Origin of the sequence: Heliomicrobium gestii (genome assembly GCF_009877435.1) — a bacterium.
Classification (GTDB): domain Bacteria; phylum Bacillota; class Desulfitobacteriia; order Heliobacteriales; family Heliobacteriaceae; genus Heliomicrobium; species Heliomicrobium gestii.
The window spans coordinates 171,796-229,466 of the sequence record NZ_WXEX01000005.1; the positions used below are offsets into that span (position 1 = coordinate 171,796).

General features: G+C 59.1%; 40 protein-coding genes, 2 tRNA genes, 1 other RNA gene and 2 pseudogenes (2 of these 45 only partly in view). 12 read left to right on the top strand and 33 right to left on the bottom strand.

The window, feature by feature from the left end:
- Nucleotides 1-196, top strand: partial view of a thioredoxin family protein gene (locus GTO89_RS07515; RefSeq protein WP_161261460.1) — the 3' portion only. The gene continues 35 nt to the left of window position 1, outside the view; 196 of the gene's 231 nt are visible here — the last part of the coding sequence; its start codon lies beyond the left edge, outside the window; its stop codon occupies nt 194-196.
- Between the two features lie 84 nt (nt 197-280).
- Here GTO89_RS07515 and GTO89_RS07520 read toward each other — a convergent pair whose 3' ends face one another.
- The 5 genes and pseudogenes from GTO89_RS07520 to GTO89_RS07535 form a co-directional block, all read right to left on the bottom strand.
- Nucleotides 281-1,093, bottom strand: coding sequence for a nitroreductase family protein (locus GTO89_RS07520; protein WP_161261461.1), 813 nt, complete (start codon nt 1,091-1,093; stop codon nt 281-283).
- Nucleotides 1,094-1,241: 148 nt separating this feature from the next.
- Nucleotides 1,242-3,068, bottom strand: a complete 1,827-nt coding sequence (locus GTO89_RS07525) for a SulP family inorganic anion transporter (RefSeq protein WP_235920305.1) — start codon at nt 3,066-3,068, stop codon at nt 1,242-1,244.
- 270 nt (nt 3,069-3,338) lie between these two features.
- A complete protein-coding gene (locus tag GTO89_RS17330) occupies nt 3,339-3,575 on the bottom strand; it encodes a hypothetical protein (RefSeq protein ID WP_235920306.1) in 237 nt (78 codons plus the stop codon).
- A 208-nt stretch (nt 3,576-3,783) separates the two neighbouring features.
- A pseudogene (locus GTO89_RS17940) lies at nt 3,784-3,990 on the bottom strand (hypothetical protein); the annotation flags it as partial.
- A gap of 138 nt (nt 3,991-4,128) precedes the next feature.
- Complete coding sequence (locus GTO89_RS07535) at nt 4,129-4,497, bottom strand: hypothetical protein (RefSeq protein WP_161261462.1); 369 nt, start codon at nt 4,495-4,497, stop codon at nt 4,129-4,131.
- A gap of 204 nt (nt 4,498-4,701) precedes the next feature.
- On the opposite strand from GTO89_RS07535, the gene GTO89_RS07540 reads away from it, so the two are divergent.
- From GTO89_RS07540 to GTO89_RS07555, 4 genes are all read left to right on the top strand, one after another.
- A complete protein-coding gene (locus GTO89_RS07540; RefSeq protein WP_161261463.1) occupies nt 4,702-5,796 on the top strand; it encodes an efflux RND transporter periplasmic adaptor subunit in 1,095 nt (364 codons plus the stop codon).
- A complete protein-coding gene (locus GTO89_RS07545) occupies nt 5,793-8,882 on the top strand; it encodes an efflux RND transporter permease subunit (RefSeq protein ID WP_170294418.1) in 3,090 nt (1,029 codons plus the stop codon). The genes GTO89_RS07540 and GTO89_RS07545 overlap by 4 nt, the downstream gene beginning before the upstream one ends.
- 271 nt (nt 8,883-9,153) lie before the next feature.
- Entirely contained in the window at nt 9,154-9,795 is a 642-nt protein-coding gene (locus tag GTO89_RS07550; protein ID WP_161261464.1) for a TetR/AcrR family transcriptional regulator, read from the top strand.
- A 156-nt stretch (nt 9,796-9,951) separates the two neighbouring features.
- Complete coding sequence (locus GTO89_RS07555; protein WP_161261465.1) at nt 9,952-10,986, top strand: stalk domain-containing protein; 1,035 nt, start codon at nt 9,952-9,954, stop codon at nt 10,984-10,986.
- 99 nt (nt 10,987-11,085) lie between these two features.
- Here the strand turns inward: GTO89_RS07555 and cybH are convergent, their stop codons facing one another.
- From cybH to GTO89_RS07575, 4 genes are all read right to left on the bottom strand, one after another.
- Nucleotides 11,086-11,769, bottom strand: coding sequence for a Ni/Fe-hydrogenase, b-type cytochrome subunit (cybH, locus tag GTO89_RS07560; RefSeq protein WP_161261466.1), 684 nt, complete (start codon nt 11,767-11,769; stop codon nt 11,086-11,088).
- A gap of 12 nt (nt 11,770-11,781) precedes the next feature.
- Nucleotides 11,782-13,518, bottom strand: coding sequence for a nickel-dependent hydrogenase large subunit (locus tag GTO89_RS07565; protein ID WP_161261467.1), 1,737 nt, complete (start codon nt 13,516-13,518; stop codon nt 11,782-11,784).
- A 7-nt stretch (nt 13,519-13,525) separates the two neighbouring features.
- Nucleotides 13,526-14,641, bottom strand: coding sequence for a hydrogenase small subunit (locus GTO89_RS07570; protein ID WP_161261468.1), 1,116 nt, complete (start codon nt 14,639-14,641; stop codon nt 13,526-13,528).
- A 196-nt stretch (nt 14,642-14,837) separates the two neighbouring features.
- Nucleotides 14,838-15,503: an SOS response-associated peptidase gene (locus tag GTO89_RS07575; RefSeq protein WP_161261469.1), complete on the bottom strand. Its 666-nt coding sequence runs from the start codon at nt 15,501-15,503 to the stop codon at nt 14,838-14,840.
- Nucleotides 15,504-15,643: 140 nt separating this feature from the next.
- Here GTO89_RS07575 and GTO89_RS07580 point away from each other — a divergent pair, with 140 nt between their 5' ends.
- The gene (locus tag GTO89_RS07580) at nt 15,644-17,059 is read left to right on the top strand and encodes a sodium:solute symporter family protein (protein ID WP_161261470.1); all 1,416 of its coding nucleotides are present in this window, start codon (nt 15,644-15,646) and stop codon (nt 17,057-17,059) included.
- Nucleotides 17,060-17,212: 153 nt separating this feature from the next.
- Here the strand turns inward: GTO89_RS07580 and GTO89_RS07585 are convergent, their stop codons facing one another.
- The 17 genes and pseudogenes from GTO89_RS07585 to GTO89_RS07660 all read right to left on the bottom strand — a co-directional run bounded on the left by GTO89_RS07585 (nt 17,213) and on the right by GTO89_RS07660 (nt 44,763).
- The gene (locus GTO89_RS07585) at nt 17,213-27,988 is read right to left on the bottom strand and encodes a carboxypeptidase regulatory-like domain-containing protein (RefSeq protein ID WP_161261471.1); all 10,776 of its coding nucleotides are present in this window, start codon (nt 27,986-27,988) and stop codon (nt 17,213-17,215) included.
- Nucleotides 27,989-28,439: 451 nt separating this feature from the next.
- The gene (locus tag GTO89_RS07590) at nt 28,440-29,510 is read right to left on the bottom strand and encodes a hypothetical protein (protein WP_161261472.1); all 1,071 of its coding nucleotides are present in this window, start codon (nt 29,508-29,510) and stop codon (nt 28,440-28,442) included.
- On the bottom strand, nt 29,503-31,770 hold the full coding sequence (locus tag GTO89_RS07595; RefSeq protein ID WP_235920307.1) for a DEAD/DEAH box helicase: 2,268 nt from the start codon (nt 31,768-31,770) through the stop codon (nt 29,503-29,505). Before GTO89_RS07595 ends, GTO89_RS07590 begins: the two co-directional genes overlap by 8 nt.
- A gap of 175 nt (nt 31,771-31,945) precedes the next feature.
- Nucleotides 31,946-34,084: a hypothetical protein gene (locus tag GTO89_RS17165; RefSeq protein WP_204758194.1), complete on the bottom strand. Its 2,139-nt coding sequence runs from the start codon at nt 34,082-34,084 to the stop codon at nt 31,946-31,948.
- Nucleotides 34,079-34,159: pseudogene (locus tag GTO89_RS17945) on the bottom strand (SEC-C metal-binding domain-containing protein); the annotation flags it as partial. The gene GTO89_RS17165 and the pseudogene GTO89_RS17945, both read right to left, overlap by 6 nt.
- An 84-nt stretch (nt 34,160-34,243) precedes the next feature.
- Nucleotides 34,244-34,639, bottom strand: a complete 396-nt coding sequence (locus GTO89_RS07605) for a hypothetical protein (RefSeq protein ID WP_161261473.1) — start codon at nt 34,637-34,639, stop codon at nt 34,244-34,246.
- A 97-nt stretch (nt 34,640-34,736) separates the two neighbouring features.
- A tRNA-Ala gene (locus GTO89_RS07610) sits at nt 34,737-34,812 on the bottom strand.
- Nucleotides 34,813-34,910: 98 nt separating this feature from the next.
- Nucleotides 34,911-35,183 carry a 4Fe-4S dicluster domain-containing protein gene (locus tag GTO89_RS07615; RefSeq protein ID WP_161256222.1) on the bottom strand — a complete coding sequence of 91 codons (273 nt, stop codon included), beginning with the start codon at nt 35,181-35,183 and terminating at the stop codon, nt 34,911-34,913.
- 117 nt (nt 35,184-35,300) lie between these two features.
- Entirely contained in the window at nt 35,301-35,870 is a 570-nt protein-coding gene (locus GTO89_RS07620) for a 2-oxoacid:acceptor oxidoreductase family protein (protein ID WP_161261475.1), read from the bottom strand.
- Nucleotides 35,871-35,872: 2 nt separating this feature from the next.
- Nucleotides 35,873-36,637 (bottom strand): thiamine pyrophosphate-dependent enzyme, encoded by a 765-nt coding sequence (locus GTO89_RS07625; protein WP_161261476.1) that lies wholly within the window; start codon nt 36,635-36,637, stop codon nt 35,873-35,875.
- A 14-nt stretch (nt 36,638-36,651) separates the two neighbouring features.
- Nucleotides 36,652-37,737, bottom strand: a complete 1,086-nt coding sequence (locus GTO89_RS07630) for a transketolase C-terminal domain-containing protein (protein ID WP_161261477.1) — start codon at nt 37,735-37,737, stop codon at nt 36,652-36,654.
- 85 nt (nt 37,738-37,822) lie between these two features.
- Nucleotides 37,823-38,509 carry a hypothetical protein gene (locus GTO89_RS07635; RefSeq protein ID WP_161261478.1) on the bottom strand — a complete coding sequence of 229 codons (687 nt, stop codon included), beginning with the start codon at nt 38,507-38,509 and terminating at the stop codon, nt 37,823-37,825.
- Nucleotides 38,510-38,841: 332 nt separating this feature from the next.
- Nucleotides 38,842-39,261 carry a PPC domain-containing DNA-binding protein gene (locus GTO89_RS07640; RefSeq protein ID WP_161261479.1) on the bottom strand — a complete coding sequence of 140 codons (420 nt, stop codon included), beginning with the start codon at nt 39,259-39,261 and terminating at the stop codon, nt 38,842-38,844.
- Between the two features lie 327 nt (nt 39,262-39,588).
- Complete coding sequence (nifJ, locus tag GTO89_RS07645) at nt 39,589-43,089, bottom strand: pyruvate:ferredoxin (flavodoxin) oxidoreductase (protein ID WP_407929490.1); 3,501 nt, start codon at nt 43,087-43,089, stop codon at nt 39,589-39,591.
- A gap of 241 nt (nt 43,090-43,330) precedes the next feature.
- Nucleotides 43,331-43,603, bottom strand: a complete 273-nt coding sequence (locus GTO89_RS07650) for a pro-sigmaK processing inhibitor BofA family protein (RefSeq protein ID WP_161261481.1) — start codon at nt 43,601-43,603, stop codon at nt 43,331-43,333.
- A gap of 233 nt (nt 43,604-43,836) precedes the next feature.
- Nucleotides 43,837-44,436 carry a recombination mediator RecR gene (recR, locus tag GTO89_RS07655; RefSeq protein ID WP_161261482.1) on the bottom strand — a complete coding sequence of 200 codons (600 nt, stop codon included), beginning with the start codon at nt 44,434-44,436 and terminating at the stop codon, nt 43,837-43,839.
- A gap of 3 nt (nt 44,437-44,439) precedes the next feature.
- Nucleotides 44,440-44,763, bottom strand: coding sequence for a YbaB/EbfC family nucleoid-associated protein (locus GTO89_RS07660; RefSeq protein ID WP_161261483.1), 324 nt, complete (start codon nt 44,761-44,763; stop codon nt 44,440-44,442).
- 515 nt (nt 44,764-45,278) lie between these two features.
- Between GTO89_RS07660 and GTO89_RS07665 the strand changes: the two genes are divergently transcribed.
- Nucleotides 45,279-45,494: a hypothetical protein gene (locus GTO89_RS07665; RefSeq protein ID WP_161261484.1), complete on the top strand. Its 216-nt coding sequence runs from the start codon at nt 45,279-45,281 to the stop codon at nt 45,492-45,494.
- 30 nt (nt 45,495-45,524) lie between these two features.
- Nucleotides 45,525-45,647 (top strand): hypothetical protein, encoded by a 123-nt coding sequence (locus GTO89_RS17660; RefSeq protein WP_268894646.1) that lies wholly within the window; start codon nt 45,525-45,527, stop codon nt 45,645-45,647.
- A 126-nt stretch (nt 45,648-45,773) separates the two neighbouring features.
- On the opposite strand, the gene dnaX is transcribed toward GTO89_RS17660, so the two are convergent.
- From dnaX to GTO89_RS07700, 7 genes are all read right to left on the bottom strand, one after another.
- Nucleotides 45,774-47,702, bottom strand: coding sequence for a DNA polymerase III subunit gamma/tau (gene dnaX / locus GTO89_RS07670; protein ID WP_161261485.1), 1,929 nt, complete (start codon nt 47,700-47,702; stop codon nt 45,774-45,776).
- Nucleotides 47,703-47,824: 122 nt separating this feature from the next.
- Nucleotides 47,825-48,090: signal recognition particle sRNA large type (gene ffs, locus GTO89_RS07675), an RNA gene on the bottom strand.
- A gap of 60 nt (nt 48,091-48,150) precedes the next feature.
- Nucleotides 48,151-48,244: transfer RNA gene (locus GTO89_RS07680), tRNA-Ser, on the bottom strand.
- Between the two features lie 223 nt (nt 48,245-48,467).
- On the bottom strand, nt 48,468-49,256 hold the full coding sequence (locus GTO89_RS07685) for an ABC transporter permease (RefSeq protein ID WP_161261486.1): 789 nt from the start codon (nt 49,254-49,256) through the stop codon (nt 48,468-48,470).
- 101 nt (nt 49,257-49,357) lie between these two features.
- A complete protein-coding gene (locus GTO89_RS07690; RefSeq protein WP_161261487.1) occupies nt 49,358-50,161 on the bottom strand; it encodes an ABC transporter permease in 804 nt (267 codons plus the stop codon).
- Entirely contained in the window at nt 50,158-51,162 is a 1,005-nt protein-coding gene (locus GTO89_RS07695; RefSeq protein WP_161261488.1) for an ABC transporter ATP-binding protein, read from the bottom strand. Before GTO89_RS07695 ends, GTO89_RS07690 begins: the two co-directional genes overlap by 4 nt.
- 229 nt (nt 51,163-51,391) lie before the next feature.
- Nucleotides 51,392-53,185, bottom strand: coding sequence for an HD domain-containing phosphohydrolase (locus GTO89_RS07700; protein ID WP_161261489.1), 1,794 nt, complete (start codon nt 53,183-53,185; stop codon nt 51,392-51,394).
- 582 nt (nt 53,186-53,767) lie between these two features.
- Between GTO89_RS07700 and GTO89_RS07705 the strand changes: the two genes are divergently transcribed.
- The 4 genes from GTO89_RS07705 to GTO89_RS07720 all read left to right on the top strand — a co-directional run.
- Nucleotides 53,768-54,451, top strand: coding sequence for a response regulator transcription factor (locus GTO89_RS07705; protein ID WP_161261490.1), 684 nt, complete (start codon nt 53,768-53,770; stop codon nt 54,449-54,451).
- Nucleotides 54,448-55,878, top strand: coding sequence for a sensor histidine kinase (locus GTO89_RS07710; protein ID WP_161261491.1), 1,431 nt, complete (start codon nt 54,448-54,450; stop codon nt 55,876-55,878). Before GTO89_RS07705 ends, GTO89_RS07710 begins: the two co-directional genes overlap by 4 nt.
- 111 nt (nt 55,879-55,989) lie before the next feature.
- Nucleotides 55,990-56,925: a nitroreductase family protein gene (locus GTO89_RS07715; RefSeq protein WP_161261492.1), complete on the top strand. Its 936-nt coding sequence runs from the start codon at nt 55,990-55,992 to the stop codon at nt 56,923-56,925.
- Nucleotides 56,926-57,233: 308 nt separating this feature from the next.
- On the top strand, nt 57,234-57,671 hold the beginning of the coding sequence (locus tag GTO89_RS07720; RefSeq protein ID WP_161261493.1) for a methyl-accepting chemotaxis protein. It continues 1,542 nt past the right edge of the window; the window shows 438 of its 1,980 coding nt (coding positions 1-438); its start codon is at nt 57,234-57,236; the stop codon falls past the right edge of the window.

Here is a 57,671-nt window from a genome sequence, read left to right on the forward strand (position 1 = left end):
ATGCAACCAACTGGAGACACTGGTCAAGCAGACCCTTCAAGAATTGGGCAAAGAAGCGACAGTGGAAAAAGTGACCGACTTTCCGGCGATCATGTCCTTCGGCGTCATGGCCACGCCGGCCCTGGTCGTAGACGGGAAGGTGAAGGTGTCAGGACGCCTGCCGTCGGCGGCTGAGGTGAAAGGATTTTTGAGTTAGTCGATGACGGAACCGGATCGGTGACCAAAAAGACACAGTGTAGCCTGTTCGTCCCCCATCGGGGTTTGAACAGGCTACATTGCTTTACTGCCAGGTGACCTGCAGGGGGTTCCTGTCGACGAGACGCCGGTAGGTATATTGGGGATATCCCACCATCAGCCCGCCAACAACAGCTTTGTCTTCCGGCAAAGCCAAGAGGTCGAGCAACGGCGCGTAACCGGTGGAGGCGCAGCTCTCAAAGAACCCAGCCCAGCAGGTTCCCAAACCGATGGACGGCGCAAACAGTTCAGCGTAGGTCAGCGAAAAATGAGCGTTATCGCGGCCTCGCCGCAGGAAGTCCGTTGGCGTCAAGGCGACGATCAGGCTGGGCGCGCCCCGCAGAATCACATCGTGACCGGTTTTGCGGTGCTTCTCGACGGTTCCGGCAAAATAGGCCGCCCAGGGCGCCCCCTTTTGCACCTCCGCCTCCATCCAGTCCACCGTCGCCGCCGTGATCGCCCGGAGCACATGGGCGCTTTCGATGACATGGTAGGAGACGCCTTGGGAGTTACCGCCGGTCGGCGCCATCCGGGCGATGTCCAGCAGCTGCAGGATCTTTTCGCGTGGCGCCGGCTCCGGTTTGTAACAGCGGATCGAGCGCCGGGCGCGCAGAAAACGGGCCGCCGTCTCGGCATCCAGCACCGGCGTCTTCTCCAGGGGCGTCTGTTGGGCCATGGGCGCCTTTTCATGATCGAGCGCGCCATGGGGGCAAACGGCGACACAGTGACCGCAGGCGATACAGGGCACTTTCAGCGCCTCCGGTCCGCCGTCACCCATCGCGATGACTCCGGTCGGACAGACGTCGGCGCAAGCGCCGCAGCGGGTGCATTTTTCCGGGTCGATGTAAAGCAAAGCCATGCCGTTGATTCCTCTCTTCCCTATCGCTTGCCCGTTCATGGCGCGCAAGCGGTGTCCCTGTATTCATTTATGAAGCAAAAAAAAGCAGGCGTCAACCCTCCTTTTGGGGTGACGCCTGCCGCTTTTTATGTCCGATGCCCGTACCGGATTAGGGCTGCTGCCCTGGCGCCGGTGTCAGCCGCCCCGGCTCTCGCCCTGCTCGTTCCGGCTGGGTCAATCCAACGGCAGCAGTCACGGCCCGTTCCTTGCATTCGTAAAAGGCCTGGTGGGGGCATCCGACACAGCGCTGCTTGCCGATGCGGGTCAGGGCGAAGGTGATGGCCTGCCCGGTCCGCAGGAAGAACTGGGCCTCGCCGATCTGATCATAAAGACCCGATTTGCGCAGCAACTCTTCCGGTTGGGGCTTCAATCCGGTGACGAGCACAACGCCGCCGCGCCTGCGGAAGTCGCGGACGATCTCCTCGAACACCATCTCCCCGGTGGCGTCCATCATGGGCACATGGCCCATGCGCAGGATGAGCACCTTGGGTCGCGCCTGGATGCACTCGCTGATCGTTTTTTCAAACAGTGCGGCAGCGCCGAAAAAGAGGGCGCCGTCGATGGTGTAGATGGCGATCTGGGGACAGTCATGGATCGGTGTCACCGCCTCTGGCGCCAGCTTCTCGCCCTGCTCCGGGTCAGGGAGGACCTTCTGGACCGCCAGGGTTTCGCTCATGTTGTTGATAAAAACGGCGGCGGCGATGACCATGCCCGCGCCGACGGCGACGGTCAGGTCGAAGACGACGGTCATCCCAAAGGTGACCAGCAGCACCGTGGCGTCGCTGCGGGTGGTGCGCAAGAGGTGCATGAACTCGCGGCGATCGCTCATGTTCCAGGCCACCCGCATCAGGATGGGCGACATGCTCACGAGGGGAACCTGGGAGACGTAGGGCGCAAAGAGCAACACAAGCAAAAAGACGGTCAGCGAGTGGACCAGCGCCGCCACTGGCGTGCCGCCGCCGCTGCGGATGTTCGTCGCCGTCCGGGCGATGGCGCCGGTGGCGGGGATGCCGCCGAAAAAGGGCACGACCAGGTTGGCGATCCCCTGACCGATCAGTTCGCGGTTGCTGTCATGGCGCTTGCCCGTCATGCCGTCAGCGACAACGGCCGACAGGAGCGACTCGATGCTGCCCAGGGCGGCGATCGTCATGGCCGGCCCCAGCATCTGTTGCGCCTTGTCCAAGGTGAACGAGGGCAACTGAAAGGCCGGCCATCCGGCAGCGAGTTCACCGAACTTGGATCCGATCGTCTCAACAGCGCCGCCGAAGGCGACCTGGGCGAAGACGGTCGACAGGACGATCCCGACGAGGGGACTGGGCACCGAAGGCAGGATCTTCGGCGAATAGAGCAGGCAGATCAGGCAGACCAGGGCGACGGCGACGCTCTGCCACTGGGTCGTATCGAGATGACGACCAAGTTCCGCCACATTGTCGAGAAAGTCCTTGTGTTTGACGACGCCTTGCAGGCCGAGGAAGGTGTCGATCTGGCCAAAAAAGATAATCACCGCGATGCCGGCGGTGAAACCGACCGTGACCGGCCGGGGAATAAACTTGATCAGCGCGCCCATGCGGGTCATGCCCATGAAGATGAGGATCAGGCCCGCCATCGCGCCGGCGATCATCAGGTTATCATAGCCATAGGTCATGACGATGGAAAACAAGAGCGGCACAAAGGCGCCTGTCGGTCCGCCGATCTGGACATGGGATCCGCCAAAGAGCGCAATCAGCGCCCCGGCCACAACAGCGGTGTAGATCCCCTGTTCCGGTTTGACCCCTGAAGCGATGGCGAAGGCCAAAGCGAGCGGTATGGCCACCAAGCCCACCGTGATGCCGGCGACCATGTCCTTGCGCAACTGCTCCTGCGAGTACCCGTCCATGCGGCCTCCGAGCAGCCGCGTTTTGATCGCCATCCGAATCGATGGTCCATCCCAACGCATCGGTTCATCCACCCTTCATTGAATTCAGCCATGCCGACGATGCGGCATGGCCGTCAGGCCACTGCAGGGTAGATAAACGTCTACCTCGACCCAAACCCTTGTGCGATTCCGCGCACGCTATTGATCTTATTGCGGATATCCGAGGGTTTGCAATCAGGCTTCCAGGACTTGATGGGAATGGAAAGGGCGAGAAGCTGAAACCGTTGCGTTTATCGGACCGTTGCGTAGGATCGCTCGGTTTTTCAACGGGCGCGCGCGATTCGACGCCGGTCAGCCGTTCTGCGTTTCGTTAGCACTGGATTTCTCCTCAACCGGATTCGCAGGGATGTCTTTTTTGCCGTGACCCGTGGGATGGCGTCCCGGCGTTCCGAAAAGCAGACGGCATAGGATCACCAATCCGGCGCCCTGCCCGTAGGTGATCGGTTTCAAGCCAAAGATGTCCGGCATCAACTGATTCCATAACAGCATCACAAAGAAGCCGAACAGCAGGCTGATGGCGACTGCCATCACCATTCCGCCGAAAACATGCCGCCTGCACCTGTTGTTGCATTTCCTTCTTATGTCGGGCCGCTTCCACATCGGCGCCGGGATCTTGAACCTGATCGCCAAGGGCCAACCCGGTCGATGGGTCGATCTGATCCAACGAAACCGGCTGTCGCCGCTTGCGCAGGAAATCGACCACTTTGTGTTTGACCGACCGGTACATGTAGGCGGTCAGGTTTTCCACATGTCCTTCCAGATCGGCCCGGTTGAACATATTAAAAAACACCTCAGCCACAATGTCTTCCGCATCCATGTCGGAAATGCCCATGACCTTGCGGCGGACGTACTGTACAAAATTCTTATGTTCTTTTCGAAATACCTCGCCAATTCGTCTATGCCGTCCATCCATCGCAAAGTCTCCACATATCCGCGGCTCCATCTCCCCGACTGCAGCAATGTCCTGCGCCTTTAGGCAGAACCACCTAATCCCTATAAAAAAAGCCGTCTCAAGGTTTGACGCCGGAGACGGCTTTTTTGTGACAAGACAGGTGCTGGGAACCCGCTTCTCAAGGCTGACTTATTCCTCTTTCGCGGCCGCCGCTTGGGCTGCCTTCATGCTTTCGGCCACGCCGATGCCAAAGTGCACGTAGTAATCGGGCACGCCGGAGACGGGGATCCAGTAGCCCAGGATCGTCGTCTCGCCCGAAACAGTATCCTGTCTCACCGCTTCGTCTTTGTCGAGGGCCTGATTGGCTTTGCAACCCTTGTGCTTTTCCGGATTGACGGCGTTGCATTTGACGCCGGGCGCACCGCCAAACCCTTTGCAACACTCATTGACGGCGACGATGGTCCGATTCCGGCGGATCAGCATGACCGGTTCGGGAAACTTCCCCCACATGAGTTGAAAGGCTTGGGATAACTTTTCTTCTAATTGCTGTTGCTCCATGCGATGATGCCTCCTCTTTTTATTCTACTCTAAACGACGAAGGCGCTACCCCTTTATTGCATGAGCTGATACTTTTTTTCGCGAAAATCCGTCTTTGTATTTTAATTGACAAAAAAAAGATCATCGATAGTATAATGTTCCTGTCAACTGACTGAACTCAGTCATTATTGCCCTTGGCGGATCACAAATCAAGGAGGGTGCCTATTGAACGGTCACTTCAAACATGTCCTGTCCTTAGTCCTTCTATTCGGCCTGGTGGCGTCCGGTTGCAGCAAAGCCGAACCGGTCGCCAAGGAAGACATCCCGCCGGTGCGGACACAGGTGGTTTCCTTGAATGCCGAAGGAACGCCTGTCACCTACCCCGGTGAGGTCGTCGGGAGAAATGAAAGTCACCTCAGCTTCCAGGTGGGCGGTAAAATCACGAAGCGGTACGTGGAAGTGGGCGACGCCGTCAACGCCGGAGATGTCCTGATGGAAATCGATACGATTGATTTGCAGCAGGACGTGACCACCCAGAAAGCCAGTGTCGAAGCGATTGAAGCCACCTTGCGCCTCCATGAAGACAACCTGAAGCGCTACAAGCAGTTGCTCGACAACGGCGCGATCAGCAAGGCCGAGGTGGATTCGCTGCAAACGACGCGGGACGCCACAGCGGCCCAACTGGAGCAGGCCAAATCCCAGTTGGAGCGGATGAGAAATCAGGTCAACTACGGCGTCTTGGTGGCAGGGGCCAACGGCATCGTCTCCCACATCAGCGGCGAGGTCGGTCAGGTGGTCAACCCCAACCACCCCGGCGAGGATGTGATCACCCTCGTCCTGGACAACGAACGGGAGGTCGCCATCGATGTGCCGGAACGGCAATTGGCCGACATCCAGAAGACTGGGAAGATCAACGTCAGTTTTTGGGCGCTGCCGAATGTTACGCTTGCTGGCACAATCCGAGATATCGCCCCCATGGCCGACAAGGCGACCCGTACATATAAGGTGAAGATCAGCGTCCCGGCGTTGCCCGCTGAGGTGAAATACGGCATGACCGCCACCGTCTCCATCTATCCCGCCAACCCGGTGGCCCGTTTCACAGTTCCCTTATCCTCCCTCTACCAAAGGTCAAATGACGCCTCAGTCTGGGTCGTGCAAGGCCATTCGGTGAGCCTGCGCCCGGTCAAGGTGGGCAATGTCCTGGACGGCAAGGTGGAGATCGTCGGCGGCCTGAAAGACGGCGAGATCATTGTCACCGCCGGCGTCCATAAGCTGCGGGAAGGCCAAACGGTCCGTGTGAACGCAGGTGGCGGCCAATGAGCAGGATCAAGCGATACAATCTGAGCGACTGGGCGCTCAAACACCGCCAGATGGTCTATTTCCTCATGATCGTCATCTTCGCCATGGGGCTCATCTCCTACTCCCAGTTGGGCCGTTCCGAGGACCCGGACTTTGTCATCCGGGAGATGGTCGTGGCCACCGTCTGGCCTGGCGCATCTGCGGAAGAAGTGGAAAAGCAGGTCACCGATAAAATCGAAAAAAAGCTGCAAGACACGCCGAATGTGGACCTGATCCGCAGCTATTCCAAACCGGGCCAATCGGTGATCTTCCTTCGCCTGAAGGATTCTGTCGTCGAAAAGGATGTGCGCCCGACCTGGCTTGATGTGCGCAACATGGTCAATGACATGGCGAACACGCTGCCACAGGGCGTCTATCCGCCCATGTTCAATGACCGTTTCGGCGACGTCTTCGGGACCATCTACGCCATCACCTCCGATGGTTTTTCGCTGGAGGAGATGCGGCAGCAGGCCGAGCAGATCCGCCAGACCCTGCTGCGCGTCAACGCCGTCGGCAAAGTAGAACTGGTGGGGGTGCAGCGGGAAGCCATCTACATTGAGATGGAAAATACGAAGCTGGCCCAGTTGGGGATCGATCCCTCCCTGATCGCCATGAGCCTGCGCAACCAGAACTCCGTCGACGCCGCCGGGATGATCGAGACGGTCTCCGACAACCTCCACCTGCGCGTGAGCGGCTATTTTGAAAACATCGACAGCATCCGCAACCTGCCGATCCGAGCGAATGACCGCATCTTCCGCCTCGGCGACATCGCCACAGTGACACGCAGCTATGTGGAACCGTCAGACCCGAAGATGTACTACAACGGCGAGCCGGCCATCGGGTTGGCGGTCTCCATGGCCAGCGGCGGCAACATCCTCACCCTCGGCGAGGATCTGGACCAGACGGTCGAAAAGATCCGGCAGGACCTGCCGGTGGGCCTGGACATCCACAAGGTGGCTGATCAACCCCACGCCGTGGAAAAATCCATCGATGAGTTCGTCGAAACCCTGGGCGAGGCGCTGATCATCGTGCTCGTCGTCTGCTTCATCAGCCTGGGGCTGCGCTCAGGGATCGTCGTCGCCCTCAGCATTCCGATGGTTGTCGCCGCCCTGGTCGTCGTCATGAAGATGGCAGATATCCAACTGCACCGGATCTCCCTCGGCGCGCTGATCATCGCCCTCGGCCTGCTCGTCGACGACGCCATCATCACGATCGAGATGATGCATGTCAAGCTCGAACAGGGGATGGACAAAGCCAAAGCGGCCAGTTTCTCCTTCTCAGCCACCGCCTTTCCGCGGTTGATCGGCGCCTTGGTCACCTGCGCCGGGTTCATGCCAGTCGGTTTTTCCAAAGGATCCGCCTCCGAGTTTGTGGGCAGCATCTTCTGGGTTGTCACGGCCGCCCTCATCTTGTCGTGGCTGGTGGCCGGCACGGTGACCCCCCTGCTGGGCTATCGCCTGCTCAAATTTCATAAGAAGGATCAAAACTACGACCAGGTGTACAATTCTCGCTTTTACCGCATCTTTCGCAAGATACTGGAGTGGACGCTGCTGCACCGGTGGATCGTCATCGGCGCCACTGTCGTCACCTTCGCCGGTTCTGTGTACCTGATGGGGTTTGTCAAAAGCGAGTTTTTCCCCAGTTCCAGCCGGCCTGAACTGATCGTCGACATGACCTTGCCCCAGGGCGCCTCGTTGCAAGCGACAGAGCGCGAGGTGCAAAAGTTCCATGAAAAGCTGAAAGACAACCCCAATATCGTCAACTATGTGAGCTATGTGGGCAAAGGCTCCCCTCGCTTCGTGCTGGTGCACGATCCCATCTTCGACGCCTCCAACACGGCCCAATTGGTCATCCTCACGAAGGATCTGGCGGCCCGGGATCAGCTGCGCCACGAGATCAACGAGATGCGCCAACAGGCCTTTGAAAACATTCTGATCAACACGAAGGTGATCGCCCTGGGGCCGCCGTCCCCCTACCCGGTGATGTTGCGCGTCTCCGGCATCGATCCGGCCAAGGTGCGCGAGATCTCGGAGCATGTTCGCAGCGCCATGAGTGAAAACCCCTATATCTATGACGTCAACTTCAACTGGTATGAGAAGAACAAGGTCCTGCGCCTGAACATCGACCAGCAAAAAGCCCGGATGCTGGGCATCGACAAACAGCAGCTGGCCCAGTCCCTGCAAACCCAACTGTCCGGCATGTCCGTATCGGAGTTTCGCGAAGGCGATAAAAAGATCGCCATCCTCTTCCGGACCGATGAGGCAGACCGGTTGGATGTATCGCGGATGAAACACCTCAACATCTATATCGGCGGCGGCAAATCTGTGCCCTTAGGGCAGATCGCCGACATCCGGTATGAGGCGGAAGACGGTCTCATCTGGCGCTACAATCTCTTGCCGACGATCACCGTCCAGGCGCAATCCCTCCCCGGCATCACCGGCAACGACCTCACCCTTCAGGTGTATGACAGCCTGAAGGAGTACCGGGACAGCCTGCCCGCCGGGTACAGCATCGATCTGTCTGGCGTGGCCGAAGACAGCGCAAAGGCGTCGAAGAACCTGGGAAGCACCATCCCCATGATGGTCATCGTGATCATGTTCTTGTTGATGTTTCAGTTGCAGCACATCTCCAAGATGGTTCTGGTGCTCCTGACCGCCCCGTTGGGGCTCATCGGCGTCAGCCTCGCCTTGCTGTTGACAGGCAAACCCCTCGGCTTTGTGGCCCAGTTGGGCATCCTGGCGCTCGCCGGGATCATCATGCGCAACTCGGTGATCCTGATCGACCAGATCGAGACGCTCGTCCATAGCGGCGTCACCTACTGGGTCGCCATCGTCGAGGCGACTGTGATGCGCTTCCGGCCGATCATGCTGACCGCAGCCGCCGCCATACTGGGGATGGTGCCGCTGGCGTCGAGCATCTTTTGGGGCCCCATGGCCGTCGCCATCGCCGGCGGCCTGATCGTCGCCACGATTTTGACGCTGATCGTGTTGCCGGCCATGTATGCGGCGCTTTTCCGGGTAAAACCGGACAATCGCTCCAACGCGAATGAGGATATCGTCGTTTCTTGACCGGCGATCTCCTGTTTTCTCGTCTTCCTTTGGCACGGTGGCTTCCCCGGAAGGATGTCGGTGCATCCCGCTTGCATGACACCCTCTTTTGGGGAAGCCACCGCTGTTTCGTCTCTCCCGTCACGTTCATGCGACGCCATAGGGAGCGTTTCCCTCGCGATTTCAATCCATGTCCAGCGGTAATTCGCATCATGGCAAAGGGATATTCGCTTCGGCCAGGGAAATAAATAACTCATCGACGGCAGCGCAACATGTTACAGGAGGCTAGGGCGTGACGCGTATTACAAAAAAGCCGGAGGAGAGAAAAAGCGAGCTCATCGACGCCGCTTATCATCTGTTTCTGGAAAAAGGCTACCATCACACGACAGTGAGCGATATTGTCAAAGAAGTCAGCGTTGCTCAAGGAACGTTCTTTTATCATTTTCCAACCAAAGAGGCGATTCTTGAGGCGATCATGGAGCGCTACATCTCGCAGATTCTGGACGATGCAAAGCAGATTGTGGAGAATGCGACCTTTACGGCGCCGCAAAAATTCTGCGCCTTTGTTGATTCGATTTTCGTCAATTTAATCCGGCAAGGGGTTTCGATCCCCCAACTCCTCTGTGAAGATAAACACCGTAATCTGAAACATAAGATAGAAACGCACTGCCGGCATTTGTTCACCCCCTACGTGATTCAGATTCTGGAACAGGGTACGGCCGAAAGATCGATGGCCATTGAACATCTGCCGCAAACTGTTGACTATATGAACACGATTACGTCCTTCTTAATTGAGTCTTCTAGTTTTGGCGAGTCATCAGAAGATGTGGCCAAAAAAGCGGCCATCGCTGAAAAACTGCTTGCCTGCGCCTTGGGCGTTCCGAGAGAACAAATTGTCTTCCACTCCATCCACCTGCTCAGCGCGCCGCGCTGACCGGCACGCCGCCCCCTCTTTGACTTGCGCATAAGAGGGTTGTACCGAACCGGCGATTTCCCAGGCGAAAAACGATAGGACCTGCTTCCCTTGTTAAAATTATATCAATCACTGTATCATTACACTTGAAACACTCATCATGGGAGGCGGTCAGCAATGCGTTCTTGGAGATCCCTCTTGTCTCTGTTGACGATTCTTCTCTTCTGCCTGTCCCTCACCACCGTGGCCTTCGCCAAACCGGGCGGAGGCGGTTCCGCTTCCGGCAAAGGAAACAGCAGCACCGGTTCCGCTTCATTCAACAAGGCGGCGGCACAGACAGGGGACGCCGCCCATCCGGGCGATGACGGCGGCAAGGCGAAGGGACCGAAAAACCGCGACGGCGCAGCCCATCCGAGCCTGAAGGGCCTGTTGCGGGCCTATACAAAGGTCGTCGCCAACGGCGCGAGCCCGAGGGCGCAAGAGGCGCTTCGGGCATTGATCGAACGGCGCGGCGGAACCGTCCCTGCTGTCGTTTATGGAAGCGCTCCCTCGGAAGACGATACCGTTCGTGACGTTTCCCTGCTGGACGCCGTCACCGCCGATTCCCAGGTCCTTCAAACCCTTGTCTCCGATGAAGATGGGAAAGGCGAACTGACGACCATCGCCGACTCGACGTTGAGCAGCGTGCAGGTCCTGTCGAACAAAGAAACAAAAGGCAAAGCGCTCAAACAACTGGGGCAGTTCTTTACCCAGATTGAAGAGCCGGACAAAGCGGTCGACGCACTGGAACAGTCGATCGCCCTCAACCCCGACGACGACAGCGCCTACCGGCAAATCAACGACAACGTGAAAACGTTGAACCCCCAGCAGTACAGGTTCTACCTGAAAGGCCGGCAACCGTCTTTCGACATCCCGCCTGTCCTCGAAAACAATCGCCTGCTGATCCCCCTTCGCGCCGTATCGGAATCCCTCGGCGCAGCGGTGCAATGGGATGCCGGGACGCAAACGGCGACGATTGTCAAGGACGGGCGGAAGATCGAGATCAAAGCCGGCGAAGGCGCCGCATCGGTGGACGGAGCGAGCATCCCGTTAGAAGCGCCCGGCAAGATCGCCGGCGGCAACCGGATGGTGGTGCCCTTGCGATTCATCGCCGAGGCCTTGCAGAACGATGTGTCTTATTATCCTGAATCCCAGATGGTTGTGATCAAGTAACCTTTGGCGCATCGGAAAGACAACACAAACCCTTTGACAGAAAAAAACACTGCCGGCGAGGGCAGTGTTTTTTCTTCTGCAGCGTTTGCCTTTTACGACTTACTCTTCACAGCGGAACTTGTACCCGCTCACCATCGACGACAGGGTGCCGTTGCGGGCGAACATGTCATGGCGAATGGCCAGGTACAGGTGGGTGACGACAAAGCCGACGATCCCCCAGGCCATCAGCCGGTGCAGCATATGCACGTTGTAGCTGGGGCCGAAGATGTGGAAAACCCACTGCAAGCCGCCAAAGAAGCCGTTGGGATTCAGTTCGCCATACATGGCGAAGCCGGTCAGGGCCATAAAGACCGAGCCCACCATGATAAAACCGAAGTAAGCCAGGTTGGCCACCGGGTTGTGCCCCAGGTGCTCGTCTTTGTGATGCTTTAAGAAGAGGTAGCTCAACAGGACATCGAAAAACTCGATCCAGAAGGACTTTTGCCAAGGCCAGTGGTGGCTGCGGGCGTATTCATTGCCGACAAAGGCCCAGTAGAGCCGGAAGAGGTAGTTGGCGATGAACAGGTACCCGGCGGCGATGTGGATCATGAAGGCGTAGCCCATGAAGAAGTTGGTGGCCGCTTCGCCGGTGACCACGGTCGGTCGAAGCAGCGGATTGCCGATATAGAGGCCGGTGGCCATCAACAGGACGATACTGAGGGCGTTGAGCCAGTGGTAAATGCGCACCGGCAGTTCCCACACATAGACCGTGTTCAGGCATCTGAGGTCTTTCCCATCCTTCATGCCGCACCCTCCTTAGCGCAGGATTTCCACCTTCGTCGTTTCCCGGGTTTCTGTGTCGATGATGTGGGCGGCGCAGGCGAGACAGGGGTCGAAGGAGTGGATTGTCCGCAACAGTTCCACCGGCTGATCCTGTTTGACCATGGGCACGCCCATCAGCGACGCCTCATAGGCGCCATGTTGGCCTTTGGCGTCCTTCGGGGAGCCGTTCCAGGTGCTCGGCACGACACACTGGTAGTTGGCGACCTTGCCGTCTTTGATGTGCACCCAGTGGCTCAAGGCGCCCCGGGGCGCTTCCGTGAGGCCCACGCCCTTGCACTCCTTGGGCCATGTGGCGGGCTCCCATTTCTCTTGGTTGAAGGTCTTTTGATCGCCCGCCTTGACATTGGCGATCAATTCGTTGAAGAACCGCTTCGTCCATACGGCGCAGAGCTTCGACTCGATGCCGCGGGCGGCCGTCCGGCCCAGGGTGGAGAAGAGCGCCTCGACGCCGACGCCGAGCCCACCAAGGGCCTTGTCGATCTCTTCCTTGATGAAGTCATGGGAGGGGGCGTCTTTCTTGGCATAGCCCACGATCATCCGGGCGAGCGGCCCCACCTCCATGGCGTGCCCTTTCCACCGGGGCGATTTGATCCAGGAGTAGGGTTTATCGAAGTTGCCGCTCTCGTCCAGGGTCTGATAGGGGGCCTTCGGACCGGTGTATTTGAGGTTGGTCTCCCCTTCCCAGGGATGGAGACCGTTCTTGGAGTTTTCATACCAGGAGTGATCGGTGTACTCCATGATCTGCTGGGGATCGCGGGGATCCACATCGAGCACTTCCGAAAGGTTCTTGTTGAGAATGGCGCCCCGGGGCAGGAGGAAACCCGACGGGTCGTTGTTGGCGGCCACAGAAAAATCGCCGAAACAGAGGTAGTTGCCGAGGCCGCCGCCATAGGTCGCCGTATCCTTGTAGAAGGAGGCGATGGCGAGCAGATCGGGCAGGTACACCTCATTGACAAACTCCATGGTCTCGTCAATGAGCCTGCCGACAAGGTTGAATTTTTCGATGTTCATGGCATTGTCGCCGTCGATATTGATGGCCGAGGCCATGCCCCCGACCAGGTAGTTGGGGTGCGGGTTTTTGCCGCCGAAGACGGTGTGGATTTTGACAATCTCTTTCTGCCAGTCCAGCGCTTCCAGGTAGTGGGCCACCGCCATCAGGTTGGCTTCCGGCGGCAGCTTATAGGCGGGGTGGCCCCAATAGGCGTTGGCGAAAATGCCCAGTTGGCCGCTGCCCACAAAGGCCTTCAGCTTGTCCTGCATATCGCGGAAGTAGCCCACCGACGACTTGGGCCAGCGGGAGATGCTCTGGGCCAGTTCGGCGGTCTTCTTCGGATCGGCTTGCAAGGCGTTGGGAACGTCGACCCAGTCGGGCGCATGGAGATGATAGAAGTGGACCACATGGTCATGGATCTGGATGACAGCCAGCATGATCTTGCGGATCAGGTCAGCGTTTTTCGGAACGCGGATCTGCAGGGCGTCCTCGACTGCCCGGATCGACGTGAGGGCATGGGTGGTGGTGCAGACGCCGCAGATGCGTTGGACCAGCGCCCAGACGTCGCGGGGGTCGCGATCGCGGGCGATGATCTCAATGCCCCGAACCGTGGTGCCGGTGCTCGCGGCGTCAATGATTTTTCCGCCTTCTACCTTGGCCTCAACGCGCAGGTGACCTTCAATCCGCGTGATGGGATCGACAACAATCCGTTCCGCCACGTTCGCTTCACCCCTCTACTTTGTTTTTGTTCGAATTATCACTTGCTTGTTTTTCCAATTGTTTTTTTGTGACAGCGGAGAACCCGGCATGGGCGGCGGCGCCGACAACGGCGGCCCCGACAGCGGCGGCCCCGAAGGTGTCCACATTCACCCCGATCTTCAGGCCAGGCACTTCCGACAGGTGGTTATACATGGACTTTCCGCCGTTGTTGTCCCAGAATCCGAACTCTGAACAGCCGATGCAGGGGTGGCCCGACTTGATGGGATAGCTCAGGCCGCCGTTCCACTCCAGGTTGGAACAGGAGTTGTAGGTGTTGGGGCCTTTGCAGCCCATCTTGTAGAGGCACCAGCCCTCGCGGGCGCCCTGGTCGTCGAAGTTTTCCACAAACATGCCAGCGTCAAAGTAGGCCCGGCGGTTGCACTTGTCGTGAATGCGATGGCCATAGAAGGTCTTGGGACGGCCCTGGCTGTCCAACTCAGGCAGACGCTCGAAGGTGAGCACATGGGTGATGACGCCGGCCATGACCTCGGCGATGGGCGGACAACCGGGGACATTGATGATCGGCTTGTCCTTGATGATGTGCTGGACCGGCACAGCGCCGGTGGGATTGGGTTTGGCCGCCTGCACACAGCCATTGACAGCGCAGGAGCCCCAGGCGATGATCGCTTTCGCATGTTTTGCGTCTTCTTTGAGCACGTCCAGCGCCGGGCGGCCGGCGATGCAGCAGTACATCCCGTCATCTTTGACAGGGATCGCCCCTTCCACGGCGAGGATATAGTTGCCGCGATTTTCTTCCATGGCTTTTTGGGCCGCTTCTTCAGCCTGGTGTCCCGAGGCAACCATCAGGGTCTCGTGGTAGTCAAGGGAGATCATGGTCATGATGATGTCGGCGGCCTTCGGGTGCTGGGTCCGGATGAAGGATTCGGTGCAGCAGGTGCACTCTTGGAAATTGCGCCAGATAACTGGCATGCGTCGTTTGGTCTCCAGCGCCTCGGCAATCGCGCCGGTTGCTCCGGGGTCCAGTCCGAGGGAAGCCGCCATCACGGTGCAGAACTTGATGAAATCCCGGCGGCTGACGCCTCGGTTCCGGAGGTACTGATAAAATGAGTCCTGTGATGCCATCAATCGCCACCCCCAATATTCGGTTTTTTCAGATAAAAAAAGACGAACAGGGTCACACCGTTGATAGGTTGCCGAGTCCGTTCTTTTACGGAAATACGCATTAATGCGTAATGGGTATTTCCCTTGACATCATCTTACACGGAACAGGAAAACTCGCGCAAGTACTTTGTTGTAACTTTTCACAAATTATTTTTTTCTAAAACAAGACCCCCTGTCCTGCCGGCTCGATCATATCGGGACGATCCGCTTTGATCGAATTAACCACCGTCGACACCGGGTACCCCTCCATCCCTTCGGGCGGAAACGGTCGCAGCAGTTCCCTGACGGGCGCGCCCGGTTCCAACCAAAGGGGGCACTGTGCAGGAGACAACATGACCGGCATTCGATCATGGATCGGCGCCACCCGTTCGTTCGGCTCTGTGGTAATGATCGCGCAGGAATTGACCATCTCTCCCGTTGGGGCGATCCAACTCGACCATAGTCCTGCAAAGGCGAAGACACCCCGGTCACGCAAGCAGAAGCGGTGGGGGATCTTTTGTTTGCCTGCCTGCTGCCACTCATAGAACCCGTCGGCCGGAATCAGACACCGGTTTGTCTGCAGGAGGCCGCGAAAGGCCGGCTTTTCGGCCAACGTTTCAGCCCGGGCATTGATCAGCTTGTAGCCGATGTCCGCCTTTTTCGCCCAATGGGGGACGAGGCCCCAGCGCGCGCGAAGCGCCTTGTTGGCGCCGTCATTGACGACAGTGAGGAGGTTCTGCCCCGGCGCGATGTTAAACCGGGGCGCAAATTCCTCCGCTGTGGAAAGGCCGAACATCGCCAGCAGTTCTGCCGGGTTGACCGTCAGTGTAAAACGACCGCACATGGAATCCACTCCGTTTTCACGTATTTTCTTGAAGAAAAGCTGGCTTTTTTATGGAAACTGTGCCAATAAATTGCGGCCAGCGGTATAATCGTAAGTAACGGCGCAGCGCCGGTCAATCCATTTTTTCAGGGGGATGTACTGTGGAACTGAGCTCCATTCAACTATTCAGCCTGACCGCCACCCTGCTCGTTGTGGTGGCCTTGGGCATCTCTTCGGCGCGCAACGTCAAGTCGGCCGACGATTTTAGCATCGGAAGCCACTCCTCGGGCGCAGCCCTCGTTTCCGGCACGATTGTGGGCACCGTCATCGGCGGCGCGGCCACGATGGGCACAGCCCAGTTGGCCTTTACGGCCGGCTTGTCGGCCTGGTGGTTTACACTGGGATCGGGCATCGGCCTCATCATCATGTCACTCTTTTACTCCAGCCCTTTGCGTCGTTCCGGCATGCAAACCATCTCCCAATATCTCGTTCAGCATTACGGCAAGGCAGCCGGTCCCATCATCAGTGTGGCCGCCTCGCTCGGCATCTTCTTCAGCATCGTGGCCAGCATGCTTTCGTCGATCCATCTCCTGTCGTCCGTCTTTGCCGTGGGCGAAGGGACATCGGCGCTGATCACCATCGCCATTGTCATCGCCTATGTCTTTTTTGGCGGCATCAACGGCGCCGGCCTTTCCGGCTTATTCAAGGTCAGCCTGCTCTATCTGACGCTGCTCGTCGCCGGCGTAATGGCCTACCATGCCATGGGCGGGATCGAGGGAATGAAAACAGCCTTTCCCGCCGGTTCGTGGTTTCACCTGTTCGGCGGCGGCGTTTGGGCCGATATGGGAAACGCCCTTGCGCTGATCGTCGGCATCATCTCCACCCAAACCTACGTCCAGGCCATCTATTCGGCGCGGGATACACGGTCCGCGGCGACCGGCTCTTTCGTGGCCGCCCTGATCACGATACCCGTGGGGCTTCCGTCCATCATCATCGGGATGTATATGCATGCGAACTATCCCGACATGGCGCCGATCAACGCCTTGCCCATGTATGCGCTGCACTACCTGCCGGAATGGCTGGGCGGTATGGCCATCGCGGCCCTTCTCTTGTCCTCCATCGGCTCTGTGGCCGGCCTTTCATTGGGCATCGGCACCATGATCTCTCGGGATATCATCGGCGAGTTGTTTCAATGTCACGGGCCCAAAAAGCTGCTATGGCTCAACCGGATCTCCATTTTGGTGATCACGATCGGGGCGGCGCTTTTCGTCTTCAGCAATTCGCAATCGCTGGTGCTGAAATGGAACTTCCTGTCCATGGCCATGCGCGGTGTCGGCATTTTTGTGCCCCTCACCATCGCCATCTTTTATCCCGGCATCCTTCCCAAGAACGCCGGGGTTTGTTCCATGATCGCCGGCGTCGCCGCTTCGCTGCTGGGCGACTTGCTCTGCCCGGAAAATAACATGCCCCTCTTTTGGGGTCTTACAGCCAGCCTCGTTGTGGCCCTACTGGGGATCACCATGAATAAACGGGACAAATGGGGGCCCCTTCGGATCCGGTTTGAGGAGAAACACTGACCGCGACTGCCCCTTCAACGTTCCGGGACCTTCGGCCGGACGACGCCGCCTCAAAGGGTAGAGAAAAAGGGCTGCTGATTCTGTTCAGCAGCCCTTTCGCTTTGCAATTTCTTCCTTTTTGACATGTGCCAGCGCGGTTCGCCTTTGCGCCGCCTACTCGATTTGATCGTGAATCGCTTCGGTCATCTGTTCCGCGCCGCCGGCGTTTCGCTGGTAGTGGTGACTTTGGGCGGCTTCCTCCACCTGACCAAAGGCCCAGTGGTCTTCGGGCACATCGGGGAACTGGGCCGGAACACCGGTCAGCGGTCCCCGTCCCAGGAGGTGGTTGACCATGGTCACCGTTTCCACCCGGCTGATCTTCTCGTCAGGCTTGAAGAGGTTTCCGGGATAGCCGCCAACGATATGGTTGCGATAGGCTTCTTCGATGTAGTTGGCCGCCCAGTGCTGGTCGATGTCTTGGAAATGCAGTGTCACCGGCTTGCCGCCCACACCGAAGTATTTGGCGACGACCGCCGCCAGTTCGGCCCGGGTGATCGCTTCATCAGGGCGGAAGCTCCCGTCCTCATAGCCCTGGAAGAGCTTTTTGGCGGTAACCGTTCGGATGTATTTGCGCGCCCAGTGATCGGCGGGCACATCAGTGTAGTCGGCGCCGCCGTTCTCGTTTACCCCGGTCAACCGGGCAAAGAGGCCGGCGATCTCGGCGCGGGTGATGTTCCGGTAGGGACCGAAGCTGCCGTCAGGATAGCCGATGACGAGCCGCTTGTGGGTTCCATCGCCGAAGCGGTCGGTGAATAGGAGGACCCTCACCCGGGCTCGCGCTTTTTCCACTGTCACTGGAATCGAGGAACTCCCGGAAGGCAGGAGGTCGCCGATGGATAGGATCGCATCCTCCGTGACAAGGCGTTCCGTTTCAGTGAGCGCACCGTCACGCACGCGCACCTTGAACGACATGGCGCCGGTTGCGGCGGCCGGATTTCCCGCGTTCACCGTCCAGGTGATGCGGTTGCCTTCTACATCTCCGCTGGCGGGATCGACGATTTCCGTCTCAGCGGGAACCGTTACAGCGACCTTGGCGGCGCCGCTTCCCATGGGGATGCGGTAGTCGATCCGGTAGAGAATCGGGTCCCCTTCCCGGTAGGCCGGGCGGTCGCTGGTGATGGCGATCGCCGGTCCCTGATCACCGCCGGCGCTCGCGGGATTCACTGGCGGCGGGGTGTTGCCGGCGGGGGCCGGGCCGGCCGGCGCGCCACCGGCGCCACCTGCACCACCAGCGCCGCCGCTGGACCCGCCGCTCGCCGGGGTCATGGCAAAATCCCATTTGACGATATCGTTGTTTACGGAGATGGTGGGGCTGGTGTAGGTTTGGTAGCCCACTTTTTCACCAACGACATAGTAGTCGGTGTTGCCAAAAACCATGAAAGCGTACTTGCCGTAGTTGTCGCTGTTTTGCGGGTTGGCGTTGTCGGCCGGGGCAAACCCTGCCAGCGGCGGCAGATTCACCTGCCCGTTCAGCGCGCGTCCGGCGGCGATGTTTCTCGGCGTATCGGCGTAGTGAAGGGTGACATGGACGCCGGAAAGCGCCTGGCCGGTGGTGCTGTCGGTGATCGTGCCGTAGGGGTCGATCAGTTCCTCAGCGATGTTGATCTGGCCGTTCTGGGCCACCTCGATCCGCGGGAGTTCTCCATCGTCCTTGCGGTTAAGGACCACTTCCCGCGCCTGCCCGTTTTCGTCGGGGACCTCCATGCGCACTTCCAACCGGTACGCCCCTTGCTGGAGCGCATCGGCGTTAAAGACGCCGTTGGCATCGAGGGTAAACACCTTCGGCTGGCTGTTGGTTCCCAGCACATACTGACCGGTGGCGTCGATCAGATAGATCTTCGTCTTTGCGCGGACTTCCGGCGAGAGGGGCTGCGCTGTCTGCCCGTCGGTGCTCTTGGCCTGCACAATGCCGGTGGCGGTCATGTGAGAATCGAAGGTCTGTTCGCCATGGCCCTGGATATCGCCCACGGTCACTTTCTGTGTGAAGGGGACCTCTCGCAAGACGCCACCGATGTTGACCGGTTTGATGATTTGAATGTCATAGTCGACATTGCCCCGGGGAATGAGGATGAAGTACCGGCCGTCGGCGCCGGTCGTCATCTCGCCGGTAAAGTCCACCTGCCCGTCGCCGTCAAAATCCTTGGAGACACGAACCTTGGCGCCTTCGACCGGCACAGGGCCGTTGGCCGACTGGTTCGTCACAATCCCTTTGATGGCCGCCGGATCGAAGGTGATCTGGATCTGCGATTCGGCGTAGAGCCGTTTTTCCGGATCGTTGACAATCGCCGTGACGGCGATCTGCTGGGCGACGATCCCTTCGATCCGCGCCGATTGGTAACGGATGGATGCTTTGCCGTCGGCGCCGGTCCTCGCGTCCTGCCCGTCAGGGAAGCTTCCTTTGGCAGCAGTAAAGCGTACAGGGACGCCGGCGATGGGGTGGCCGTTCTCATCGAGGACGGTTGTCGTCAGGACGGCCTGAGAATGACCATCGCCCACCATCGATTCCGGGTTGGCCTGCAAGAGCGCTTGAAAACGAACCAGTCGCGCGTCGACCACCACTTCTCGCTCTGTGGGGGTGGCCGGGAGCACCCGGACATTCTCCTGGACGGCCACCTTATAGCCGGATTTCTTCACCTCATGCCGATAGGTTGTCGTCGGCACTGCCGCAAAGCGGTAATACCCGGCGGCGTCGGTTCGGGTCTCTCGCGTCACGCCGGCGGCGTCGCGAATCGTCACGAGCGCATCGGCCAAGGGCGCCCCGTCTTGCTGGGCCGTCACCCGGCCGGTCAGATCGATCTGGGTGAAGACGGTGAAGCTGTTGTTTGCCAGCGCCGGCGCGGCTTCCGTCTGCACGATGGCGTCGGCGGCGTTGCGGCCGGTGAAGGTCACCGTGTAGGGGCCGGCGTCGATATCGGCCGGCAGGCGATGGGTGGTGTTTTCCCATTGTTTAACGCCGTCGCCGACAAAACTTGCGCCGTTCACCAGCGTCAGTTCGACCTGCTGGCGTTGACCGGCCGCCGAGTACTCGGCGACGACCTTATCGGCGTTGACAGTGCTGACGGCCGACAAGCGCAAGGGGTCGCCCGGTCCGAGGACGGGCTCGCGGAAGGGGGTCGCCGGTCCCGTTCCGGTCCAACCGTCGAGGGCTTTTTCCCGGACCGTCACGGCGTCGCCTTTTTGGTAGGTGTCCCGCTCGATGATCTGGATGTTGCCCTGTTCCGCGCGGTTGATCGCAACGGTAGACGCGGTCAGGGTGATCGGCCGGCTGGATGTGGCGGCCGTTCCCAAGGGAACGGTGACGACTGCCGTCAACTCCGCCGTGCCGCTGGCGGGGAGCGCCAGGATCAGATGGTCCCGCTGGCTTCCGTCAGTGACCTTGTAGGCCGGGGTGATCTCGGTCCAGGTCCACTGGCCCGAATGGGATTCGCCCCGACCGAGCGTCTCTTCTCCCTTCTTCAGTTCGACGGGATAGGGCGAGGCCAGGGTGATCTGGAAGTTTTCCTCTCCGGCAAAGGGGTTTTTCAGGGTGTAGCGATAGGTGGCCGACTGGCCGCTGTAGACCTCTGTTTCCTGGGGTTCGGCTGGCAACATGGGAATGTCGGCGCGCAGGTTGGCGCCGGTGATGCCGATGGTTCCGCTGGTGTAGTCGAAATAGCCAGGCCGGATCGCCTTCAGGTAATAGTCGGCGTCGCCGGGAACCAAGAAGGCGAAGGTTCCCTGGTCTCCCGTTATCTGCGGGTTGGCGTTTTTTCCGAAGGGAACATAGCCGTGACCGGGGAGGATCACCCGCTGATCGGGCGCATGACCGTTGTGGCGGTTGTTCGCCGTATCGGCGTAGTACAGGTCCACTTCGGCGCCCTGGACCGGTTGACCGGTATTGACGTCATAGACCCGGCTGAGGAGGTCAAGGGCGGTCTTCACGAACATGGCCCGTCCGTTGCCGCTGACGGTCACTTCCGGCAACCGGCCCTGACGGTCCTGATTGACGGTGATCGCGGTTCCCGGTTCCAGTTCATAGCGCACATCCACCTGGTAACGGCCGGCGGGAACGGAGCCGAAGGAGAATCCGCCGTTGCCGTCTACGGAAGCGCTGCGCCGGTGTCCCGGGCTGTCCTCCACTTCATCGCCTGTGCTGGCGTCGCGCAGGAACACGGCCAGCTTCTCGTTCAGTTCAGCGGGAAGGAATGTCTCGTTTCCGCCGGGGGCAAGGGCGGTCACATACCCGCCCAGGCTGTTGTCCGCATCGAAGACGGAGAGGTCCTGCCCATAGACGGCGTCGGCAACCGTCGCCGGCTGGCCGATGCGGAAGAGGCGGCTCTCGCCGGGCACTTGGGCGCGAACGCGCAGGTTCAGGTCATAGGGGGTCTGGTAGCGGGTGACGCCGAGGAGGTAGCCGCCATCAGACCCGGTGGCGGTGGCGGCGGCGAAATCGACGCTCCCATCGCCGTCAAAGTCCTTGGCAACGGTCACATCCATCCCGCTCAGCGGCTGGTTTTGTCCATCCACCAACTGCCCCCGGATGGCGGCAGGGACCGTCGACACGACCACATCGGCTTGGCCGCATCCGGCCGCTGTCGCTCGAATCGTATAGTAACGCGTCACGATCCCTTCGATCCGATCAGGGAGGAAGTCAACGGCCGCCGCGCCGTCAGCGCCGGTGACGGCTGTGGCGCCGAGCGGGAAGGCGCCTTCCTGATGCCGTTCCGCGAAGTGAACGGTGACACCCGGCTGGGGATTGCCCTGTTGGTCGGTGACGATGGCTTGCACCTGGCTGACGCTGTGACCGTCGCCGAGGACTGTCATCGGATGAGCCGTCAGAGCCAGTTGGAAGGGGGCGAGCACGAGATCCGCGTTGACGACGGTCGCGGCGGGATCGTCCGGCACAGCCCGGACGGTGAGATCCTCGCGGCTATAGCCGGTCTGTTCCCCTGTCAGGCGGTACAGGCGGGCCGGCACATTGGCAAAGCGGAAGCGGCCGCTGCCGTCGGCGGTGGTCTGTCCGTCGGTCACCGTCCCCGAAGGATCGGCCAGGGTCACTGTCGCGCCGGGGAGGGCGGCGCCGTCGGGACGGGTGACCTGGCCGGCGATGTCGACAGTGGTGAAGACGGTGAAGGGGTTGTTGCCTTTTGTCGGGCTGTCGGCGTCTTCCCTCTCCAGGAGAAGACCCTTCGAATCACCGGCGGTATAGGTGACAAAGACCTCGCCGGCAGGCATGTCATCGGGCAGGCGCGTGGTCACGTTGGCCCAGCGCTTCTGGTGATCGGTCAGGTAGGTGGCGCTGTTCTGCAACGCCAAGGGGATCTGGACCGCATGGGGCTGACCGCCGGCCACATAGCTGTACTCGGCCTTCACCTGTTCCACATTGATGGCGGTTACGGCGGAAAATTTGAGGGCTTCGCCGGGCGCCAGCAGCGGCAGCTGCCAGCTGTCGCGGGAACGGTTGCCCGTCCAGCCGTCGAGGTGTTGGCCCGTCACTTCGATCCGGGTCTGGGCGTCATAGCGCCGGTTGCTGAGGGCGCCCCGAGCCGTGAGCGTGACCAGTTTTTCACCGAGACTGGCCTGCTCGGGCAGGGTGAGTGTCAGGGTGAGCCCTTTTGTCTCCCCGGCGTTCAATGACACTTCCGGGCCACCGGCCGACTGGTACGGCGCGGCGATCTCCGTCCACTGCCACTGACCGTTTGCGCCGCTGCCGCGGGCGATGACCTGCCCGTCAGCGGTCAATGCCGCGCTGTAGGGGAGGTTGTCGCCTACGTCGACGGCCAGGCAGAACCGATCCTGCCCCGCGCCGGTGTTTCTCAACTGGTAGGTAAACTCGACGTTGCTCGCCGCTTCGACCGCTTTGGTGTCGGGTCCGGCGATGTCGATGGCGTGATTGCCGCTGATGATGGCGTCCAACGACGCCACAAGGGGATCGTATTGCTTGCGATCACCCTCAGGACGGGAGAAATACCGGCTGATCGCCAGGGCCGCCCGGCGCACCGACGTGACCGGCAAGGCCGGCTCATCCGCTTGGACCGTAAAGGCGATGGCCTGCTGGCCTCCCTCACCGAGACTCGGGAAATTCCAGCCCGCCGGCGCGCCGCTCGGCGTTCCGGCTCCGCTGCCGTAGACGAAATCGGTCACCGTCTCGTTGACATCGATTCCGTAGGCGGGGCTCAGGCCCACATTGCTGAGTTGCCCCGTGAGGTGAATCGAATCATAGACCGCTTCATAGACGCTTTTATCGGCGTTCAAAGTAAGGGTGAGCTTGGGTTGGATGACGCTGATCGGCACGGCGGCCGTGTCCTGGATCATCGATTGGCCGCCCGTCAAGGCTGTTTCATAACAGACGCGCGCCTTGAGTGAACTGGCGTACTGGGTCGTTCCGAAGTTGGAATCGGTCTTCGTCCGGGTCACGATTTTGACGGTGTTGGTTGTGCCCGACAGGTTCCCTAAGGGATAGCGGCCGTTGACCGGGGCGATCTCGGCGGCGTCCTTTTGTACGGAAAGGACTTCCTGCTCGACAAGGACGCTGTGGCCGAGATCGAAGGAACTGTTGTAGGCGGTCGTTTGGATCGGCGCCGTCATGGCCAGTTCGTAGGTGATCTGGTCACCGGGACGGACTTTGGTCTTATCGCCGTTGTTGGTGCTGTCGACGATCGTCAACTGGGCTTGCAAATCCTGCACCGACAGGTCGAGGGCGTCCTTCACATTCGCCGGCGTGTAGGCCGTGACCGGGGAGGCGCCCGCCTGGCGCGATTGGAAACTGTCCACCTTGGCATCAAGGTGGATGCCGCTGGCGCCGGAACCGGCAGCCGGGATCAGCCGGGCGTTGAAGCTGTAATCCTGTGACGCCCCGGCGGCGATATCCTGGCCGCTCCAGGTGACGCCGGCGCCGTCCGAGACGCCGCCGTCCGAAAGGGCGGAAACCTCCAACAAGGCCGGAATCGCCACATGGAAGGCGCTGTTGTAGGCCGTCGACTGTCCCGTGTTTTTTATCCGGACGGTGATGGGAAGCGTGTCGACGCCATCGGCGAAACGGTTGTTCTGCTTATTGAGGAACTGAATGGTCACGTTCGGTTGGATGACGGCCAGTGCCGCCGGCTTCTCGACGACGCTTTTACTCGCGCCGCCGGCCGCCGCCGTTTGCCAGCTCGCCCTGGCATAGGCCGTGATGGTTTCCGACGGGCTGGTGAAGGCGACGTCTGTCCGGGCCTGGAGGAGCATTGTGACAACGATGGTCTGGGAACCACTGTCTGTGGCGGTCAGATCGCCCACGGGAACGGTCAACTCGGTTCCACTGGCTGTCACGCCCACCGGCGCGGCGATCACCTGGAATCTCGCCAACGCAGGCAGCCGTTCGATGATCTTGCCGTCGTAGAGAGCAACCCCTTGGGGCGCGGTCAGGGTGATCTGGTAGGTAACGGTGTCACCCGGACGGATTTTGTTAAGGGCGCTGCCGTTGCTTGTGGCGACGATGCTGTGGGTGATGGTGGCCGACGGGATGGCGATGTTCGCGCTGGCCGTGCGGGAGGTCAGTTTTTGCGTTCCCGGCGTTGTTCCGGCGAGTTCGGCGGCCTTCGCGCTGTCGTTGGTGTAGTAATCGCCTGTAGCGGCGACGATGCTGGTCGTGTTGCCGGCGCCCAGTTTCTGATCCAATTTGGCCGTAGCGGTGTAGGTGATCGTGGCGCCGGGGGCGAGTTGTGCGACTGGGTCAAGGCGAAGGGCGTTTGTCGTCGCGTCATAGACGCCGGAAGAATATCCCGTGAGCGAAAAACCCTGGTTCAGGGGGAGTTGAAGGGTCGGTTGGAAGGTGTAGGCGCTGTTCTGTCCGATGTTTTTGATGGTGACAGTGAAGGTTTTGCTGCTTCCTTCCACCATATCAGTGACTGCGTTCGGGCTCACCGTGATTTGCAGCATCGGTGACTTGACCGTGACGGTCACATCGGACGAGGCGACCTGGTGATGGCTGCTGGCGCCGCCGTTTGCGGCTTTGTCATCCCAGGCAAATGTGGTATGGGAGCTTTGCGACTGTTGCTGGCCTGTCGCATTCGCGACCTGTGTCTTGATGAAACAGGTGTAGGCGACGCCGGGTCCCTGGATCGCCGGAATGCCGGTGATGGTGACAGCGCTGCCCGAGGCGGAGGCGGCTACGTTGCCGCTCCCGCTGTGCGCAGTCGTGTCGTAGGCCCCATAGGCGCTGAGAAAGGATTGATTGCTGTCGATGACATCGGTGAGCACACCGTTATAGGCCCAGGTCTGGTCTGGCAGACGAATCTCGATTTTATGCACCACCCAGTCGCCGATGCGCAGATCATCGTCATGACCGGTGGCGGTGTCGACGACCGTCTTGGTGATCGTGGCGGTAGCGGCGACCAGTTTCGTATAAGGCGCATCGGGCTCGGCAAGCTCGTATTTTCGTCCGTTGCCGCCGGCGCTGCTGCTGAAGGTGGCTTTCCCGCTCGTCGGGATCGATCGCAGCGCGCCGATGGTGTTGACCACATCGGCGGTATAGCGGAAGGTCATCTCCTGGCCTGCCGTCAAATCGCCGCAAGCAAAGGTGAGGTCGGCGCCGCTGGCGGAAAAGGACATGCCGTTCATCCCCTGGGGACTAGCCAGTTCCTCCGGCAAGGTGTCGACAAACTTGACATCATAGGCCGTCGTCGATCCCGTGCTGGTCAGTTTGACCTCCATGGTCACTTTGGCCCCACCGGCGACAGTGGCGTTGGATGTGACAGGGGTGAGCGCGCCGCCGTTGTCCACGTAGATGACCCGGCTCACCTGGATCTTCGGTTCCACATAGTTGAGCGCCACAGTGGCGCTGGCGCTCTGCGCCTGCCCCGGTGAATTCAGGAAGGAGAGCTTGGCCAGGTTCTGTTCGCCCTTGTCGTTGACGACGACAGGGTTGTTGCGGATGCGAATCGGCACATCCACCGTAAGGGTACCCGTTGTTTCATCTAAAGTACCCAGATTCCAGACAAGCGCCCGAATGCCGCTCGCGTAGCCGGGGGTGACGCCGTTCACCGGCATGGTTGCCAGGCTCTCATTGGAGATGTTGCCCTGGGCGTCCATGGCCGCCAATTCGGCGCCGTCAGGCAGGAAGCTGTACAAGAGGACACCGGGCTGTTTGACCCGGACCGCGCTGGCGTCATAGGTGAGTCGGATGTTGATGACATCGCCGACGGTCACTGAAGCCTGGTCGTCGCGGTTCGGCGTCTTGCCGTTGACAGCGATGATTTTTTCGGAAAGAGCGGGCGCTGCCGTCGCGATGGAGGATCCGGCGCTATCGGAGGCCGGCCAGGTGGTCGCCTGGGAACCGGACACCGCTTCGCCCGGTTGTGATGTTCCGTCGATGCGTGCGCTGGCGCCGATCTGATCGTTGGCGTTCAGCGGCCTGCCGTCGTACGCCACGGTCCAGTGGCTGTCGACGGTGCTGTCCACCTGCAGGCCGACCTGGCTGCTGGCCGAGATCTCGGCGATGTTCCATAAAAGTTGGTTTTTACCGGCGCTGTCTTTCACGGCGCTGCCGGTAAAGCGGTCAACGGTGAGGTGGGCGCCCTCGGGATCGTTGACCTGATAGCCGGTCCCGCCATAGGCGTTGCTGACGAAGGTGTGGCCATCGCCAATCGCCTCTTGCAGGGCCACCTCTTTCACGGGGTAATACTGGTTGGTCCGGATATCGATGCGGTTGATCAGCCGGTCGCCATAGCCGACGCGGCTCTGCCCGTTATCGCGCAGGGTGGACTGACCGATACGGACGTCTTTGGCGGTGACGCTGAAGGACAGGTCGCCGCCATAGGATTGACCGTTGACATCGGCGCCGTAGTGCAGCGCGTTGCCGCCGATCAGGGTGTTGTCAGGGATGACAGGGCCGCTGTTTTCATGGCCGTCCTGCATCTGCTTGTTGTAGATGGCCGTATAAAAGGTGATGTTCTTCGTTTCACCCTTGTTGATGGAGAGATTGTCCCAGGTGACTTGGTTCCGGTTGTTTTCGGTGGTGATCGACGCGGGGGCGATCGAAAAGCCATCAGGGATGCCCTGCACCCGCAGTGCGCCGTCCATATCGGCGTCCAGGCGGATGTTGGCGATGTTGTCGCGGCTGTTGGCGATCATCTGGACGACAAAGGGGAACTTGTTCCAAATGTTGTTGTCGCCGCCATGCTCACCGGCGCCTTTGACCTCTTCCCGGTGGCTGGTTTGCATGATCACTTTGAAGGGAACCACCTGGAAAGACGGGGCGCCGCCCGATTTCGTCGGGTTATTGGCGTCGTAGTAGTAGTTGCGCGCATCGGCGCTGGCGTAGACGTTGATGATGGGTGTGAGCGTATCGCCGTATTGCACCGGTTTGAGAACCGGCGGAACGACGGCGTCCGGGTTTTGGGGATCGATGGGACCGGGGGCTTTCACACGGTAGTTTTCACTCACCCTGACGGTGATGTAGAACCGAAAGTCCTCACCGCTGCCGCCGGAGGCCGGGGCGAGTTCTTTCACATCTTTCCAAAAGACCCGTTGCCGGCCGTCGACAGGGTTGTCACTGGTGTCAAGCAGTTCAACCGTCGTGGGCGCTGTTTGTTGCGATGTTTGGGCGATCTCCAACCCGTCGGGAAGGATCGCCTCAATGCCCATGTTGTAGGCCCACTTGTCGGCCGACTGGTTGGACAGGCGGATCTCCAGTGTCTCTGTTTTCCCCAGCACAGCCGTCGTCGCATGGCTCACCGTAAAGGAAAGCTTATCGCTGGGGAAGGCGATGGCGCTGTCATCGGCAGCAGCTACGGCTGCGGCCGGGTGGATGAGGCCGATCCAAGAGAAAATGGCAAGCCACGATAATAGGAATAGCGCCAGTGGCGAGCGGGGTTTTCCCTTTCTTGGATGAGATGATCTGCGCCGGATAAACTGCAATTCCTTCTTCAATATGAGCGCCCCTTCCAATATGTTGGTATACTATTTCTGTATATAAAAAATTTGCGCACTGCAGTAAAGGCACACAAAAGGGTGTGCTTTTTGCAATCTCATATTTTCAGCAAATCTGCAATTGAGGTATTTCCTTTCCAACAATTGTCGTTGGCCCGCTTACCATTATAACTTTAAAAAAGTCGACTTTTTTAAAGTCCATTCTAAGGGTTATAAAAATTAATCAAACAAGAGGACAAGCGCAAAATTATCTGGTTCAATCACAAAAAAAAACCGGCTCGACTATTCAAGGTCATACCGGAGATTCGCACGCTTCTTCAGATCAAAAATGAAAAATCCATCCTGAACGGATGGATTTACGTAACGATATTGGTGGAGATGAGCGGGAGCGAACCGCTGGCCTCCTGCATGTCGTCCTTTCTCGTTTATAATCATCGCGAAGGGCTTTCCTTCAACATCCCTGCCCGCAGACAAGCCTTCCTTCTTTATCGGGCGATACGACCGTTACAGGCTTTCCACAGCGTTCACAACGCAAAGGCTCCACCTGACCGTTGACGGGATTGTACAATACCACCGGCTGTAACGCCTGTTTTCCCAACTGTAGGCTCAATTTCACATGGATGCGCGGCAGCGAGAGCATCATGACGTGATCGAGCCGCACATCCCCTTTGACTCGGTACCGGTCTTGGGCATCGATCAGGCGGCGCTCCTGATCGGCCCGTGTCGCCTCGATCTGCGCCGTCAATCGCGACTGTTTCTCCGCCGTATCGGCAGCCTCAAGCTTCTTCCGCAAGGCCGCCTCCGTCTCCATATAATAGGCGGCGATCTTGCTCAACTCACGCCTTCGAAAGGCGGCCGAGCGATCATAGATGGCCTGGGCCCGCTCTTTGGCGTCTTGCTCAGCCAGCGAGCAGGCGGCGCGATAGGCGGCCTCCGGCGACACCGACGGCGCGGGGGTATAACTGTACGCCGGTTTATCTGCCGGAAGCAGTGTGTCCCACCATTGAAAAAAATCGTCGCGCCGTTCCCCCCGAAAGCCGTCGATCACCACCGGCAACAGCACTTCCGTCTTCTCAAAAGATTGAAAGGTACAGAGAAAAAAGAAGGCGTAAAAGCGGTGCTCCGCCGTCCACACCATCTCCACCGACGGTGGACGGCAACGCTGAAACTGGATCTGATCGTGAATCTTTTTGAGCAGGTTCTGCGGGGGCTGCGCCGACGTTCCGGGCCAGTAGAACTGCGTATAATCACCGTACACCTTTGCCTGTTCCACCACAGCGTCGAGAAAGGGGCTTCCATAGGTGACAAAGAGGGCATCGGGCGTCTCGCGGGCCACCTCGGCGTCAAAGGTCAAACAGAGATGCTCCTCCTGGCAGCGCCGGGATAGGTCATCACTGAGCAAAACCTCCCAAAGCTCATACCCGCTTTCCTCTAAAACGGCGCCGGAGCGACGGAGACAATCGCGGACAAAGGGCTTGATGTCGCTGTGGGTGGTCGGTCGATTCGGATGGTTGTCACTCATCCGGCATCAACTCCCCCAACAGCCGTTCATCGACGGCCTTGACGGCAAGATAGTGGTTTTTCGCATCAAGCAGTTGGTCGCCCACTTTGACCATCTGGGTCTCCATCTCCCGCTCATCGGCCGACTGCAGCCAGGCGTTCAGCACCATATCCTCAAAACCCTGATTCTCCTTCAAGTTGCCTAGGATCATATCCAACTCGCCGACGACCAGTTGGAACATGTTGATCTTCGCGTCCAGCAGTTCCAGCATGTGGGATTCCAGCGTATCCTGGGCAGACAGGTTGTAGATGTGCACATCCCGCTCCTGGCCGATGCGGTGAATCCGGCCGATGCGCTGCTCGATCTGCATGGGATTCCAGGGCAAGTCATAATTGACGAGGCAGCGGCAAAACTGCAGGTTCCGCCCTTCGCTGCCTGTTTCCGTGGACAGGAGCACCTGGGCCTCTTCGGCGAAATGGCGCACCTGCTCTTCCTTTTCCAACCGCTTCATCCCGCCGTGCAACTGGGCCACCGTAAAGCCTGCTTCAGTCAGCCGGCGAACCAGGTAGCGATGGGTCTCGGAAAAACCGGTAAAAACAATCACCTTATCGTTGAGCCCTTTCAGCAGTTGCACCAGCGCATCCGCCTTCGCCCGGCGCGGCACCGTTTTGGCCTGCTCCTGCAACGCAGCGAAAAGTCGACGCATCTCTGGCGCGTACGCTGGCTGCTCGGCCATCTTGGCCAGCGTCGGCAAAAGGGCTTCGATGCTGCTGCCGATCTCCCGTTGCAACACTTTTAGGGTGAGCAAACTCGCTCCTCCCTGAAGCTTGTCCTGCCCACCGGTGAAGAAACCCCGGACGAAATGGGTGAGCCGCCGGTAGAAGGCCATCTCTTCGGGGCTCAGTTGCAGTCGAATCGTCTCGGCATAGCGGCGGCTCAAAATGACCCCGGTTTCCGAACGGCGGTTTCTGACCATCACCTCGCGAACAAGCGTTTTGAGTTCCTCTGTATTTTTCGGTTTTAGGGCGTCGCCGCGGGTGATGTATTTTTTCTTAAAGGCCGCCGCTGTCTCCAACTGCCCCGGCAAGAGCAGCGTGATCAGATTGAACAACTCTTCCAGATCGTTTTCCACAGGCGTCGCCGTCAGCAAGAGGATGTACTTCTTCTGCAACTGGCTCACCAGTTGATAGGCCTGGGTGCGTCGGTTTTTCAGATGGTGAGCCTCGTCGCAGATGACCAGATCAAAGGCGACGGCGCCGATCTGCTGCCGGTGGCTCTCCCGCTTCGCCGTGTCGATAGAGGCGATGATGCGCGGGAAAAAGGTCCAGGGAGCATCGTGGGCCTTAAACGCCGGATCGTCATAGGTGATAAAGTCGAGATTGAATTTGGCCTGCATCTCCTCGCGCCATTGAGAGACGAGCGATGGCGGCGCCAGGATGAGCACCCGCCTGGCCAAACCGCGGAGCATGTATTCGAGGGCGATCAATCCGGCCTCGACCGTTTTGCCCATCCCCACCTCGTCACAAAGAAGCGCCCGCCCGCGCAGGTTGGCCAGCACATGACGGACCGTGCGGATCTGGTAGTCAAAGGGCGCCATATCGCGCACCGCCGTCAGGGACAGGAGCGTGTCAAAGCCGGGATGCAGCGAAAACAGCAAGGCCTGCCGGCGCAGGTACAGATCATCGGCGCTGGCCCCGCGCCCAGTGATGATCTTTTCAACAAGCGGTTTTCCCTTCTCCTGGTCAAGCCGGATTTCCACAACATTGCCCCGTGAGCCCTGCTCAAAATTCTGGACGATCGATTGGACCGGGTCGGGCGGACTGACCCAGGTCGTTTTTTTACTTGTGGGCGCCAGGTTTGAGGCGGGCGCTGAAGGTGAGGCTGACACAGCAGCCCCCTTCGCGCTCGAAGCCGTCGCCCCTTTTTTGGTGCTTTCCCTGTTCGTCCCCCGTTTGGCGGCTGAGCGTTCTCCACCAGACCGATCCGCCCGAGGGATAGGTTGCCGGAGAGCGACGGGGAAAACGAAAAATTCCTCACTGCCTATCTGTCGCATCTCAAAGGTGGGGGAACCCATATTTTTTAGAAACTTCCCCAATTGAGGGCCTTGGAGAAGGGTGCCCTGAGGATTGACTTTGCACTTAATCCACTGTTCGCTGGGATCTTGCAAGTAAATCGTTTTCCCGGCAAAGGGCCGCAGCAGTCTGGCGACATCCCCTTGCAAAAGCAGGCCATTCGTCTGTATCGTCTCCGGCGAGACGGAAAAGGGTGCCGGCCTGTTCATCAATTGTTATACACCGCCTATTTGTGACGTGCGTCCGATAACGATCATTTTAGCATAAAAAGAAGATTCTTGCCCCGCCAGGCCGCAGGCTGCGATGAAAGGGGCTTTCTATAAAAAATGAGGCTCCTGACAGGGGATGTCATGAGCCTCCACAATGCGGCATGAGCGCGCTCTTTTATGGTCGGTGGATGTCACGAAGACGATAGCCGAAGCATTCCTTTTCCAGCCAGGGCGTCTCCCCAACCGCATCTGCCGGTGTCCATTGCTGAACAAAAGCGTACTTCCAGAGATCATCGTCAAGGACATAGAGGATTTCTTCCTTGGAGACCGCTACGAGATCGACCGTCTTTTGCCAGCATTCTTCATCGATCAAGCCGGTGATTTTCAGGTAATCGTAGACATAGGGCAACCCCCACAGCAAAACGACGCTGTCGGGTTTTTTGTTCGAAAGACCCATAAAATTCACACCCAGCCAGTCCCTCAAGGCGGATTCCAGCGTCTTTTTGGTGAATCGGAACCTGGCCTTTATGTCGCTAGCCTTCTTTTTTTGCACATAACGGGTCATAAACAAGCTGAACTGTCGCCAGATGAGGTCGGCGCCAGTGAAATCCATGCTCTTTTTCTGGCGCATGTACCGGTAAAAGCCGTAGGACATCGATTCGAGCCCATCCACGAGCGATCGGCGCAACCTTTCGCGAAGGATATCAACGGTCACATCTTCTGCCAGGCCCGCCTTGATCATCGCCAGAAACTCCGGTGTCGTCTCACATCCCGCTTGGGCAAGATCACTGGCCAAGGCTTGCCAATCAGGTTGTCGGCCTTCTCGGAGTTCATCGTATACCTGCTCTAATCGGTGAGCGCGGAGCACCGCCACAACAACCTCATCGACGCCCCCCATCAACCCTTTCGCTTCCAGGATGGACTGATGGGCATCTTCCGCGAACCGGACTGCCAGCTCGGTTTCTCCAGAAGCAACCAACGTGCTCAACACCGGCAGAATCTGATCGATGCTATGCTCTGGGTCGTCGGTTAGCCATCGCAGGGGGAGCCGCAATTCATCCCGTTCTCGGCGGTACAGGCGGTAGTAAACCAGTAACTCATCGAAATAATGAAAGTCTCGCCCTTTCTCTTCCACCACATGATCCCGATAGGCTCCGACGAGTTTTGCGATAAGGGCGATGCGCTTTTCTAGATGCAGGTTGTCCAGCGTCTCATACAGTTCTTCGCTTAGGGCTGGACTTTCGCTCATGGTGATGATCAATTCGTCGAGAGCGTCCGACAGGTCTTCATCCTGCGCCTCTTCCGCCCCATTCGCCGCTTCTTCAAAATCTCCTATCCCATCAGCGCTCTCGCCGCCAGCGGGAATTTCCTCCTCATCAACGATGAGATCATCTACTTCTTCATCCCAAAGGCCGTCCACTTCATCATCCGATTCTTCACCCCAGAAGTACGGGTCCCTTTGCCGAATGGCTGCGATCATGACATCGACCTGTCGGTCCAAGGGCAGCTGTCGATAGCGCTTGCGCCAATGATCGCCCGGCTTGTTCGATGATTTCAGAGCGGGTGTTGCGGGGCGGCTCTTTTTCGCAGAACGGACAACGACCGTATCCAGGTCTCGAATTCGTTGCTGTAAATACACCGGTTCATCGACACCGGCATCCAGGCCAGCCGCAAAGATTTCCCTCGCACGCTGAACATCGGCCTCCCGGTCATCGGGTTGGTTATCGCTGTACAGGTCTCCCCATCCCACGTATCCCCATGTCCACTGCGGGTAATCCGTAATCAACTGGCGGAATTCCGCATCGCTCTTATCGAACTCTCCTAGCGTCGCATAGGATTCGGCAACCGCTCGCCGCATGTTCTGAATGATCAAAAGGTCACTCTTCGGCAACAAGCGAACAAAATCTTGGGCATAGGCGATCCGCATGATCGCCATTACCCAACGGTTTTGAGCTTCGTTGACCAACTGGTCATCAAAGTCCTGACACCAATTGCTTATACAGTCAGGGGCGTTAACCACCTTGTCTAATGCGTCTACATCGTCAATGCCATGCTCAAGGATGAGCGGACGCAGCTTTGTCCACGCCCACCACCATGCCCGGCAACCTTCAAAGCCATCTTGTTGATCCACGAGGCGATAACCGAGATCCAACAATTTCGCCATTGACATGGTTGATGGATCGAAGTCAATCGCTTTTTTCTCTTTATTTTCCTTTTTATAAACTTCGAACATGTCATCCAGTCTGGGGAGCTCTCTTCTTTCTGCCTTCATCGAATCCTTTGACTGCGCTACGGCAGCTTCATCCTTGGCCATACAGCATTTCTTATACTTTTTGCCGCTCCCGCAATGGCACGGATCGTTTCGTCCGACTTTCGACATCCGCGTTGCCGGCTATCCCCGTTAGGGCTCAGCCGTTCCCTCCCAGCGTTATTTTCTTGTGGGCCTGCCGCAATATACCCATCAACGACCGGATCATGAAAAAGGTTTTTGTTTTTTCCTAGATTTAAACCAATCCGTAAACTTTTTCTCAAAGGGAAGTATTTCAATTGCCTTTTGATATGCCTGAAGTATTTCTGTTTCGGGTTTTCTCAACGAATGCAAGGATTTAGCCAAGTCAAACCAACACCACGCACGACGTGTATCGTCCTCCGCTAATTGAATCGCGCGATGAAGGAGTTCGACCGCCTCTTGATTCAGTTTTCGTTTCGCAAAACCATCGTTTGTGTTTTTTGCTAGTTTTAATTTAGTCGTAGCAAATTCATGAACAGCCTTGGGATCATCTTTTATTAATTCAAACGCAGTTGAAAATAGTTTATGCCTTGACTCATTCTTCCTGCACGCTTGTTTAAGATAGCTAATGTAACTCAAACCTACATACTTTTTTAATCATCAAGCATATCTAGAAAAAAAACCCTTCTCAACAGAAGGGTTTTTAAAATCTATATAAAATAATTATAGACAAAATTGGTGGAGATGAGCGGGATCGAACCGCTGGCCTCCTGCATGCGAAGCAGGCGCTCTCCCAGCTGAGCTACACCCCCACGTGACAGAAGCTATTATATCGAAAAAGGAGGCCCATTGCAAGTGTTTTTGGGCCTCCTTTTTTATCCACAAAGCCGCACCCGATGTTCCCGTTGCCCTAGGCCTTCGGCTTCTTCTGCTCCTCCGGCTTCAGCTTCTCGACGACGATGGCGCAGTCGGGGCAGACGTGCTGGCAGATGCCGCAGGCGATGCAGGCGGGATCCTGCTGCACCTCGACGGCGGGGGTGCCGTAGACGCCCAGCTTCTTCGACCAGGTGATCGTATCGGTCGGGCACTTCTCGATGCAGAGCCCGCAGCCTTTGCAGAGGCCGGGGAACACGCTGTGACGCCCTTTGCCGCTCTCGATCGTATAGACTTTCCATTCAGCCACGGAAGACATACCTCCTTTTCGGTGGAGTCAAATCGCAATGCCCTACGGATGGTTTGCGATATACCGTTCGGCTTCACCATCCACATTGCGGCGGTGCTTTGCCTACAGAACCTTAACCTACAGGTGCCCCTCCACCAGTTGCATGCCCCGCGCCAGGGCGCGGTGGTTCAACTCGCGCAGTTTCGGATCCTGCTCAAATTTGTAGCCCAGCTTGTCTTCCAGGGCTTGTTTGGCTCGTTCTTCACTGACCACATGGGTGGCGCGGACAACAGCGCCCATGATGATGATGTTAAACACCCGGGGGTGCAGTTCGTTCTTCGCCGTTTCGATGGCCGGGATGCCGATGACCTTTTTGGCCCCTTTGGGCAGGTCGTCTTCGACGCCTTCGATGAAGGTGTCATAGACAAAGACCGTATTCCCGTCGACGTACTGGGCGCAGCGGCGGACGGCGCGGTCGGAGAGGGCGATGACGATGTCGGCCTTCTCAAACTTGGGCGAGCCCACCTTCTCCTTATCGGAGATCTGGACGAAGGCGATAGAGACGCCGCCCCGCTGTTCAACACCGAAGTTGGGGATGTAGAGGGCTTCCTTCCCTTCCTCGTTGGCCGCCTCGGTGATGATCTCGGCGACCGACTGCACGCCCTGGCCGCCTTCGCCGGCGAGGGCGATTTTGACGACTTTGGCCATGGTTATCCCTCCTGCTTGGCGGCGGGTACTTTCAGTTCGCCGACTTTGAAGTATTTGGTCATTTCCTTCTCGACGAACTCCCACGTCTTGGCCGCGTTCATCCGCCAGTTGGTCGGGCAGGCGGAGAGGGCTTCGACGAAGGAGAACCCGTTGCCGTCGATCTGGTTTTGCAGCGCCTTTTTCATCATCTTCGTCAGTTGGGGGATGTTGGCCATCGTCCCCCGTGCTACGTAGGCTGAGGCCGGCGTGATGGCGGCGACCATCTCGGGGCCGAGGGTCGGGTTACCCGTGGCGTCCACGTCGCGTCCATAAGGCGACGTTTCCGTCTTCATCCCCGGCAGGGTCGTCGGCGCCATCTGGCCGCCGGTCATGCCGTACTGGGCGTTGTTGGCCAGGATGACGGTGAGTTTTTCGTTGCGGCTGGCGGCGTTGACCAGGTGCTGAGCGCCGATGGCGTAGCCGCCGCCATCGCCCATGTAGGCGATGCAGATCAGCTCCGGCCGGGCGCGCTTGATGCCGGTCATGACGGGCGTCGTGCGGCCGTGGTGGGTCTGGATGGCGTCACAGTTGAAGAAATCCCAGGACAAAAGGGAACAGCCGATGTCGCAGCCGAAGACGACGCGGTCCTGGATGCCGAGTTCGTCAATGGCTCTCCCGAGCGCTTTTAAGACATCGCCGTGTCCGCAACCGGGACAAAACTTGTGCGGTTTCGTCTCCTGCCGCCAACATACGGGCATTTTTGGTTCTAACACAGTTGCCGTTGTCATCGCGTCACCCTCCCCTAGGCCATGGCCTTGATTTTCTTGACGATTTCGTCAGATGTGATGCCCTGACCCGGCTTGTAGATGGTCTCCAGCGGCGTGGTGAGGCCGTAGAGGGATGGGAGAACCAGGCGGGCGAATTGCCCTTCCGCCGACTCGACGATGAGCAGCTTTTTCGCCTTCTGGACGACAGCGCGCAAGGGCTCCGTCGGGAAAGGGCGCAGGGTGATGGGACGGAACATGCCCGCCTTGACCCCTTCTGCGCGCAGCTCGCGGATGGCTTCGACAGCGGCGCGGGAGACGATGCCGTGGCAGAGGATGACCACTTCGGCGTCATCACACTCCACCGTCTTGTGCTCGACAATCTCGGGCGCGAATTTTTCATAGGCCCCGACAAGTTCCTTGACAACCTCGTAGAGTTCTTCTTCCGTGTTGTAGGTGTTGCGCAGGTGAGCCGGGTCGCGGTCCGCGCCGGCTTTGCCGGGCAGTCCGACAAGGGGATAGGTGTCCACCATCTGGATGCCCCGCAACTCCGGGTCATAGATGGTCAAGGACTCGCGCATCTTGGCCTGGTAGCCGTCACCGAGGACGAAGGTGGGAAAGCGGTATTTCCATGCCGTATTAAAGGACTTGATCGTGTAATCGTAGAGTTCCTGGTGATCGGCCGTCGAATAGACGATGCGCAGACCTTCGCCGTTGGCGCCGTAGCAGGTCATGGTCACTTCCTGCTGGGAATAGATGACCGTTGCCGTCGACGGGCCGCCCCGCTGCTGAATGATGAAAACGGCGGGGATGCGCATCATCTCGGCCATGGACATGGGCTCTTGCATGAGCGTGTTGCCGGGGCCCGCCGTAGCGGTGAAGGCTCGCTTGCCCGAGAGGACGCCGCCACAGGTGGTGAAGCCGGCTGAGATCTCATCCTCGGTCTGCAAAAAGGTTCGATTGTGCTTGGGCGCCAGGCGCGTCCAGTAGTGCATGATCTCGTTTTGCGGCGTAATGGGATACCCGTACATGATATCCGCGCCGGCGGCCAGCGCCGCGTAGGCGCAGACCTCGTTGCCGGTCATGAACATCCGCTTTTCCCCTTGAATCGGCTTGTCTGCCATGGGTCAGGCACACCTCCTGAAACGTGTATGTTGGTCGTTGAACGAATGCCTTTGGGGGAACGATTCACCGCCTGTGAAGTCGCCGTTACCAGAAAGAGCGGGGCATGAAGCGCTGCAAAAAACGCACCGGCTGGCCCAGCACATCCTCCGGCGCGAGTTTACCGCGAAAGCGTTCGTCAGCGGCGGTGGCCATCACCGGTAGATCCAGTTCCCGGGCGGCCGCGTCAACCAGCCGCGCTCCTTCCCGGATGATCGCCAGATCGGTCTCCTCGGCCAGATGGGTGTTGTTGAGCAGGCCGTGGACAGGCCCCAGGCCGCGCACATGGTCGACGATCTCCTCGACAGAGGCGGTCATCGGCCGGGAGGCGTTGATGACGGCGATGATGCGCAGGTCTTTGTCTTCATGGGCGCCGTGGAGCAGGTTGAGCGTCTTGGATCCCTCGACACCGTAGCCGATGTCCAGCACCAGGTCGCCTTCGCGGCGCAAGGACCAGAGCATGTCCCCCCGGATCAGGGTTCCTGCCTCGCCAAGTCCCATGGTGGCGCGCGTTTCCCAGGCGACCACCTGCAGCCCTTTCTCCTCCAGTTCTTTCTTGATCGGACGGAGGGTGTAGAAAGGCTCGACGATATCCAGGTCGACGATCGTCACCGGTCGACGGCCCTGGGCCAGCAGTTCCAGGGCGCGGTTGACGGCGTTTTCACTCTTCCCGCTGGCATACTCGCCCACATAGGCCTCGACGACTCGTTGGCGTTCCGTGCCGGAAATGGTCACCACCTCCGCTAGCCTGTATTTTCCCCGCGCGTTGACAAATCATGCCCGATCGTTTGGATATTTTCCCCTCTCACCTATTGTTGCGGGAGGGCAAAACAAAAGGGGGAACGCCCCCTTAATGAAAAACATCAACATTAGTTCAATGGCTACGTCACCCAATTGTAGTTAAGGATTGGATTCCAGTCAACGATAGATTATCAGTTTGATCTAAAAGTTGCAAGCATACGTCTTGAATTCAGAAATTCATGGCAATCGGGTCAGAACGGAAGACCTGTGGACGGATTAAAACAGCCCTTCTATGGCTGGGAAGCGACAGAAGGGCGGAACTTCCTTTAGAACTTCAACAAGTTAAGGCCAATCTCTTCACTGAATGCCCGATCAGCCTGACCCTCCATGCCATCGATGATGATCTCGCCGGTGCAACTGATCGTGGCGGCAGAGAGGTGGCCGCCGAAGGCGGCGTTGGTGGCGTCGGTCAAGGTGATGTGCAGGTGCAGGTAGGCTTCGCCGTTCAACTCACTGATGTTTCCGGTCAGGCTGGCGATCTCCATGTCGCCAGTCACCTCCCGGGAATGATATTGTTTTGTCGCCGACTCAAATAACCCGATCGTTGCCCGCCCCACGGCGCCGATCCCCGAGACAGCGCCCAGCCGGATGCCTTCTTTTTTGACCAGTTCCTTCAGCGATGTGACGATCTCATCCCCCCGGTCGAGCCGAACAAGCCATTTTGAACCTAATCGTCTGTAGTGCATGGTCATCCTCCCCTTGTGCTACAGTTTTTCTCCAATCAACCGCCCTAGTCATTTTTCTCGGCATTTTACGAAAGTCCTTTTTTGCACGAAATATGGCGCGCTCTAAGGCGACAGGTTCCCAGGGCGCACGATAAAAAAACGCCCCTCGCCGATCCCGTCTGCCTCGACTGGGATCGCCCAAGGGGCGTTTTTCTGTAATCAGGTTCTTCCCATGGGGCTTTTTCCGCTTAGGCGCCTTTTATCATGACGCTCCGCTTGAGGGCGGAAGCGACTGTGCGCCTGAACCGGCCTATCCTGCTGCTCGCCAGCGGATTTCGCGGGCAATGCTTAGTAGGATGCCAGCCGTTTGTACATCTCGTACCGTTCCTTGGCGTCCTGCTCCATCTTGCCGAAGAGCAGTTGGGCCTGTTCGGGGTACGAACGGACGAGGGCGTTGAAGCGGACTTCGCTCATGATGAAGTCGCGGAAGGACTCGGAAGGCTCCTTCGATTCGAGGAGGAAGGGGTTTTTGCCTTCTTCCTTGAGATCGGGGTTGAACCGGTAGAGATGCCAGTAGCCGGACTTGACGGCGCGGGCCATCTCGACTTGGCTGTTGGCCATGCCGGCTTTGAGGCCATGGTTGATGCAGGAGGCGTAGGCGATGATCAGGGATGGTCCTTTGTAGGCCTCCGCTTCTTTGATCGCCTTGATGGTCTGGTTCATGTCAGCGCCCATGGCGATCTGGGCCACATAGACATAGCCGTAGGACATGGCCATCATGCCGAGGTCTTTCTTCTTCATCCGCTTGCCGGCGGCGGCGAACTTGGCGATGGCGGCAAGCGGCGTCGCTTTCGACGATTGGCCGCCCGTGTTCGAGTAGACCTCCGTATCCAAAACAAGGACGTTCACGTCTTCGCCGGAGGCGAGCACATGGTCGAGACCGCCGAAGCCGATGTCATAGGCCCAGCCGTCGCCGCCGAAGATCCACTGGGACTTCTTGATCAGGTAGTCCTTGCGGTCGGCGATTTCGGCGAGCACGGGGTTCGCCTGGCCTTCGATCAGGGGCAGGATTTTGGCCGTCGCCTGCTTGGAGGCTTCGGCGTCGTCCATACCGACGAGCCATTCGTTGAAGGCGGCCTTGAGGGCGGCGTCGATGTCCAAGGTGAGGGCTTCACGGATCAGATCGGCCAGCTTGGCGCGGATCTTGCTGACGCCCAGGTGCATGCCGTAGCCGAACTCGGCGTTGTCTTCAAAGAGTGAGTTGGCCCAGGCCGGCCCTTTGCCTTCCTTGTTGGTGCAGTAGGGCACAGAGGGCGCGCTGGCGCCCCAGATGGAGGTGCAGCCGGTGGCGTTGGCGACAAGCATGCGATCGCCGAACAGTTGGGTGATCAGCTTGACATAGGGTGTTTCGCCACAGCCGGCGCAGGCGCCGCTGAATTCGAGGAGGGGCTGGGCGTACTGGCTGCCCTTGATCGAGTCGAGCTTGAAGAGGTTGTCTTTGATGGTGAGGGTCGTGGCGAAGTCCCAATTGGGTTGCTGCAGGGCCACCTGGCTGTCCTGTTCCTTCATGGCAAGGGCCTTCTGCTTTGCCGGGCAAGTGTTGACGCAGACGCCGCAGCCCTGGCAGTCGAGGGGCGTGACCTGCAAGCGGTAGGTCAGGCCTTCGAACTGCTTGCCGCCGACGGCCTTGATGGTTTCAAAGGCGGCCGGCGCCTTGGCTTGTTCTTCCGCATCGAGCAGGAAGGGACGAATGGCGGCATGGGGACAGACGAAGGAGCACTGGTTGCACTGGATGCAGTTTTCCTTGATCCATTCGGGGACGAAGGCGGCGACGCCGCGCTTTTCATAGCGGGAGGTTTCGACGGGGAAGGTGCCATCGGGCGCATCGGCAAAGGCGCTGACAGGCAGTTTATCGCCCTGGAGGGCGTTCATGGGCACGAGGACCTTTTCAATGAAGGCCGGCACATCTTTGGCGGCGGCGGCTTCATCAGCAGCCTCGGCCCAGGCGGCGGGCACATCGATCGGGACGAGCGCTTCGATGCCCTGGTCGACGGCGGCGGCGTTCATGGCCACGATGGCGTCGCCTTTTTTGCCGTAAGCCTTCTTGATGCCGGCTTTCAGGTACTCGACGGCTTCTTCGATGGGGATCACGTTGGCCAGTTTGAAGAAGGCCGACTGCATGACCATGTTGGTCCGGTTGCCGAGGCCCAGCTTCTTGGCGATGTGAACGGCGTCGATGGTGTAGAAGCGGATCTTCTTCTCGGCGATGGTCCGCTTGAGGCGACCGGGGAGTTTTTCCTCCAACTCTTCCGGCGACCAAACGGTGTTCAGCAGGAAGGCGCCGCCTTCTTTGAGGCCCGCCAGCAGGTCGTAGTTGTAGACATAGGATTGGTTCGAACAGGAGATGAAGTCGGCCTTGTGGATCAGGTAGGGCGACTTGATCGGCTTGTGTCCGAAGCGCAGGTGGGAGACGGTCACACCGCCCGATTTTTTGGAGTCATAGGCGAAGTAGGCCTGGGCGTACATGTCGGTGTGGTCGCCGATGATCTCGACGGCTTGCTTGTTGGCGCCGACGGTGCCGTCAGAGCCGAGACCCCAGAACTTGCACTGGATGGTGCCTTCGGGCGCGGCGTCGATGAATTGACCCGCCGGCAGCGACAGGAAGGTGACATCGTCGACGATGCCGACGGTGAAGCCGTTTTTCGGCTCTTCGGCCTTGAGGTTGTCAAAGACGGCTTTGATATCGGAGGGCAGCACCTCTTTGGAGCCGAGGCCGTAGCGACCGCCGACGATGACGGGCTGGCAGTCCGCTTCGTAGAAGAGGGTGCGCACATCTTCGTAAAGGGGTTCGCCGAGGGAGCCGGGCTCCTTGCAGCGGTCAAGGACAGCGATCTTCTTGACCGTCTGGGGCAGCACATCGAAGAAGTACTTGGCCGAGAAGGGCTTGTAGAGGCGAACCTTGATCAGGCCGACCTTTTCACCCCGGGCGAGGAGGTAGTCGATGGTCTCTTCGATGGTCTCACAGGCCGAGCCCATGGCGACGATGACGCGCTCGGCGTCAGGGGCGCCGTAGTAATTGAAGGGCAGGTACTCGCGGCCGGTGAGCTTGCTGATTTCCTTCATATATTCGGCCACGATGTCGGCAACGCCCTCGTAGTAGGGGTTGCAGGCTTCCTTGGCCTGGAAGAAGATGTCCGGGTTCTGGGCGGTGCCGCGGACACTCGGGTGCTCCGGATTGAGACCGCGCTTGCGGAAGGCCCGGATGGCTTCGTAGTCGACCAGCTTGGCAAAGTCGGCGTAATCGATGACTTCGATCTTCTGCATCTCGTGGGAGGTGCGGAAGCCGTCGAAGAAATGCAGGAAGGGCACGCGCGACTTGATGGACGCCAAGTGGGCGATGCCGCCGAGATCCATGACCTCCTGGACGCCGCCGGAAGCCAGCATGGCCCAGCCGGTCTGCCGGCAGGACATGACGTCAGAGTGGTCGCCGAAGATGCTCAGGGCATGGCCGGCAATGGCGCGAGCCGACACGTGCATGACGCCGGGCAGCAGTTCGCCGGCGATCTTGTACATGTTGGGGATCATCAAGAGCAAACCCTGGGAAGCGGTGTATGTAGTGGTCAGCGACCCCGCCGTCAGCGCGCCGTGGACGGCGCCGGCGGCGCCACCTTCGGATTGCAGTTCGGCAACAGTCACCGTCTGACCGAAGATGTTCTTTTTGCCTTGGGCGCTCCACTCGTCGACATACTCCGCCATGGTGGACGAGGGTGTGATGGGGTAGATGGCTGCGCATTCCGTGAACGCATAGGAGACATAGGCGGCAGCCTTGTTCCCGTCCATCGTTTGCATGACCTTAGACAAGCGTAACGATCCCCTTTCAGCTGGAATATTCAAATTTATCGAATATTGGAGCAATTCTAAATCGCCCGCAATTCGACCTAGGAGGGATATTTATTCGACACCCGACTTTTTCCTCCTTCTTTTTTGCGCAAAAAAAGAGAGGTTTGTTCAAATAAAATCCGGATCTATCCGATGCCTGCCGGGATTCCCATAAAAAATTATAGCGAAAGGGGGTCAATATAGCAAGTAATCACAAGATCATGAAATATTTCAACATTAGCAAGAGCGCCATGCCCGGGATGCCCAGAAACCCGGCGATCAGGGCGCTGACCGGGTTGAGGGGCAGCGTCAGGCCGAAGGAGGCGCCCAACAGGTTCGTTCCCCCCAGCATCAGCACGCCCAGCAACGAATTGAAGGCCAACGTAAACAGCCAGCGCATGGGCCGCCAGAAGAAGTGGCCGGCCACCATGAGCAGCAGTACCCCGGCGCCGATCAGAACCATCTGCTCTGTCGTGACGTTCACCGGTCACACCCTCCCCCTTTCTCCAGATTGCCTGAGAAGACCTGCGCTCGCAGGGTCTCCCCATTACCCAATGTACGCTTGTCCTGCCATTTCAGAACCAGGAGGAGAAAAAAGGGAAAACAAAAACCGGCCGCCGGCGTTCATTTCGCCGCAGAGCCGGTTCTCTTCGTTCAATTCTGTCTCGTTTTATCGATACCGCGTTCCTGGAAAAACCGCTCCCTGATCCGTTGCCGTTACAACTCACGCCGGCCTTCCATCGCCCGCAACAACGTGACCTGATCGGCGTACTCCAGATCGCCGCCCACCGGCAAGCCGTGGGCGATGCGCGTCACCTTGACGCCCATGGGTTTGATCAGTCGCGCCAAGTAGGACGCCGTCGCCTCCCCTTCAACGGTGGGGTTGGTGGCGACGATCACCTCTTTTAACTCCGGATCGGCCAGCCGCGCCATCAGTTGGCTGATCCGCAGCTGCTCCGGCCCGATGCCCTCGATGGGCGACAGGGCGCCATGGAGGACATGGTAGTGACCGCGATACTCCCGAGTCTTTTCGACGGCCACCACATCGCGCGGCTCTTCGACAACACAGATGACGCTGCGATCCCGGTTCGCATCACCGCAGATGCGGCAAGGATCCTGATCGGTCAAGTTCGTGCAGACGGAACAGTAGAGCGTCTTGTCATGGGCCTCGACGATGGCCTTCGCCAGGGCAACGGCTTCGCTCCGCGGAACATGGAGCAGGTGAAAGGCCAGCCGTTGCGCTGTTTTCGGTCCGACGCCGGGCAGTTTGGACAGTTCTTCGATCAGCCGTCCGACCGGTTCCGCGTAGTAGAGCATCGGTTAGAACATTCCGGGAATCTTCAGACCGCCTGTGACCTTGGCCATTTCCTGGCTGACCATCTCTTGCGCCTTCCGCAGCGCCTCGTTGACGACGGTCAGGATCAGGTCTTGGAGCATCTCAACGTCGTCGGGATCGACGGCTTCCGGCGCGATGGCGATGGACAGGATCTCGTTTTTCCCATTGGCGACCACCTTGATCGCCCCGCCGCCTCCGGTGGCCTCGACGGTGCGTTCCGCCAATTCCTCCTGGAGTTTGGCCATATCCTGTTGCATCTTTTGCACTTGTTTCATCATCTTTTGCATGTCGCCCATTTTTCCGAACATCGGCAATCCCCCTCCCAGCGTTTGGCGTCAGTAGTTTACCACAATTGAACAGCATTATAAAGCGCCAGCGCGCAAAAAATAACACTGCCGCGCAACCGGTTCCGGTCTCGCGGCAGTGTTACCGACTGGGTGCTAAAATAAATACCCCTCCCCTTCTTATCTTGGCGCCGGTTGCATCAAAGCGAACAACAGCCCCGTGATGGCAACGGCCAGGAGGACAAGGTCCATGTTGATCCACGAGGTCATTTCGTTTCCCCTCCCTTCCTAGAGTTCTCGCCTTCGGGCGGCTCATCTCCTGCGGAATGTTACTACAGGGTATGCGCAACGTTAAGTTTCTGTTAAGCATTTTAAGATTATGTGAAGTATAGTGGATTCATACCCCCCTGTCAATGTTTTCCCGACAGGATTTTTTTGCTGGATCTTGCGTATTTTCGCCCGTTTTCGCACACATTGAGATGGACTTGGGAACGACATTCGTCGAGATGCCACGACGAAAGACGATGGAGGGATGTTTCATGAGTGGTCGTGAAGACGGCAAGATCGCAACGGATGCAAAAAAGTTACAAATGGAGTTCAAAGAAGGCCTCAACCCCGACGATTTTGAGGAGACGGCCGACGTGGCCCAAGGCCCCATCGTGTCCGGCTCTCCCGATATGGCTGCCCGTCGAGGCGCGACAAGAACGACAGAGATGATCGTCGGTGAAACGGGGGAAGAAAGAACCCCTTCCTGACGGGGCATGCTACATCCGGGGGGTGGTGTGATGCAGCGACGCCTGTTGGCTCGCCTGGTTCCCATGGGGCTCCGGGGGTATCTCATGTACAACCTGGCCCGCCTGGGAATCCGCTGGACCATTCGCAACCGCCGTTGGTTGCAGTTCCGGTAGCTCCACTCCGTCCGGGTTCACGGAAAAAGGCCGGGGGCGATCATCGCCTCCCGGCCTTTTTCTCTGCGCAGCCGTCTCCGTTTGTTTTTCGGCCGCCACATTACGCAGAAGCTTGGCATCGAGTCCTTAATCCATACCGTCCAAGGTGTCGTCATCGACGATCTCCACAGACAGGTTGGGGTCTTGAAAGACCTTTTCCCGGATAAAGTTCGGGTCGGCCCAAGGCGGCGACGCTTCCCTGGCCCCGGTTGCTTTTGGGGAGGCTTCGGCCGGGACGCCCGCCTGTCGCCGCTGCGGTTCCGCTTTCGGCGTCCACTGGCTTTCGTGGCATAGTTGGATCAGCACCGGCCGATCCAACGCCTTGGAAAACTCCTCCTTGAGGGCGTTGATCACATCGCTTAACTTCGGATCATTCGGCTGATTATAGAGGGTGTTGTTGTGGACGAGGACGACCCGGTTCTGCTCGGCGCCGGCCAGGCGCGTCTGCCCCCGCAAGATCGAGCGCTTCAACGGGGAGATCTGCTCCATCGCCGCCGCAAGCACATCGGGCCAGCAGGCGTTCACCTGGTCAACATCGAGGGGAGCTTCGCTCATGCGCGCCGGCCTGTCCTCATCGGGCCCAACCGCGGCGGTGGACAACGGCGCAGGGACGGCGCGCCGGGGCGACTCGGCAAAGGGATTGGCGGCTTTTTCCGCGGCAGCGCCACCGTGGCTCTCCAGCATCTGCTGCATGTCCCGCAGCTTCGCTTCCAGGCTCTCGACCCGTCGCCGGAGGGCGCGCATCTCCATATCAGAGGAACCGCCGGCCGCCGTTCCAGTCACCGGTGGCGCGGCGGGAGCGGAAACAGGCGCATACCCGGCGGCTGGCGCCGTCGAAGCGCTGGCGACACCTCGACCAGCCGCGCCCATTGCCGCACCAGCCGTCGCGCTGCCGGCGGCGCCGCCAGAACCGGCGGCAATCGCCCCCCATTCGCGGCGGGCGATGCGGACAAAGGCAACCTCCAGGAGGATGCGGGGATGGGTCGTCCACTTCATGTCGTTTTCCGCCTGGCTCAGCAAGGCGATGCAGGCTTGCAACTCTCCGGCGCCGTAGACCTGGCCCGTCTCCTTCACCCGCTCAGCGATGTCGTCAGGCATGTCCGCCAGATCGGCGGCGCCCGGCACCGTCCGCAGGATCAGGCGATCCCGGTAGTGCTCGATCAGATCGCGCGTCAGTGGTCGCACCTCTTTGCCCTGGTTGATCAGATCGTTCAACTGCATCAGCACAGCAGAGAGCCGCTCTTCCGCCAGGCCCTGGGTCATCTCGTAGAGCGTCTCATCGGCGACAGCGCCCAGGATAGCCGTCACATCGGCGCTTTGGATCGCTTTTCCGGCGTAGGAGACACACTGGTCGAGGATGCCCAGGGCGTCCCGCATCCCGCCCTCGGCCTTGCGGGCGATAAACTGCAGCGTTTCCCGGGAGGCCGTGAGCTCATGATGGCGGCAAATCCGCTCCAGTCGGTCGACGATCTCGTTGATGCCGAGGCGGCGGAAATCAAAGCGCTGGCAACGGGAGAGGATGGTGGCCGGGATCTTGTGCACCTCCGTGGTGGCGAGCACGAAGATCACATTGACCGGCGGCTCCTCCAGCGTCTTTAAGAGGGCGTTGAAGGCTTCCGTCGTGAGCATGTGCACTTCGTCGATGATATAGACCTTGTATGTCCCCTCCTGGGGCGCGTACTTGACCTGCTCGCGCAGTTCCCGGATCTCGTCGACGCCCCGGTTGGACGCCGCGTCGATCTCGAGCACATCATGGGAGGCGCCGCTGTTGATGGCGCGACAATTGGGACAGTCGTTGCAAGGCTTCACCGGTCCGTCGCCGCAGCAGTTCAACGCTTTCGCGAGGATCTTGGCGGTCGTCGTCTTCCCCGTGCCCCGAGGGCCGCAAAAGAGATAGGCATGGGCGATCCGCTGATAGGCGATGGCGTTTTGCAAGGTCCGGCTCACATGCTCCTGGCCGACCAGTTCCTGAAAGCTCTGGGGTCGCCACTCCCGGTATAACGCCAGATAGGCCATGACATCCTCCCACATCTCGCCGGACCGCCGAAGGCGGACCGTTGGCATTGCGCTTGAATACAGAAAAAAGATGGCTTACACCATCTTTTCTTACCGATAAAACCAAATAATATAATTTATGGCCGTGCACCCGACTTCGAACGCTGACTTCCGGGCGTTACCCCTGTAGTTAACTCAGACCAGGCTCCCCTGCGGCACCCGAAAGGGCCTACTTACCGTTGCTTCCTCCCGGACCTGGCGGGGTTCATAGGTTTTCGTTGCGCAGGACCCAATCTTCAACGTCACTTGCAGAAGCCGGACCCCACAAGTCAGGACCTCAAATCGGGCATCCACCCCGCTATAGCGGATTGCGGGTGACAAGGCACCGCTAACGCCCCGTGTAGCACGGCCAATCTTAACGCAGCTACGGCAACTGCAATCGGCCAGGAACCGATTGCTCGATGGTGGCTGGCGGAGAGAGAGGGATTCGAACCCTCGAGACAGGTTTTGCCCGCCTACACGATTTCCAATCGTGCGCCTTCGACCAACTCGGCCATCTCTCCATCAGTCTACATAAAAATAGTATATCGATGAGATGGACAAAAGTAAAGCGGAATCGAATGGGAACCCATCCAACACTCGCTCCGCTCCGGAGTTCCATCCTCGTCGCTGTTCGCGGCAAAGACCGGAAGTGTCCTTCACTTCACGAGCCCTACTATAATACCGCAATGAACAATCGCTGTCAATATTGAAGAAATTCCCTGGCCGGCGCCGCCGATCGACCGGTCAGGAACCGGCGCCCCGGTACCGGAGCAACCCCCGCCCCCAGAGCCAATACCCGGCGGCGAAGACGATCCCGCCGATGACCGGCGTCAACCCTGCATAGTGGGCCAACTCAAAGCGATGCAGAAACAGCGCGCCCGGATAAAAGCCGACGAAGGCGAAGGGCAACAGCCAGGTCAAGAGCCAGCGCACGACGCCTTTATAGATGGTAACGGGATACCGGCCATACCCGGTCAGGTTGTACACGAGCGGCGAAACGCCCGAACGTCCTTCCGCCCAGAAGCCGGTCGCCGCCAGCGCCGTAAAAACGCCGCCATAGATCAGGACCGAGCCGGCAAGCAGGCAGACAAAGGCGACAGGCTCCCACCAAAGCAGTTCGATGCCGAGGCTGTGGCGGGCATACGCCAGCAGCCCCAATCCAAGGGCGGCGCCGGAGAGCGGTTCCAACTCGATCTTCTCCAGGTAGATCTGCAGCAGCGGGTTGACGGGGCGTGTCATCACTCCGTCCAATTTCCCCTCAATGATGTACTGATCCCGGATGTACCAGGACCCGGTAAAGAGACAATTGAACAGGGCGAAGGCCACCATGAAGTAGCCGACAATGCCGATGACCTCTTCCCGATTCCAGCCGTCGAGATCGGGAACCTGGCTGAAGACGATCAGGATGAAGGCCAGGCTGACCCCCTGGTAGAGCAGGTCGGCAAAGGACTCCACGAGAAAATCGGCGCGATAGGCCAATTTCGTCTTGACATACTGCCCCAGATAAGCGGCGATCACCGGACCGTATCGCATACGAGATCTTCCTCCCCCTCGTTTTCTGCCGGTTGCACCCTTGTCGCTTCTCCTCGGGCGCCGGATACCCAGTCCAGCTGAACCCCAATGGCCATCGCCCCTTACCCGCCCTGCACCACCATCCGCCGGCGCGCATAGACGAAGAGCGCCCGCGCCAAGGCCATCAGGAGAACGGCCCAGAACACCTGCTGGATCAGGGCATCCCGGAGCGCCTCACCGCGCAGCGCCCCCGTATAGATCATCGTCGGCACATAGGCGATGGACTGGAAGGGCAGCAGGCGCAGCCACTGTTGGGCAACGGCGGGAAACAAGCTGATCGGGGCCACCAACCCGGACAGGAGATCGATGGCGATGTGTTTCGCCCGAATGATTCCCGTCGTGTTCAAGGTGAAGAATGCCGTCAGCCCGGTCAGCAGATTGATGGCGTTGTTGATGACAAAACTGAGGGCGATGCTGACGAGGAAGAAACCGAGGCTCTCCACCGAGTCGGGAAGGCGCACCGGAAACAGCAGAAAGGCGAAGACGGCCCCCGGCAGCGTGAAAAAGCCGAATCGAAAGAGCGCCTCCCCCAAGGCGGAGGAGAGCCGGTAGGTCAGATAGTCATAGGGCCGCGCCAGTTCGACGGCCACCTTGCCCGTCCGGACGTCATCGGCGATCTCGCGGTCCACATTGTTGAAGTAAAAGGTGCGGCTGATCCAGGCGACGGCCACATAGGTGATCATCTGGCCCAGGTCAAGGCCGCCCAGGGTCGACTTATGGCGGTACACGGCCTCCCAGAGGAAGTAATAGGCGCCGATGTTGACGGCATAGGTGAAAACACCGGTAAAGTACACCACCCGGTAGGCGAGCATCTTCATAAACTGGATGCGCATGACTTCCCATTGCAGCGCCAGCCAGGCCGTCATAGGACCACCGCTCCACGGTAGATCGCCTTTACGATCTCCTCGATCGGCGTCGCCTGGACGGCCAGATCGACGACAGGAAACCGGGCGATCAACACACCCATGATCGTCGCCGGCGACACCTCCTGGATGGAAAAGGCCGCGAGGGCGCGGCGCGGTTCCGGCGTCTCCCAGGCCACCGGCAGTCCCGCAAAGGCCTCCTGCAATTCCTCCATCGTCACGGGCTGATCAAAGTCGACCTTCAACGTCCGACCGCCGCCATACTCCTGCTGCAAGCGGGTCAGGGACCCGTCATAGAGGATGCGACCCCGATCGATCATGACCACCCGGGAACAGAGGGCCTCAATGTCTGACAGGTCATGGGTCGTCAGCAACACCGTCGTGCCCAGTTCACCGTTGATTTCCATTAAAAACTGGCGGATGCGCTCCTTGGCCAGCACATCCAGGCCGATCGTCGGCTCGTCCAAAAAGAGCAGATCGGGATGGTGCAGCAGCGCCGCCGTCAACTCGCAGCGCATGCGCTGACCGAGAGAGAGCTTGCGCACGGGGATGTGCAGGAAGTTTTCCATCTCTAAAAGTTCCACAAACCGATCGAGCCGGCGCCGGTAATCGGCTTCGGGGATCTGATAGACCCGGCTCAAGAGGCGAAAGGATTCACTGACCGCCAGATCCCACCACAACTGGCTGCGCTGGCCGAAGACGACGCCGATGCGGCGGCAGAAGTCGATCCGTTCGCGATGGGGCACAAAGCCGTTGACGATCAGCCGGCCCGAAGTGGGCACAAGGATGCCCGACAGCATCTTGATCGTCGTGGACTTGCCCGCCCCGTTGGCGCCGATGTAGCCGACCATCTCGCCCCGTTGCACCTGCAGGTCGATGTGATCGACGGCGGCCACCCGTTTATACTCGCGCTGCCAGAGGTCGCGAAAGGCGCCCGCCACCCCTTCCCGGCGCTGAAAGACCTGAAACTCCTTCGTCAACCCAACTGCATCGATCATGTTCATCTGGTCCAGCCCTCCCCCTTGGCGGGCGCCGATAGACGGCATCCCTCTGATATGGTATCCGCCAAGCCGCCTCGGGACAAGTGCCCAGACCAAAGGAGACAATATTCCGCCATTTTGCGGCTATATAATCGAGCGGCAATGGTTGCCCCTTCTGGGCGAGACCTTGGACGCTGTGAATGCCGGTGAAACAAACAAAGCAGTGAGCCAACGGGGCTCACTGCTTTGTCATCTATACGGCCTTATCGGCTGTGCGAGAGACCACCGTGATCAGTTCGTCAAAATGGCGAAGCACAATCTCCACCAACCGGGGATCAAACTGGGCGCCGGCGTGTTTTCGCAGTTCCTCGCGAATCACATCGGGCGGCAATCCCTTGCGGTAGGGACGGCTGCTGGCCATGGCGTCGATAGCGTCCGCGATGGCGATCACCCGGCTGGCGATGGGGATGTTCTCCCCGGCCAACCCCACAGGATAGCCTCGGCCATCATAGTGTTCATGATGGTGATAGACGATATCGGCCACATTTCGAAACAAGCCGATCGGCCGCAGCAGTTCCGCGCCCAGGGCGGAATGACTTTTCATCTCGTTGAATTCGGCGGCGCTCAAGGGACCCGGTTTTTGCAGGATGCTTTCACGGATGCCGATCTTGCCCACATCATGGAGCAGCCCGGCGATGCCGACGGTCTCAATCTCACTATCGGAAAGACCAGCCAGGCGCGCAATCGTCCGCGATAGAAGCATCACCTGCTCCGAATGCCCCCCTGTGTAGGCGTCCCGCATGTCGATCGCCCGCGACAGCGTGCGGATCATCTGCCAAAAGGCGCTGTTGAGCGATGCGTAGGCATGGGCGCTCTTCAGCGCGATGGCAATGGCCTGAGCCAACTCCATCAGGCGATCCACCGTGCCGTCGGCGTAAAAGCCCGCTTCTCTGTTGCTGACGATGATCGTGCCCAACGCCTTGTCACCGGCCATGACCGGAACATAGACGATGGAATGATAGCCCAGGGCGAGAAACTCCTCCTCCTGAGGACAGAGATCCTCCCGGCTCAAGTCGGCGCAAATCCTGGGCTGGCCCTCATCGGCCACCGCCGGCAGGCGGGTCTGATCGAGGGGCACCGAATCGGTCACAATCCCTGTGCTCCGCCCTTCCCACATATAAAACTCAGCGGTCTTCGTTCCCTCATCCCATACGGCGATGAAGAGCGCATCGGCCGTCACACGCGCCTGAATATGGCTGATCAGGGTCTTGATGACTTCATCGCGCCGGGCATTTTGGGCCATGACGCTGCGAAAGATCCGGTCCATCGCCTCCAGCGTCTCCACTTTTTCCGCCAGGCTGATGGTCGCCTTGCGGATCTCGGCCTGCAGTGACGCCCGGTGATCGGCCACCGCCGCCGCCATCTGGTTAAAGGCAGCCGCCAGCGCCGCCGTTTCTCCCGTCCCCACTTCGGGAACGCAGACCGCCCGGTCGCCGTCGGCCACACGGCGCGCCGCCTCGGTCAACCGCACCAGCGGAAGGGTCAGCCGCCGGCTGACCCAGGCCGCGAAGGCGCCGGCGCCGAGAGAGGCCAGGCAGGCAACGGCCACCGTGTAGTCAAAGCGGTACTTCTGCTGTTTCCGCAGTTCTGTCATCCGCACCGCGATTTCCACCATACCCAGCTTTTTATCCATTGCCAGCACAGGAACCTGCACCGTCAGCACATCGGCCACATAGTGCGCTTTTTCCCGCTGGGTCATGACCCGTCCGTTGGCGTCAATGACACGCACATACTGGATATTGGGCTGATTCAATAAGGCCCAGGACAGGGAATTGATCCGATCCACGTCGCCTCCCTGCACGTCCGAACCGACAGCGCTCGCCAACAGATTGGCGCCGGCCAGCGCCTCATTGCGCAGCGCCGCTTCCAACAGCGCTCCTTCTGTCCTGATAAAGTATCCGGCCATCACCAAAATCCCGGCGAGACTCAGCGCCGTCAAGGCGAGCCAGAAACGAAAGGCCGTCCCTCGAATCCCTAACACGGTCATCGCACCTCTCCGAACCATCATGCCTGCCCTATTCTGTCCAAGGCTAATGCCGTTTTCGATTTCCTTCTTTACAATAATTATGAACATTCTGTAGACACTTTGGCAAGACAAAGATTAAACAAAGACCGTCGAAAAAAATAAAATCAGGGAGTCGCCTCCCTGATTTCTCGTTACTTATGTCATTTCTTACCTTGCCTAAGACTTGCCAAATGGCCAAAGAGGATTAGTGCATTGGAAAACTAGTCTTTCAGAACGAAATAGAAAGGAATGTGGAGGAACAGGAAGAAAAAGGCCAGCATGTGGGCAACGTTCCAAGTGGGGGTGTACAGTTCCATAAATAGGGCACCTCCTTTTGTTCCACATTTTTCCTGAATTCCAGCCAACGGTTTCCCTGTCGCCCAGAACTCGGCTATATATAGTTTAACGTATTCGACGCTATTTGGGTTATTCCTTTTTTGAAAAAAAATTAAACAAACATGGCGCTTTATCGAGGTGAAGCGCCTTTTTGTCTTTGAAGGGTTTTCCTCTTTCAAAAAAGAAGGTACACCGAAAGGCAGTCCTTCTGGAAAGGATGAACCATCGATGACCCGCATCCTGCTCGTCGAAGACGAAATCAAACTCCGGCAAAACACCGCCCAGTTTCTGATCGCCGAAGGGTTCGCCGTCAGCGAAGCCGGCGCTGGACTGGCAGCGCTGCAGTGCTTCCGCGCGGAAAAACCCGACCTGATCCTCCTTGATATCCTGCTCCCCGAACTGAACGGTGTCCAACTCTGCCAGATCATCCGCCAGGAGAGCGCCGTGCCCATCTTGATGGTGACCGCCCTCGGCGGCGAAGAGGATGTGTTGGCCGGCCTGGAAAAAGGCGCCGACGACTACATCGTCAAGCCCTTTCGTATGCGGGAACTGGTCGCGCGGATCCGGGCCGTCTTGCGGCGGCAATCGCTGGTCCAAGCGCCCCAGTCGGTCCTCCACCTCGGCGAACTGACCCTGGACATTGACGGCGTCCGCCTCCTGAAACAGGGCCGGGAGGTGTCCTTGACGGCGACGGAGTTTCGCCTGCTCTCGATGATGGCGAAGCAGCCAGGCCGCGCCTTTACGCGCCTGCAACTCCTGGAAGGCGCCATCGGCGAGGCCTTTGAAAACTACGAGCGCACTGTAGACACCCATATATTCAACCTGCGCAAAAAAATCGAAGACCGCTCCGGCAAACCGCGCTATATCCAAACGGTGTTCGGCGTCGGCTACCGCTTCGGAGAGCAGCGATGAGGCTGCGCAAACGCTTTTTCATCTACTTTCTGGCGCTGATCCTGTTGACGGCAGGCCTCAACCTGGCGATCACCATCGCCGGGAGCAAGGCTGCCGTCGAGCGCTTCACCGACCAGTTCCGCGATGCCTTTGCCGGTGCCGCGAGCAAGACGATCACCGCCCACTACCGTGACAAGGGAACCCTGCAGGGACTGACGGAAGAGGCGATCACCCCCCGGGAACTGGTCGTCGACTTTCCGCGCCAGTTTGACCGCGACCCAGACCACGGCCCGCCGCCCTTCGTCACCGTTCCCGGCGGCGGAACCTGGAGCGTCATCGTCGAAGACAGCGACGGTCAGATCGTCCTTGGCCCGCAAGGCAGCGCCCACGCGCCTGAACCGGGCGTCGACGCCGATTACCCCCTTGCGGTTGACGGCCGTTATATCGGTCACTTGCAGCTTTTGCCCAAAGAAAACAGCCTCCTGGACACAGCCCGTTCTTTCCTCATCGTGCCGCTCGTGATCCGGCAGGTCGGAACGGTGATCATCGCCTCCATCCTCGCCCTGATCATCGCCTTTTTCATCTCGAACCAGTTGATTCAGCCGATCGGGGTGCTCGCCGAAGCCGCCCGAACCATCGCCCGGGGCAATCTGGGTCACCGGGTCAACCTGACCGGCCGCGATGAACTGGGCGAACTGGCCGCCGACTTCAACACCATGGCGGCCCGCCTGGAGGAGGACCAACGGCTGCGCCGGCAGTTGCAGGCCGACGTGGTTCATGAACTGCGCACCCCCCTCGCCGTCTGCCAAAGCCTCTACGATTCCCTGGAAAGCGGATTTGTCACCTGGGACAAAGAGGCGCTGACGACACTCCAGGAAGAAACGGGACGGATGAACCGTCTCGTCCACGATCTCCATGAGTTGAGCAAAGCCGAAACGCGTCAGTTGTCCTTTTGCCGAGAATGGCTCTACGTGACCGACCTGCTCGAACGCTTGGAGGAGTCTTTCAGCGCCGCTGCCCGGCAAAAAGAGGTCGCCTTCTGCGTCAACGGGAAAAGCGAAACGGCCGGAACCCTCCTCTACGTGGATCCCGACCGCACGGTTCAGATCTTTATCAACCTGTTGCACAACGCCCTCCGGCACACCTGTCCCGGCGGTTTTATCGCCGTCGACGCCCAGACCCGGCCGGGCGGCGTCGCCATCGCCGTCCGTGACAGCGGCTGCGGCATCGCCCCGGAACATCTGCCCCACATCTTCGACCGTTTTTACCGCATCGACGGGAGCCGCACCCGGCAGACCGGCGGCTGCGGCCTCGGCCTGGCCATCGCCCGGGAATACGCCCTCTTGCAAGGCGGTTCCATCACCGCCGAAAGCAACCCCGGTCAGGGGTCCGTTTTCACGGTCTGGCTGCCGACAGAGGAAGAGCCCCTTCCCCCGCAGGGCCGGTGAAACGGATTCGGAGTTCGACCACCTCGGCGCGGCTCCCCACCCGCAGGGGCGGTCCCCAGGGCAGGTTTCCCGCCGTCACCATCACCGCTGAGGATCGAGGAGGTCTTTCCGATGACTGTCCATACGAGCCGCACCCAGGAACCAGGCCGCGTTGTCATCGACCATGATCGGTGCGTACGCTGCGGCCGCTGTGTCAACCTCTGCAGCGGCCTGGTCTTATCCATGGTGGACACCGGCGGCCCAGTGCAGATCGACCAACAGCGGCTGTTCGGCTGCATCGGTTGCGGTCAGTGCATGGCCGCCTGCCCCCAGGGCTGTATCCAGGTTGAGGGACGTGAGATCTCTCCCGCCGACCTGCTCCCCCTGCCCCCCCAGGAAGCGCGAACCGCCTACGAACCGTTGCATGCGCTCCTGCTGGCGCGTCGGAGTGTGCGCCGCTTTCAAGCCAGGGCCGTAGAACGGGAGATCGTCGACCAGATCATCGACGCCTCCTCCACAGCGCCCATGGGCATCCCGCCGTCAGACGTGCGGCTCTTTGTGCTGGACAGCCGGGAGAAGGTTCGGCAACTGTCCGACGACATCGCAGAGGTGGCGAAAAAGAGCGCCTGGTTGTTCTCGCCGCTGGCGAACGAGGTGGCGCGCCCCTTCATCAGCAAGGAAGACTATGAACTGCGCAAGGGCTTCATCCACCCCATGCTGCAGTTTCTCGTCGAGGCCCACGGTCAGGGAGAGAACTGGATCCTCTACGACGCCCCGCTGGCGATGCTCTTCTACGGCTCTCCCTATTCCGATCCGGCCGATCCCTACATCGCCGCCACCTACGCCATGCTGGCCGGCGAATCGCTGGGTCTGGGGACCTGCATGATCGGCGCCGCCGCTCCCTTTATCCGCTATAGCGATGAACTGCAGCGAAAATACGGCATCGAGATGAAGACCGCCGCTGCCCTGTTCGTCCTGTTCGGCTATCCGGAGGCAACCTACCGGCGAGCGCTGCGACGAACCTTCGCCAAAGTAACCTTTTATGGCGGAAATAACGCCGCAGATTGAAAAGGGGGTTCCTGGCTGCAACGCCGGGAGCCCCTTTTTCTATGTATTATGGCGCCTCCTGTGACTTGGGAGGGAACGAACAGACTTGGCTCTTGCGGAACAGGTGATTCTATTGAATAATGGATACAAATTATAGTCAAATTGGCTATAGGAGGTTGGCTCCTCCTCCATAGTAGGGCTTGCCAGTGAAACTGCGATGAGAGGAATCGTCCGAGGTGAATCGAATGCCGAACGACAACCGCCCCCCGGAGACAGTTGCATAATGGAAGCAAGAGAGCGATTCGACGACGAAAGGATGTACCTGCCATATGACTTGGGCAAAATCCTTAAAAATCCGGGCCTTAGCTCTTGCTTCTGTGGTGCTGATCTGCGGGATCGCCCTGGCAATGGGCCTGATGTACTCGCAAGCAAAGGAGATTATTACCGCAAACCTTAAACAGAACGCCTTACAGTCGGTGTCGGTTCACGCCGACCGGTTGGCCCAATGGCTACAGGTCCGAATGGCAGAGGTAGAGGTGATCGCCAATACGGAAATCGTCCGAACGATGGACCGTGAAAAGGTAATGCCCTACTTAAAACGAGAGATGGAGCGATTTAAAGGGACTTATAATAGTTTTGGGATTTCCGATAGGACAGGAAAACTTGCCCTAAACAACGGGGCGATCATCGATATCTCTTCGGAGAGCAGCTTCCCGGCGATCATGTCGAACGGCGTCAGTGTGATCAGCGATCCCTTCCCAGACAAA

What these genes read in the sequence shown, in the direction of transcription:
- GTO89_RS07570 (WP_161261468.1), bottom strand. Translation starts at nt 14,641, where the DNA reads ATGGCATCACAGGACTCATTTTATCAGTACCTCCGGAACCGAGGCGTC.
- GTO89_RS07575 (WP_161261469.1), bottom strand. Translation starts at nt 15,503, where the DNA reads ATGTGCGGTCGTTTTACACTGACGGTCAACCCGGCAGAACTGCTGGCG.
- GTO89_RS07555 (WP_161261465.1), top strand. Translation starts at nt 9,952, where the DNA reads ATGCGTTCTTGGAGATCCCTCTTGTCTCTGTTGACGATTCTTCTCTTC.
- GTO89_RS07625 (WP_161261476.1), bottom strand. Translation starts at nt 36,637, where the DNA reads ATGACAACGGCAACTGTGTTAGAACCAAAAATGCCCGTATGTTGGCGG.
- GTO89_RS07520 (WP_161261461.1), bottom strand. Translation starts at nt 1,093, where the DNA reads ATGGCTTTGCTTTACATCGACCCGGAAAAATGCACCCGCTGCGGCGCT.
- GTO89_RS07710 (WP_161261491.1), top strand. Translation starts at nt 54,448, where the DNA reads ATGAGGCTGCGCAAACGCTTTTTCATCTACTTTCTGGCGCTGATCCTG.
- nifJ (WP_407929490.1), bottom strand. Translation starts at nt 43,089, where the DNA reads ATGCAAACGATGGACGGGAACAAGGCTGCCGCCTATGTCTCCTATGCG.
- GTO89_RS07685 (WP_161261486.1), bottom strand. Translation starts at nt 49,256, where the DNA reads ATGCGATACGGTCCGGTGATCGCCGCTTATCTGGGGCAGTATGTCAAG.
- dnaX (WP_161261485.1), bottom strand. Translation starts at nt 47,702, where the DNA reads ATGGCCTATCTGGCGTTATACCGGGAGTGGCGACCCCAGAGCTTTCAG.
- GTO89_RS07660 (WP_161261483.1), bottom strand. Translation starts at nt 44,763, where the DNA reads ATGTTCGGAAAAATGGGCGACATGCAAAAGATGATGAAACAAGTGCAA.
- GTO89_RS07690 (WP_161261487.1), bottom strand. Translation starts at nt 50,161, where the DNA reads ATGACGGCCTGGCTGGCGCTGCAATGGGAAGTCATGCGCATCCAGTTT.
- GTO89_RS07535 (WP_161261462.1), bottom strand. Translation starts at nt 4,497, where the DNA reads ATGGAGCAACAGCAATTAGAAGAAAAGTTATCCCAAGCCTTTCAACTC.
- GTO89_RS07665 (WP_161261484.1), top strand. Translation starts at nt 45,279, where the DNA reads ATGAGTGGTCGTGAAGACGGCAAGATCGCAACGGATGCAAAAAAGTTA.
- GTO89_RS07695 (WP_161261488.1), bottom strand. Translation starts at nt 51,162, where the DNA reads ATGAACATGATCGATGCAGTTGGGTTGACGAAGGAGTTTCAGGTCTTT.
- GTO89_RS17330 (WP_235920306.1), bottom strand. Translation starts at nt 3,575, where the DNA reads ATGGCAGTCGCCATCAGCCTGCTGTTCGGCTTCTTTGTGATGCTGTTA.
- cybH (WP_161261466.1), bottom strand. Translation starts at nt 11,769, where the DNA reads ATGAAGGATGGGAAAGACCTCAGATGCCTGAACACGGTCTATGTGTGG.
- GTO89_RS07715 (WP_161261492.1), top strand. Translation starts at nt 55,990, where the DNA reads ATGACTGTCCATACGAGCCGCACCCAGGAACCAGGCCGCGTTGTCATC.
- GTO89_RS07545 (WP_170294418.1), top strand. Translation starts at nt 5,793, where the DNA reads ATGAGCAGGATCAAGCGATACAATCTGAGCGACTGGGCGCTCAAACAC.
- GTO89_RS07595 (WP_235920307.1), bottom strand. Translation starts at nt 31,770, where the DNA reads ATGAACAGGCCGGCACCCTTTTCCGTCTCGCCGGAGACGATACAGACG.
- GTO89_RS07590 (WP_161261472.1), bottom strand. Translation starts at nt 29,510, where the DNA reads ATGAGTGACAACCATCCGAATCGACCGACCACCCACAGCGACATCAAG.
- GTO89_RS17660 (WP_268894646.1), top strand. Translation starts at nt 45,525, where the DNA reads ATGCAGCGACGCCTGTTGGCTCGCCTGGTTCCCATGGGGCTCCGGGGG.
- GTO89_RS07705 (WP_161261490.1), top strand. Translation starts at nt 53,768, where the DNA reads ATGACCCGCATCCTGCTCGTCGAAGACGAAATCAAACTCCGGCAAAAC.
- GTO89_RS07620 (WP_161261475.1), bottom strand. Translation starts at nt 35,870, where the DNA reads ATGGCCAAAGTCGTCAAAATCGCCCTCGCCGGCGAAGGCGGCCAGGGC.
- GTO89_RS17165 (WP_204758194.1), bottom strand. Translation starts at nt 34,084, where the DNA reads ATGGCCAAGGATGAAGCTGCCGTAGCGCAGTCAAAGGATTCGATGAAG.
- GTO89_RS07525 (WP_235920305.1), bottom strand. Translation starts at nt 3,068, where the DNA reads ATGCGTTGGGATGGACCATCGATTCGGATGGCGATCAAAACGCGGCTG.
- GTO89_RS07700 (WP_161261489.1), bottom strand. Translation starts at nt 53,185, where the DNA reads ATGACCGTGTTAGGGATTCGAGGGACGGCCTTTCGTTTCTGGCTCGCC.
- recR (WP_161261482.1), bottom strand. Translation starts at nt 44,436, where the DNA reads ATGCTCTACTACGCGGAACCGGTCGGACGGCTGATCGAAGAACTGTCC.
- GTO89_RS07640 (WP_161261479.1), bottom strand. Translation starts at nt 39,261, where the DNA reads ATGCACTACAGACGATTAGGTTCAAAATGGCTTGTTCGGCTCGACCGG.
- GTO89_RS07630 (WP_161261477.1), bottom strand. Translation starts at nt 37,737, where the DNA reads ATGGCAGACAAGCCGATTCAAGGGGAAAAGCGGATGTTCATGACCGGC.